The sequence below is a fragment of the Absiella sp. AM09-50 genome, assembly GCF_003433845.1.
Lineage (GTDB): Bacteria > Bacillota_I > Bacilli_A > Erysipelotrichales > Erysipelotrichaceae > Hoskinsella > Hoskinsella hominis.
Genome location: NZ_QVFI01000001.1, coordinates 403,701 through 461,371, shown reverse-complemented (window position 1 = coordinate 461,371; position 57,671 = coordinate 403,701). Strand labels below are relative to the sequence as shown.

The following is a 57,671-nucleotide window of genomic DNA, read 5'->3' as shown; positions in this document are numbered from 1 at the left end:
ATTATCTGCTTGTTTTGTTTCCTTGATATCCTTTTGATCAATAAAGTATAACTGATCATTGACCATTACACCAATCGTTTTTTTATTTTTCATATAAATTGGATAACTGTCTTTTTGATTCATTGTCACAAGTGCATTCCCATCACCATCTTTTAAAGTATAGGAATCATTTGTAGTGATTGTTTCATTAAAAGGAAGATACCTGCTGGTCATTTTTTGTTTAGTAAGTGCAGCTGCTTCTTTTACATCTTCTGCTTTTACATAAACATCCTGATTTTTTAATTTAAAATATGCGGTATGCATATCCTGTTTATCCTTATTCTCCAGTTGCATGGTTACATTAGGATAAACTTTCGCAAATTCTTCATATTCATCCTTGTTCAGTTGATACAATGCCGCTTCCTTGTTTACTTGAACATATGGATGATAGAATTCTGTAATATCTATGGTTTTATGCGATGTATACACATAAAACGCAAGTAGACCACAACATACAAAACCTAGCGCAAGCACTAGGATTTGTAGTCGTTTCGTCGTTTTATTTCTTTTCTTCAAATTCTGCGTCTACGACATTGTCATCGTTGTTGTTTCCAGCATCTCCACCTGGATTACCAGTATTTTGCTGCTGCTGATACATCTGGGCACTAGCTGCCTGAGCTGCTTTTTCCAAAGCTTCCAGTTTTGTCTTAACAGCTTCCATATCGTTTTCATCTAATGATTTCTGTAAATCATCACGCAGTTTCTGAGTTTCTTCTTTCTGGTTAGCATCAATCTTATCACCATTGTCTGCTAACATAGAGTCGATCTGAGCGATAAATCCTTCAGCACGGTTACGTAAATCGATTTCTTCTTTACGTTTTTCATCTTCAGCTTTGTGTTCTTCAGCTTCACGAACCATACGATCGATTTCTTCATCACTTAAACCACTTGTATTCTGAATTGTGATAGACTGTTCTTTACCTGTTCCTTTATCTTTTGCAGATACGTGTACGATACCATTAACGTCAATATCAAATGTAACTTCAATCTGAGGCACACCACGACGTGCAGGAGCGATACCGTCTAATTTAAACATACCTAACTCTTTATTGTCGTTTGCCATTGGTCTTTCACCCTGTAATACACGGATATCTACAGCAGGCTGGTTATCAGCAGCAGTTGAGAAAATCTGTGATTTACTTGTAGGGATTGTTGTGTTACGTGGAATTAATACAGTCATCACGCCACCCATTGTTTCAATACCTAAGCTTAATGGTGTAACGTCTAACAATAATACATCTTTTACATCACCAGCGATAACACCACCCTGGATTGCTGCACCCATAGCAACTACTTCATCAGGGTTTACAGAACGGTTTGGTTCTTTACCTAATGCATTCTTAACAGCTTCCTGTACAGCAGGGATACGAGTAGATCCACCTACTAACAATACCTGGTGAATATCGTTCTTTGTTAAACCAGCATCACGTAATGCGTTACGTACTGGTTCCATTGTACGTTCTACTAAGTGTTTTGTCATTTCATCAAATTTTGCACGTGTTAATGTTGCTTCAAAGTGAAGTGGTCCATCAGCTCCAGCAGAGATAAATGGTAAGGAAATCTGTGTCTGTACCATACCTGATAAATCTTTCTTAGCTTTTTCACCAGCTTCTTTTAAACGCTGCATAGCCATTGTATCTTTTCTTAAGTCTACGCCGTTTTCTTTTTTGAATGTATCTACCATCCAGTCAACAACAACGTTATCGAAGTCATCTCCACCTAAGTGAGTATCACCATTTGTAGATAATACTTCAAATGTTCCATCTGCAAGTTCCAGGATAGAAACATCAAATGTTCCACCACCTAAGTCATAAACCAATACTTTTTGTTCGCTGTCTGTCTTATCAATACCATAAGCAAGCGCTGCTGCAGTTGGTTCGTTGATAATACGTTCTACTTCCAAACCAGCAATTTTACCAGCATCTTTTGTTGCCTGACGCTGTGCATCGTTGAAATATGCAGGAACTGTAATAACAGCCTTTTCAACTTTTTCACCTAAGTAATCTTCTGCATATCCTTTCAAATATTGAAGGATCATTGCACTTACTTCCTGTGGTGTATATTGTTTGCCTTCTAATTCTACTTTTTCATTTGTACCCATTAAACGTTTAATAGAACTTACTGTGTTTTTGTTTGTTACTACCTGACGTTTTGCAGCATCACCAACGATACGTTCTCCGTTTTTGTATGCTACGACTGATGGAGTTGTACGGTTACCTTCTGGGTTTGTAATAACCTTGCAGTCCCCACCATCCATGACAGCAACACAGCTGTTTGTTGTACCTAAGTCAATACCAATAATCTTACTCATAATCGTTTCCTCCTTTTATTCGCTTACTTTAACAAGCGTTGCACGCAATACACGGTCTTTTAACATATATCCTTTTTGTAAAACTTCGATAACCATACCAGGTTCTACGCCTTCTTTGGCTTCCTGCATCAATGCCTGATGGAAGTTTGGATCAAATGGCTTATCTTTTGCCTCAATTTCCTTTACGCCTTCCATTTCCAGAATATGCACCAGCTGCTGGTAAATCATTTCAAATCCTTTTGCGTAATTTTTTACGTTAGGATCATCTACCTTGACATCCAGTGCACGCTCTAAGTTATCAATAACCGGTAGCACTTCTGTGGCAAATCCCTGAATACGGTATTTACGAACGTTGTCAGCTTCACTTTGCAGACGTTTCTTTAAGTTTTCAGCATCTGCATATGCTTTAAAGTAAGCATTCTTACTTGCCGCAAGTTCTTCCTTCAGTTTTGCATTCTCTTCTTCTAATTCCTCAATGCGCTTTTTCTTGCCGAATTTTGCGCCTTTTTTGTCTTCTTTTTTGTTTTCTGTTTCTTCCTGTTTTTCTTCAGGAGTAGTTTCTTCACTGACCGTTTCTTTCACGTCTTCTTTTACTTCTTCACACGTTTCTTCTGCGGTCGTTTCTTTTTCTTTTACATTTTCTTCCTGCATGTTGACCTCCTATTGATTTTCTTCCCGATACAAGTCTTCGATCACTTTGCTCATATATTCCATTAAAGCAACAACTCGGTTATATTGCATACGTGTTGGACCGACAATCATCAACTCACCCTGTTCTTCATTGTTCAGCTTGAACTTACTGCTGACAACTGCAACATCATCAATCTGAATCAGGTCATTATCTCCACCAATCTGGATAGCGACATTTCCATCATGATTGGCAATCTGACGAAATAGTGAGCTGTCCTCTAACATTTTCATCAGTTCTTTCAGCTTTTCGATATCCGCAAATTCCGGTTGATACAACATGTTGGATTGACCACTGCAATATACGTTATCACTCGCAAATTTCATAAAGGCATTTACGAATGCTTCAAATAGCACTTCATGTCGTGCAACATGACTTGCTAACAGCGGTTGGATTTCCTTCATCTTATTCACAACTTCACCAATTGGCGTACCACTTAACTTATCATTCAACAAATCACAGCATGTCTTGATATCCTTGACACTGACATCTTCTCCAAAATGGAAAGTTTTATTCTCTGTATGTCCATGATCTGTAATAAAGATAGCCACAGCACTACGTTCGTTTAAGGGAACTAGCTGGATATGCTGTAAAGTCTGATACTTGCTGTCCGGTCCTAATACCACCGATGTTAACGATGTCATCTGTGATAAAATATCACAGCTTTTCTTAACGATTTCATCCATGGAATAATGGCGTTCAGAGAACACAGCCTGCAGGGAATGTTTGACACCTTCATCAAGCTGTTTCTCCATCAGATGTTCAACATAGAAACGATACCCTTTACTGCTTGGGATTCGTCCACTGGAAGTATGTGTCTTTTCCAAAAGGCCCATTTCCTCTAAGGCAGCCATTTCGTTTCGAATAGTAGCGCTTGAACAAGTGAAATCCAAAAGATCTAACAGACGCTTAGAACCAACTGGCTCTGCTGTTCTTGTGAACTCATCTACAATTGCTTTAAATATTGCAATCTGTCTTTCTGTCATCTCTGGTCCACTCCTTTCTAGCACTCCACTTCTATGTCTGCTAATAGTATATGACAATATTTTAGCACTGTCAACACTTTAGTGCTAAATTGCCAATAAATTTTCCTGTTGTTTGAAAAAAAGCCTGTTCTATCCTGTATTTTGTACTATATCACTCTTAAAAATTATCAAAACCTTAACAAACGCCTTGCCTTTATCCTTTATAATGTATATGGTTTGCATAACCGCACAAAATTTCATATACTATAGATATCAAATATTCATCGTTTGACATAGTATAATATGATAAAGAAAAAGGAAGGTAATTTATGAAAAAAATAGACTGGAATGGTGACATTCATATTCTGGCTGGGACCACATTACGTGATCTTGAAGCTTTGGAAAATAATAATATGGCGTTGCATGTTGGTGGAAACTTAGATCATGTCATAGAAAATCGAAAACATCTGTGTGATGCTTTAGGCACAGATTTGCAGCATTGTGTATTCGCAAAACAGACACACAGTGATCATATTCATTGTGTAACCCTTGATGATTTAGGCAAGGGTGCTTATGAACAGGCAAGCGCCATTGATGATTGTGATGCTTTATATACAAGAGAAAGCAATGTTTTACTTGGTGTATTTCATGCGGATTGTGTTCCTGTTTTGTTATATGATCCCATTCAAAATATCATAGCAGCCATTCATAGCGGCTGGCAGGGTACGGTAAAAGAAATCACACGTAAAACCATGGAGCATCTGATCACACAGGAGCATGTGGACCCATCGCATGTGATTGCCTATATTGGGCCGGCCATCGCTTATCGAAGCTTTGAAGTAGGTCGTGATGTTATTGATCAAATTTTATCTATGAGTTTTGATACATCCGGTTATATCACATATTTATCAGATGAGAAAGCCCTGGTGAACAATCGTGGATTAAATAAACAGATGCTGCTTGATGCCGGAGTACCAATGGAAAACATTACCATCAATAAATCTGATACATTTTCACCAAATGATGCTTTGTTCAGTTATCGAAGAGATCATCACTGTGGCAGACATTTAAGCTATATTATCCGTAAAGACATCGATTAACGTCGATGTTTTTTTCTTCCTAATGGCTAGGATAGTTTTTTCTCAATTCCCCTTTTGGTTTATCCTATAATGAAGATAAGAAAAATCGAGGAGGTAGTTTATGAAGGTTTTAGTAGCGCGTTTCAGCTCAGAATCCAATGAACATTCCCGTTCATTGATGTCATTTGACAAATTTGTTTTTAAATTCGGGGAAGATTGTGTTGATTCCATGTATACCAGAGATATCTTTGAAGGGGCTGGTATAGAAATGATTCCAAGTATTGCGGCAATTGGACATCCTCATGGCCCAGTCACAAAGGATGCTTTTGATTTTATCCTAGCCAGATTAATACATGATGTGAAAGAACATTTACATGAAATTGATGGTATCTTTTTATTCTTACATGGTGCCAGCAAGGTTATTGATTTAGAAGGTGGTTCTGCGGAGCATGCATTCTTACGTGAAATCCGTAAGATTACCGGACCATATCTTCCCATTGCACTTGTGATGGACCCTCATGGAAATCTTTCACAGGAGCTGGTCGATCATGTTAATATTTTACGTTGTTATCGTGAATCACCACATACAGATACAGTAGAAACCTATCGGATCGTTGCGAAGATGTTTGTGGATTTATTAAAGCATCGTCGTCATATCAAACCGGCATATGTGAAAGTTCCTATTATCATTGGCGGAGAAAAGAGTGTTTCCAGCGATGAACCAATGGTATCCATCAATCATTTCTGTGATGAACTTGAAAAAGATGCTCGTATCATGAGTGCTTCTTTCCATATTGGATATTTACGTCATGATGGAGATAAATTAGGATGTAGTGCTGTTGTTGTGCCTAACAGTGAAAAGGATCAGGCTTATGCACAGGAAATGGCAGATAAATTATGTAAATATGCATTCTCAAAACGTCATGAATTCCACTTCCATGGTAATGTCGCTGAACCAGAGGATGCCATAAAACAAGCGGTAGAATTTGATGGTTCTCCTGTCTTTGTGACAGATTCTGGTGATAATGTTGGTTCTGGCGCTGATGGATTCAATACCTATATCTTACATCAGGTATTGAATTTAAAAGATACTCATGGAAAACAGTTTTTATTCAGTGGTATCGTAGATAAAAATGCTTACGCTTATCTATACGATAAAGAAGTCGGTACACATGTGGACTTTACATTAGGTGCCAATCTAGATGAATTATGTAAGAGTGTAGAAGTTCATGGTACCATCGTTGCCAAAGGTATCGCACATAAATTATATGAAGATCGCAAAGATATTGGAACTGCCATCACTGTGAAATTTGATGATGCCCCAGTGAGTGTCATCGTTGAATATGATGCTATCCAGTATACGGATTTAGACCAGTATCCATGTAGTCATTTAAATATCGATGATTATGATGTCATCATTCCAAAACAAGGGTATATTTCTGATGATTTCAAGAAATATGGCAAGTTATGTATCATGTCTTTGACGCAAGGTCCTGCCTACCAGCGTAGTGAAAAGCTTGAATTTAAACGTATCTTACGTCCTATGTTCCCTTATGATGATTTTGAATTAGATTAATTTTTGACAAAACAGGGTATAAAAAAGAGGTTACTTCAATGATTGTATTTTATCAACCATTTGAAGAACCTCTTTTATTATCTGTTCAAGCAGGAGGAAGCCTTTTATGACGATATCTATAAAAAGAGCCGAATATTTTCTTCAGCTCTAATCACTTATTTTATCACTTGTATATGCACGATCAAATGTCACAACCACAAAATAGGTTGGATAGCTCGCCTTTACCTTTTCTTCAATCGCTTTTAAGATATCTGTATTGCTTAATTTGATTTGAAATGGCACCACAACATCAAAAATCAGATTGCTGTGTGTTACCCCTGGTACCATACGAAAATCATGCATGGACAAACGTTCATCAACGCTGTGTACGGTTTCCTTGACAAATTCACGCAATTCATTTGTTAAAGGATCATCTATGACAATCGGATCCATATGAATCACCATTTCTATACCCAAAGATTCTTTGATATCTTTTTCCATATTATCAATCATATCATGACTTTTTAATACATCCACTTTATGATCTACTTCCACATGCATACTAGCAAATGTTGAATGGCTTCCATAATCATGAATGACCAGATCATGCATACCAATAGCACCCGGATACGCTTCTACTTTCTTTTGAATATTTTTTACCAGTTCTTCATCTGGAGCCTTCCCCAACAATTCATCTAATGCAGATTTGATAATGCCAAAGCCTGCGATAATGATAAAGCATGCCACAATAACCCCCATATATCCATCCAGATTAAAATGGATCAACGGTGAAATAATCGTAGACAATAAAACAGCACCAGTAGCCATAACATCAGATATACTGTCGGCAGCAGTTGCCTCCATGATACTGGATTTTAACAGCTTGCCATAATGTTTGTTGTAAGTATACATCCAAAGTTTCACACTGATAGAAAAAGCTAAAATCACAATAGATAACCAGCTGAATTCAATGGCATCTGGAGAAATGATTTTGGTAATACTGGATTTAATCAATTCTAAACCTAATATCAAAATAAGAGCAGCAACAACCATTGAGGCAATACATTCATATCGGGCATGACCAAAAGGATGCTTTTCATCTGCGGGTTTACTAGACAGCTTAAAACTGATAAGTGAGATAATAGAACTACCAGCATCCGAAAGGTTATTAACAGCATCCGCTGTGATGGAAACACTTTGTGCCAATGTTCCTGCGATAAACTTAAACGCAAACAGGATAATATTATTGACGATGCCCACGGTACTTGTCAGATTTCCATATGCACGACGTACATGTTCATTGTTTATATCTTCATAGTTTTTAATCATTTTTTTTGCGAGTAATGATATCATATCCAACACCTCATTTTTTCTTATCGAGTACATAGTTTAACATATTTTTGAAAATAGGAAAAGACCTTCATGTTTCTTTCTTTTCCAGCATATGGTAAAAACGGTGATGTTGTGAAAAAAATTCTGCGCTATTTCCTGTTAACAGCTTTATTATTATGTTTATGTTATGGCAGTACCTGTATCAAAATCAGTTCCCGATCTTTGACACTCTGGTTTGAAAACTTAGTGCCAAGCATGTTTGTGACTATGGTACTTATTCGTTTATTATATAAACAACAGATGTTACAGCACCTGGTTCCAGATATGATATGTCGCATGTTTGGATTAGATCAGGCATCTTTTGCGTTGGTGATCAGCAGTATGCTGTTAGGCTTTCCTAATGGTTCTTTATTTATCGAAGAAGCCTACAGGCGAAAGGAATTAGATCTACAGGGTGCACAGCGTTTATTTCTCATCTGTTGTTTTCCTACACCTGGATTTGTGATATTAAGCTGTGGTGTTGGTTTATATCATAACGCAAAGACTGGATTTTATTTATATGTATCCTCTGTTCTTTATGGCTTTTTTATGTTGTGGCTCACAAGATCAAAAAGTATTCATACCCATCATATAAAGCATCAAAGCACCAACAGCTTCATGCAGGATTTTAGTGCATCCTTATTAGAAAGTGGGACTTCTTTATTTATGATTGGCGGGTATTTGATGATATTTATGAGTGTCACAGGTATTGTTTTTTCCTTTTTGCCTCAACTTGTTTCTCTGCCACTTCGTATCTGTGCTGAATTTTCCAGTGGTGTCTTTCTGATACAGGCAACATCCTTGTCTACGATATGCAAATTATTGTGTACCAGTGCATTGTTAGGTTTTGGTGGATTCTGTGTGCATATGCAGATATATTCTATGTGTGATAATTGTAAAACAAAATATCGTACCTTTCTTATTTATCGTATCCTACAAAGTCTTTTATCTTGTCTGATCTTTTGTATTTTCCTTTATCTTTCTGTATAATATAAACAAAAGAAGGAGGAATTTATAATGAAGATTGCATGGATAGGAACAGGTGTCATGGGCAGTGCCATGTTAATGCATCTTGTAAAGGCAGAGCATGAGGTACATGCCTATAATCGAAGCTATGAAAAAGTCGAAAAATTAGTATCCTGTGGTGTAGCAGTACATCAAACAATAAAAGATTGTGTGAAGGATTGTGACATGGTGTTCACAATGGTAGGATATCCAAAGGATGTAGAAGAAGTCTATACATCAAAAGATGGTATTTTTGCTCATGCGAAAAAACATGCCATTCTGATTGATATGACTACATCATCTCCAAAATTAGCGCAAGCGTTATCAATAAAGGCCAAAGCGCTTGCTTATCAAATGATGGATGCCCCTGTATCAGGTGGAGATAGTGGCGCAAAAGCTGGTACATTATCTATTATGTGTGGAGGCGATCCGGAAACATTTGATCAATGTAAAGCTATCTTATCACTTATGGGAACACCGCTATATATGGGAGAAGCCGGAAGTGGACAGCATACCAAAGCATGTAATCAGATTGCAGTGGCAGGTGCTGTAGCGGCAATGAGTGAAGCCATTGTATATGCGAAAGAAAATCATTTGAATGTAGAAGCCATGCTTCAAGCAATCGCAGGTGGTGCGGCTGGCAGCTGGCAAATCAACAATACAGCACCACGTGTGTTAAAGAACGATTTTGCGCCTGGTTTTTATATCAAGCATTTTATTAAAGATATGCATATCGTACAGGAAGAAATGGGTAAACAACATTTGGATATGCTGGATACGGTTTGCCATATGTATGAAGAACTGGCGAAAAAAGGAGAAGAAAATGCTGGTACACAGGCTTTGATTCATTACTATGAAAAGCACGAATAGTGCTTTTTATTTACGCACAGCCCCATCTTGCAAGGATATCAAACAATTCTTTATTTCCATTTTTCGATCACATGTAATCAAATACTGTATGAATACTTCCTCCCAATCCTGCATGATCGAAACCTTTTGATATAATGTATCATCCAATTCAATACGTTGATGAAACACGCAAGCTTCTTCAAAGTGGATATAAAATAAATATGCCAAAGACATGGAATCAAACATTTGAAACAACAGAAAATACTCATCTTTCGACAAAATCTGCATATCAAACAAATCGATATAATCATAGAATCCTATTTCAGAATGTAAAACAGCTTCTATCCGTTTCTGTGTATCACATCCTTCTAAATGCTTCAACAACGTAAAGAAGTGCTCTGGTTCATTGAAAGCATGAATATTCACTTCGATTTCATTTCTACACATTTCATGAACAATCAATTGATCGAGCGTATCTTCTTTAAGTGCCCATGTGATTTTGTTTATAAGTATCTGCCCATAGCCTGATAGATATTGTTTTATATCTGTATCAAAGATGGACAAGAAAGCCTGATACAGCTTAAAAAGATCTTCTGCTTGTTTTATTATTTGTATGATCTGTTGTTTTTGTTCGTGTGATATCAAAAGCTCATAGCGATGTTTTAAGCTAAAAGATTTTAAGCTAAAAGAAAAGAATGCCTGCGTAATGATCAGCTCACAAAAATTAATACCTAATTCTTCAATCTCCACACCATAAAAAACAGCATAGGATGTCAGAAAATCAGACAGCTGTTCATGAAAAAGATGTAATATCCGCTCTTCCATACAAAACATTGATAAATAATATGCCACAAGATCAATTCCCTGTTTATGATACATGGCATGTTCCAAGGGCAAGCCATATAATAATGGATAATCGAAATCTTCTTTACAAGATGTCGCATGGTAATGCTCATCATATGATGATAAAAAATCAGGAAGCTGTTGAGTCAGAATACTGCGATATCGTTCATTGGGCAATGGGCGCTGTTTTTTTAAATATATGTCTGCCTGTTGTCGTGTTTCTTTCACTAAGCGCTCTACTTCCTTCAAGCCAGAAGCATAGCGTATTTCAAGTGTTCCCTGCCTTGTCGCATGATCACATATAAAGGAAATACTTTTTAAAATTCTTTGATAATCTTTGATAGATATCGCTGTGGAACGATGCCTGTTTTTTTCTAAACTTAAACGTTTGGATAAAGCATAAACTTCTTTATTTTCATAAACTGATGTTGATAAATTATTCATTTGTTTTCACCGCCTTGATACAATCCTGAAGCAATGCAAGATCAAAAATCCCATGATGTGCTATATATTGTTCATACATGATCATTACAATTTCATGATCATATCGTATGTGATCACGTCGTCTGACACCATAGTAAATATAAAGTGCCTCTTTGATACAGTTCACAAAAGAATCGTAACGGACATAGGGAGATTTTTGAAAGGTGTTTGCGATATCAAACAGAATATGGGAATCAAAATCAATCATCTGATGGATCTTACAGGCCTGTATCTGTTGCTTGCTTAAATAACTGATATCTTCTTCACTTAACCAATATCCGCTTGCCTGTAGACCCCCATTGATCTGTGTGCACAACTTGCGTATTTTGTTCATTTTTTCTATAGCATTCATAACATATCTCCTCTCGTGGATATATGTTATACCATAGACAGCTTAGAAGGTATAGACTTGAAAAAATTGCCATTTTGTGGTATGATATAGACAAGATGAAGAGAAAAAAGTGGAAAAATTTCCACTTTTTATTTAACTTTGATAATGTAATCACTTTTTCTCTTTTTTGGACATGGATCTTTTTCTCTACTGTATCCAACAGCCAGAGCACCAACACCCTCATAACAGCCATCAATTTTCCATTCCGCCATGAGCTGTTTTCCACGTGGTGTATTAAACATTTCCTTTTCCCGATTAATCCAGCAGGTACCAATATGTAAGCTATGTGCTGCCAGCATCATATTCAATAAAACACAGCTGGCATCCTGTATATGGGTAGCTTCCTCTCTTGGCGCAAATACCAGTATAATCACCGGCGCACCATAATATGGATCCATGACAGATTGCATAATTTCTGCATTCATGCGGCTTAATTCATCACGTATTTCTTTATTTGTGACAGCCACAATGATTGGTGATTGTCTGCCCATCGCAGTAGGTGCATAGGTTCCTGCCTCCACAATGGCATCTAGTTCCTCTTCTTTGATCATTTTCGGCAGATAAGAACGAATAGAACGGCGACTCTTTAATAACTCTAATAATTCATTTGACATAACGATCACTTCCTTACTTATATTGTAATCCTATCTAGCAAAGGACACAAGAAAAAAAGACAACCGAAGTTGCCTTATGCTTCAATATCTGTTTTCCATAATCCATGCAGATTACAGTATTCATATACGTGGATTTTACCTTTATAATCGCCTAATGCAATCACAGCTTCTGGCTTTTCACCTGGTGTTAAATTCACACGAACACTGCGTTCTCCAAATTCTGCGATAATCATCGTGATAAAGTGTTCTGGCAGCATTGGGTGTTCCATACTTCCTACCTTCACATGCAGATTGCCATCCACTACTTCTGCGACAGGTACATGTTTTTCCAGTGCACCATCTGATTCATTGGCATGAAGTTCTACCATTGGCTTGCCACAGCACAAAACAGGTACGCCTTTGTCCTCTACCATTTCTACAATGTTTCCACATACTGAACATTTTAATAATTTCATATTTATTTCCTCCTTATTTTATGTTATCCTTTTCCAGGAAAGGATCATTGCTATTCTTGTGTATCCCTTGATACGCCCATAGTATAGCATTTCCAAAACCCTTATGTATATTCAAATGCTCATAAAAAAAGGAAGATCAAAATGAAACTTCAAAATCATATCTTAACGATTCCCATAAAAGAAGAAACAACAATGGATGCTGTACTTGATACATTCCATATCGCAAGAAAACAGCGTTATTTTTTATATCAGAAGCGTGTAATTCAAGTAAATGGCACTCCCCTGTATCAGTCAAAGATGTTAAAGCCTAATGATATCATAACAATCACTTTGTCACAGGAAAGTGACACAATCCATGCATGGAATACCTCCCTGTCCATCGTATATGAAGATGATATCTTCTTGATTGTAGATAAACCAAGTGGCATGCTCGTACACAGTGATGGCAATAATCAGGACCATACTTTATGCAATGCTGTAAAGGCTTATTATGATAAAACAAATCAGCAGCATCTTGTTCGCCCGATTCATCGTCTGGATGTAGAAACCAGTGGTCTGGTATTATTTTGCAAGGAGCCATTCTTTCAGCCATTATTAGATATGCAATTATCCCAAAAACAAATTAAGCGGGATTATCAGGCTATCGTGCAGGGAGTCATGGAAAAACAAAGCTGGATGATACAGGCAGGCATTGCCAGAGATCGTCATAATGCAAAAAAAATGCGAATTGACAAGCATGGTAAAGATGCCAAAACAAAAGTCAGCGTATGTCAGCAATATAAAGATTATGCACTTGTGAAATGTCAGTTGTTCACAGGAAGGACCCATCAAATCCGTGTACATTTAGCATCTATTCATCATCCTATATTATCCGATCCTTTATATGGAAAAAAAGACAAACGAATCAAGCGTTGCGCCCTGCATGCTTATCAATTAAGTTTTCCCCATCCACTTTTACAGGAAATCATTACCTGTACATGTGAGCTGCCAAAGGATATGAAAAACCTTCTTACGAATAGGTAAGAAGGCTATTTTAAGATACATACTTTGTTTCTACCAGCAAGTTTTGATTTATAAACACTGCGATCGGCTCTTTTCATTGCCTGATCAAAGGTCACATCACTATGGTAATAATAGGCAGCACCCATGGATACTGTCACATGTACTTTCTCTTTATTGAATGCAAATTCTGTGTTATCAATCAGTTTTCTTAAACGATCAATATACGCATAGATATTTTCTTTTGAAATACCTGTACAAATCAATAAGAATTCATCTCCACCCCAGCGACACAACATATCACTGTTACGGATTTCTTTTGTGATTACTTCACACACATGACGCAATACATAATCTCCCATATCATGTCCATAAGAATCATTGATACTCTTAAAGTTATCAATATCAAAGAAGATCAAGGTATAGAAATCTTCTCCATTCATAAATTTCTCAAAGCTGCTGTGCAGTGTCATATCTGCAGTTCTTCGATTATAACTATTGGTCAAAGGATCTTTGCTGGCATTGGTTTTCAGGATTTCTTTTTCTGTGATATCCTCCATCGTGCCAATGATCATTTGATAACGTCCATGTTTATCCTTGATAGGTTTATAGTTTGTTTCAAATATATAATCCATGGGATTGCCTTTTGGCTTTACATGCACGATGGCATGTCCCGTAAGATTATCATCCATAATATGCTGTTTCAAATCATTTAATTTAGGCATTCCCAATAGATCTACAGCTTCTTCAAAACTATAAGTTCCTTCATCAATCTTTAATTTATGAAACAGTGAAGCATTTGCCAAAAACGTGTCTTCTTTTACATCATACTCCCATATAAACATATTAGATAAACTCATCAGTACATTGAATTTTTCTTCTTCCTGTACTGTCTGTCTTTGACTTCTGCTATACTTGTTATATAACTTACAGATTCCCATTACTTTTTTAATCTGACCATCCATGAAGGCACGACAGGAGGCTTCCATTTCATAAGTCAAATCACCATGTACTCTTTGAAACTGAAATACTTCTTCTTTGCTTTCCCCTTGCAGCAAATGTAAAAACGCATCGGAAATAACTTTCTGCTGATCTGTCGGTATTGCTTTTAATATCGTTGTGTATGATACGCTTACCGGCATATCCTGTGATGTTCTTCCCTTAATATAAAGGAATTGTATCATATTGGCGTTTGGATCAAATGTCCAATAGTAATCAGCACTCATTTCCAACAATTCTTTATAATTGATTGTTCCCATGGTATCCTGCTGATTTGCCTGTCCATTTTCTTTTGCGTCTATTTCGCTTTCTAGCTGGGCACATAAAGAACGTATTTTTCGAATCAGGTGTTGTTCTCTGTTTTCGATCATACCATTTCCCTCTTTCTATCCAGTCTTTCTCTATTATTATATCACGTTAAAGAATTTTCTCAACCGAAATCAAATCGCTTTCATTCCGATTTATACCTTATGATATCATATTTTTTAGATTTATGGAGAATTATGAGATAATTTATATATTTTTGTAGATTTGTATTTTTGTGCAAATGTTTTATACAAACTAACAAGCTGATTTGAATTCGTTTACATTCGTTTGAATCGTGTTATAATTTGTTTATCAAAGGAGGGTAATTATTATGCCACAAACAAATCCATTAAAACAAATTGTTACAAAACAAAAGAAGGGAGAACCCGTTGGAATTTATTCCTGCTGTAGTGCCAATGACTATGTTATTGAAGCTGCATTGATGCGTGCCAAAGAAGAAAATTCCTGTGTGCTGATTGAAGCTACTGCAAATCAGGTTGATCAAAACGGTGGGTATACTGGAATGAAGCCTCAGGATTTCCATGACTTCGTTATGCATAAAGCTGATCAGATTGGCTTTGACAAGAGTCGTGTATTCTTAGGCGGAGATCATTTAGGTCCACTAACATTCGCTGGGAAGCCAGAAGCAGAAGCTATGAAAGATGCTGAAGAACTGGTACGCTGCTATGTAGCTGCCGGCTTTACAAAAATTCATATTGACACAAGTATGAAAGTCGCAGACGATGATCCAAACATTCGTTTAAGTGATGAAATCATTGCATCACGTGGTGCCCGTCTTGCCCGCGTTTGTGAAGATACTTATCAGGAATTATTAAAAACCAATCCAGATGCTGTTCGTCCTGTTTATATCGTTGGTAGTGAAGTACCAATTCCAGGTGGTGCACAGGAAGAAAATGCAGGTATGCAGGTGACAAAAGTTGAAGATTTTAAAGCAACTGTAAAAACATTTGAGGAAGCTTTCGCAAAAGAAGGTTTACAAGATACTTGGAAGGATGTTATTGGTGTTGTTGTACAGCCTGGTGTGGAAGAAAAAGATGCTGGATGTACAGAATATGATCGTGAAAGAGCAAAAGATCTAATGGCAAGCATCAAAGAATTCCCTAACCTGGTATTTGAAGGTCACTCTACAGACTATCAGACAAAATATAAATTGAGAGAATTGGTAGAAGATGGCGTTGGTATCTTGAAAGTAGGACCAGCTATGACATATGCAATGCGTGAAGCTTTATTTGCCCTTGCTTATATGGAAGAAATGATGTTACATGGTACTGGTAAAGAAACTTCTCACTTTATCGATACTTTAGAAGAAGCAATGCTTGCAGAACCTAAGAACTGGAACAAGCACTATCATGGCGATGACAATGCATTATGGTTCAAGCGTAAATTTAGTTTCTCTGATCGCAGCCGTTACTACATGCCAAAACCTGCTGTTGCTGCCGCAAAAGATAAACTAATTGCGAACCTGCGTGAAGAAGGTATCTCACTTGCCGTATTATCACAATTTATGCCTATCCAGTACACAAAAGTACGTGAAGGTGCATTAGAAAATGATCCAGAAGCATTGATTCGTGATCGTATCATCAACTGCATTGATGAATATCTGTTTGCTTCTCATCAGAAAGAATTATTCTAAATCATATAAAGGAAAAGAGTCGTAAGGATGGAATTCCATTTGTCCGACTCTTTTTTATTTGCCGTTTCCGGGTACTCTTTTTCACTTTTTTTGATTTTTAGTACCCGGAAACGGTATTTTACTCTTAATAGTGTAATTATAAAAAATAAAAATTCGATATTTTTAAGTTCTGATTTACTAAATTTTTCAGTATGCATCACACAGCAAGAAATCAGCTACATGTACAATCTTAACTCCATTGATATTTCCACCAGCAAGTTCATCCAGTGTGACTACATATTTAGGATAATGATCTTTGATTTCCAAAAGATTTTCAATTTCTCTATCAGATTCTTCTGGCAGATTGCGACAAACTTGTACATAGATCCGCTCATCACGTTTCACTGCAACAAAATCAATTTCCTTTTTTTCATTTTTTCCAATATAAACCTGATAACCTCTTCGCCGCAATTCAAAATAAACAATATTTTCTAACATTGCAGCTACTGATTTAGGATTGAATCCCATGATACAATATTTTAATGAAGCATCCGCAAGATAAAATTTTTCTTGCGTTTTTAAAACAGATTTTCCCTGTAGATCATATCGAGGACAACGATAAATCACAAAAGCTTTTTCCAGCCATTCTAAATAATTATATACTGATTCAACAGATAACGCCCTTTTTTCACTCTTTAAGAACTTAACAATCGTATTTGCTGAAAAAGTTTTACCAACATTTTCAACAATGAATTTTACAACACGATTAAACAAATCAAAATTTGTAATATTATGTCTTTTTGTAATATCACTTGTAATTACTGAATTATATATACCTTCCACTATCTGATAGGATGATTGTTCATCAAAATCTCCTAATGCTACAATTGGAAATCCTCCCATACGAATATATTCATTCAAAAGTTCTTTCTTTGTCAAACTACTGTCTTTTTTGAATTCTATATATTCGGAAAAAGATAATGTGAACACAGGAATCGAGATATATCTACCTGTCAAATAGGTTGATATTTCACTGGACATCAATTTTGAATTAGAACCAGTCACATAAATATCAACATTTACATTCTCTAATAAACTATTGACAGCTTTTTCCCATCCATTTATTTCCTGAACTTCATCTAGTAGTAAATAATAACGCTGATCGTCAATAATTTGCATTTTGATATGATGATGCATTTCTTTATCATTCATTCCCTCGTCAAAATCTTCTGAAGTATAACGTATACAAATAATATGATCTTCTTTGATACCGTTATCAATCAAATCCTTCTTTAACATATCTAAAATTGTTGATTTTCCACAACGTCTAATTCCTACTAAAATTTTAACTAGCTGTATATCACGATATTTCCTTAAAGTATTTAAATATTCTTTTCTAATGATCATAGATGCATCCTCCTTTTTCTTAATTATATAGAAAAGTTTATTTAAGTACAATAGTTTTTATTGATTTTAAGTAAAAACTATAAGTTTTCATAAAGTTTATCATCATATTAAAAAATGTGAATCAATTTTTCCCTTTAATATTTATATGCCTATTAGTTAATAAAAATTTAGGGATGAAGTAATCCCTCCATCCCTATATGCATTATGAAAATTTTATCTGAACTCATCATTTCTTGCTTTTTTGTGTGATTTTATATATTCAAATGCTTCTTCTCCTACAAAAACACAAAATAGTTTTAAAACAAAATTTTTTATTAATAAGAATATAGTTTTAAAAGTTTGTATAACTACAACCATAAAATTAAAATCAGGATTGAAAAAATACCTTAGCATTAAATAAGTCGCTACAAAAAATGTTTGGCAGGCACTTGTAATAAAATATAATTTATCATCAAAAGTATATGAATCAAAAACTTTAATAACTAATAGTACCACTAATACTTCTAAAATGAATTTTGGTAGATCAAATAAATAACAAAGACTTATTAACCCTATCATCAATACAACCTCAATTATTTTGAATTCAATTGGTATATCAATAATAAAAATGCCAAAAAACAAGAATACCAAAGCTCCTAATAAACATAAGTTCCATGGATCATTAATCGTACCCTTTTCTTCTAAAATATCCCCAATTAGTTTACAGCTTTTATGATGATAATAATTTTCAAATCTGTCCTTCACTACATTGAATAAACAATTATAATGATCTTTTTTTATCATTTTTTGCTTTTTCATTAATTCTATTGATTCTAATGTCCAAGGAATTATTGCAGAAAACTCACCATATAATGCTATGGCAATAAATAATAAAAAGAGATATAAATTTAAAGATAAATTACTACTTAATAATTCTGGAGCAAAAGCATATAGACCAATAAAAAAACGTAAAGGATAGCCTAAGCTTACAAATATAAATACCATTGCAGCATTATTTATTGTTTTTGATATTTCATATAATATTGATAAAACAAAAATAAAACTTATTCCTACAAGCAATATGAATTTCATATCATTACCATAAAATTCAATTAAAATAAACGCTAATAAAACCCTACTTATCAAAAATCACTATAGAAAGAAAAATACCTTTCACATCATTTTTGAAAAGTCCGTGCAATCGATCATTTTTATCTTCTTCTTTATCGTTTTGTAATCCTCGTATATCATTCCATTGAAATCTTGCTTGATAAATTAAGAAATCTGTTATAAACCATATGAAGAATATTCTAAAGATATCAGAAATATTTAATAAAAAGCTTTGATTTTTAATAAGAATTGCACAGAAACTTCCTAAAATTATTAAAATACCTTTTTGTAAATCTTTTACTTTAGGATATACAAAATAGCTAATACTTCTTAAATTTATCTTATTCTTTTCTTTATCTTTTTCAGATAATCTATTTTGTTTATTAATTAGTGCTTTCTTTAAAGAAATTTCAGACATTTTTTTTGCTTTTGTGGATGAAAATATGTATATCACAAATGCTAAAGCCATATAAACAACAGTTGAACAAAATAAAAAAGTTCCTATATATGTAAAAAGGGTATTCGATTTTCCATCCATATTTATTAAATTTAAATATTGTACCGCAATCATAGTTAAGCTAAAGAAAATGGCACAAAAAGTAGCCACTGAATAGTTAAAATAATTAATAATAGAATATCTGTTTTTTAAATGCTTTATATTCCTTGTTGTAACTGGTGAACTAAAACTCATCCACATCACAAAGTTCTTATCATCTTTAGTTAATTCATCTTCTAATTTTCTCATATAATGAAATCTTAAAACAGCCATAACTCCCAAGGATGTGATATATCCAAAAGCTGTACAAAAAATTGCTATACTACCTATTAAAAGAATTAACTGTTCAAATTGAGAAAACTCTGGTTGCGAAATATACTAATACCTAAAATCACACTCAATATAGTTCCAGCTGCAGATATAACTTCAATCATTTGTGATTGACCACTTCTCTCATCTTCCCTACATTGCTCTAATTCAGCTAGTTTTAAATCATTTATATCCATAGCATTATATCCCTTTCAATCAATTATCCCCCTTGTTCTTGTTTCCAACGATCCTTAAATAACTTCACATATTTATAATATGTAGATCGTTTCATTCCTATCTTTTCTCGATATACTTCATGGCTCATTTCTTTTCGCATGATAGCTTTTATATTCTCTTCAAAATCTTCTGGAAGATCTAGTCTAGGACGCCCATAAGCGCCTTCTCCAAGCTCTTTCTTTTTCAAAGCTTTCTCTATTCCCTCTCGCTGTTTAACGGCTAAACGCTCTTTTTTGATGCTTTCCACGTAATCTAACATATCCAATAGCACATCAATGTCGATATCCTGGTTTTCTTCAATCAGATACAGTTTTGCACGTATTTCTTTTAATCGCTCCAAACGTACTTTTAACTTCTCCTCGTCTGGTGAAAACATATAAAAAGATGGAACATATAACTTATCAAACTCGTTCAATGTTTCCATCAATTGATTCCATACATTTCCTTTTTCATCTTCATCAATATAGACCTGTTGTTTCTTCATGTTTAACTGTTCTTCCAACATGTTTAATTGAAAATCTTTATTCTTTTGATTATCTATAAATGCATAAAAATATTCCATGATCACCTGTTCCTTTCTATTTTAATCATAAATATACTTTGAATTTAAGAAATTTTTATAAACCATTCTTTTTTATTTTCCAAACTCCTATATAAGTCATGAAAACAGATATTGTTATAAATAATAAGAATACACAAACTATTTCAACAAAATGTTCTTGTGTATGAATAAAACATTCTGTTGTATTATATTTTATGTTAATCGTTTCATTGGAAGCAAGTTTCTCTAAATTTGCTATACTTCCTAATGCATCCATTCCCCATTTACTTATAGTGAAAAAAGAAAACTTTTCTAAAATTCCTTTTAGTTCAAATAATGTTCCTGGCAAAATCATTTGAATTACTAAAACAAAAGGCATTAATTCCATTGCAGTAACACTACTTTTAACAAAAGATGATAATATCAATCCTAATATATCAGACGAATAAATAATCAAAAAAATCATGATAAAATACTCAATAATAGATTTTGTTATAATACCCTCTTTGTTATAAGAAAAAGTAAAAGTGAAAACAATCATAACTATTAAAGTTTGTATAAAGCATATAAATATTTGAAAAATCAACTCTGATAAAACAAAAGATCCAACACGCATTTCATTTAAAAAATCATCAATTATTCTTTGCCTACAAGAACAAATTGTTTGTATTGAATTAAATATTCCTAACCATATACTTGCGCAGACTAGAGTAAATATACCTGATCTTGTTGCTGAATATGTTTTAAAAATATCTTCTTTTAATACAAATGACATTAAAGAAATCATTAAAAATGCTAACACTACAAATTTATATTGTTTAACATTAATCATTTCATGAAATCTAGTACTTAAAAGCGTTTTTGTTTGCTTAATCATTATAACCTCTCCCAAATTTATTTAGTTTTTTTCATCACTTGCTGCCATCGCTTTATATAATAATTAGATTGTTCTTGGTTTTCTAAAATTTTGATGATATCACTGTATTTATCATTTTCTTTTAATTTAAAAAAATCTCTTGCATCTTTGGTTTCTCCAAAATATGCAACTCTGCCTATATCTTTTTCATCTACAGCTAATACAAGTAATTTATTAAAAACCTCTTCAAATTTAATTACTTTATCATTTTTCACAAAATCCTTTGGATGATGACTAACTACCGCTACAATACATCCTTCACAAGATTTTTCCCATAATTGTAAAAATAGTTGACTTGCAAATGGCTCGTCTAATCCTGAATCTGGTTCATCCATTGCATATATGTAACAATTACACAAATCAGCAACAGCCATCATTAATCGTTTTTTTTCACCTCCACTTAAATTTGAAATTTTTTTATCTAAAAGATTTTCAAGATTATATTTAGTTATGGTCTTTGTATATACTTCTTTTTTTATATAAATATTTCTTAACTCCAGCTTTTTTTTAATTTCTTGTTTTACTTTTAAATTAGGATTTGATAGAGAAAATTGTGGACCATATGTAAGAAATTTCATAAAATTGCTTTTTCCTTTTTTCAAATGATATACTTTTTCATTTTTCCCATTTTTTATCTTTAATTCTGAATAAACTTTAGACTGTTTCGTTATTCCAAATATACTTTTTAATAGTGTTGATTTACCAGATCCAGAACACCCCATGATAAATACCATATCTCCAGAAGAAAAAGACAAATTAATATCTTCTAATAAGACTTTCCTTTTATAACCAGAACCATATACTTTTTTTACCTCAGTATAAAAAGTGACTTCCTTAATATATCTTTTCATTTTGATTAAAGGATTTAATAATTTTATTGTTCTACCTTTACTATGCAATATATTATTTTGATTACAATAATTCTCAACTATCTTTGAATTAGATTCAATTAATATGTGATTATCTTTATTTTGACAGGCAAAAAAAGCATCTTGACCTATAAATTCAATATCATCTGGTAATTTTAAAAAGACTAATGGGTTTCCTGCAAATGCTCTTTCACCTATTTTTTTTATACTGTTTTTAAAATTCACATCAATCAATGAATCATTAAAAAAAGATTCATCACCTATGCTAATCACGTCTCCACGAAAGTTGCATGAAATTAAGTCAGAGCAATTACAAAAAGCACGACTATCTATTGTGATAATTCCACTTAATGATATACTTTTAAGGTTTTTGCAATTTTCAAAAGCAGATTCATTTATTACAATTATATCTTTATCAAAATTTATCGAGGTAATTATTTGATTATTTTTAAATGTTTCCTTTTCAATATAAACAATATCAGAATTAAATGTTAAAGCGCCATCTTCGTCGATATGATAATCAAAAATTCTATCAGTTAAAATCTCATATTTTATCAAATTGTTTTTACAATATTCGATAAAATACTTTTTTTCATAAAATTTTAAAACTATTTTGTTTCCTATTTGTCCACAATCTTTGAATGCAGACTCTCCAATAAATTCTACACTATCTGGAAGATAAACTTCATTAATCAAACAACAAAAAAAAGCATAATCTCCTATATATTTTAACGATTCAGGAAATGTGATATTCTCAATTTTAGTTTCTACAAAAGCGTAATCTCCTATATATTCTAAATCACCTAATATTATAATTTTTCGTAAAGAAGAACAGTTTTCAAATGCCGACTCTTCTATTCGCTTTACACCTATAGGTAGTATGATTTCTTCTAATTTATCACAATTTTTAAAACATTCTTTACTGATTACTTTTATATTAGACGATAATATAACTTTTTTAAAACTTTGATTTTTAAAATTTCCATCTTTCAAAAAAACTATATCATCTGAAATTATCAAACAATCATTTACTATGCTTATACCCATGATTTGATTCCTTTATCTTAACAAATGATTTTCTTAGGAGAATGTCTTTATATCTAAAACATGGACTTATTACTTCAATCACTTTATAAATCTTATTTTCGAAATCATAATTTACCCCAATATCAACTTCCATAATTTCTGGATTAAAAGAATCACCAATTTTCGGATTTTCTTCAACTATACTAAAATTTTCAATTTTTTGTTTTAATAATATTTTATGCCCATTTAATCTATCGCATATTTGATCTATTTCTAAAATACCTTCTTCAATATTTTTAGTTATAAGATCAATAGAATCTAGTAATTCTAATAATCCTTGCAGTTGCAATTCCTTATAAGAATTATCAATTTTAATAATATCTTGGACAACTGATTTTATACAAATTTTAAAAATATTCTCATCTATTTTTTCACAATTAGCTAAATTTTTAATGAGATCCAAACTAGAATTAATATATTCTTTTTCTTTATTGATACAATAAACTTTATTTTGAAAAGAAATTAAAGATTTAATCATATTTGTATATTCATCAATATATTCTATTTTATTTTTCCCTTGTCCATTATCATTTTTATTTTCATTATCACAATTTGTTGATAACTTCTCTTTATTTATTTCTAGTTTATTATCTGTTTCATTAATTCTTAATTCTAGATTACAATTTTCTTCATTATTCTCATTATTATCCAGTTCCAGAACCACTTGTTCTTGTTCAGATTTTTTTTGTTCTACTATTTTCTCTTTTGATTCCTCGATATACTCGTTTTTCATTTTGTTCACTTTTATAATCATCCTTTTTATTAGTCTAATGAATTTCTTTATACATTTAATCATTATTATATACCATCTTCAAATACCTTTACACTAAAATTCTGGTCTGGATGATTATCACTATGAACAGATAAAGTCAAAATCCCCATTTCATCTAAAGTATAAATCACATCCATATAAGTCTCTTTTGGAACAATATAATTAAATACAAATCTGAACTGTTTTAATAACTTTTGGCTTCTGATTTCACTATAATCTTCCTCACCTTCTTTAATATTTCCTTCATAAACTGTATAAATTACTGAATCAGTAGCAGTATGTGTACAAAAATTTTTTGATTTCACAACAGGTAAATATTCATTATAGTATATAACATTACTAATCTTTTCAATTTCTGAATTTCCTATAAAACATCTTGTACCATAGCTATGATTTGTTTTTAATATTGTTGATACACTATCGTTTTCTTTATACAATATATCTCCAAATGCTATTGCCGATTCAGGATAATGTAGATTTATACTCATTGTAGGAAAGACTCTTGAAAGATTCTCCTTTATCATAGGCATATATGTACTTCCACCACATAATATAATTTGAGATATTGGATAATCGCTATTATCATTGATTAATGTTTCACATACTGTTAACGTTTTTTCTATTAATTGCTTTGTTTCTTCTTCAAAATCAGTTCTTCTAATGATAATACTATAGCCACAATTTAATACAAATATTGATTCATCAGCTTCACTTAATCGCATTTTTAATTCTTCAACTTTATGCAAAAATTTTATATAATCTCTTTCTTTTTGCTTTATTTTTTTTAATTCATTCAATCCATCGTCACTTAAGTTTTCATATTCTAAGCGTTTTATAATGTGATTTCCTAATAATTCATCCCATTGATCTCCACCTAAATTTTTAATTCCCTGATGATCAATAACAGTTAAGTCCCCTAAAATATCTTTATGTACAATAGCTGCATCAAAAGTTCCCCCACCTAAATCATATACAAGAACATTATCATTTGTCTCTATATTTTTTTCCTTCATAATATAAAAATAATGAATTGCAGCCGCTACAGGTTCCTCAATCATTGCAATTACTTTTATAAATTTATCTGTTCCTTTTATGCTTATATTTTCTACTGCCTTTTTAATTTTACTTTTATATTTTTCAGAAAACCCTACTGGAAAAGATAAAACAACTTCATCTACTGCATCTTCATAAATACTCTCAAGTTTTATATTTACTATATCATTTATTAAATGCTCAATGTATTTTTGTACAATATACATTTTTTCAAATGATATTCCATCTATTACTACATTTTCTTCTTCATTATCTAAAACTACCTTTATTGATTTTATGAAATTATTGGGAAAAACATCAATATAATCTTTACATCTACTCCCATAAATTTCTCCAGTATTTGACTTATAAAAAAATAAAGATGGTTCAGGCTGATTGTTTTTCATGATATTTATTAATTTACCATCCCCTTCATTACTATAGAATGCACAATACGAATTTGTTGTCCCAAAGTCAATTCCTATCCTTGACATAAAATTATCCTCCTCTTTTTTTAATTTTATGATAATTCCCATTTCTATCAGTTAAACGATTATTAATTGTTTTATTTTCTATGATTTATATTTTTCTCATACCATTCTCTTCCTCTTTTTCCACATTCATCTCTTATTTTATCCCTTAGTTTAGCAGTATTAGTTTGCAACTCTACCATTTCCTCATATAACTTTTGCGATGCTTCTCCTAATAATTTTGCTAATTTTTTATATTCTTGTAACTCTTTATTTTTCACTTTTTTATTTTTCTTTTCCAATTGATTAATAGCTTTTAAAAGATCTTTTTGTTGCTTTTTTGAAACTTTATAATCATCGTATGCTTGGTTTCCTAGCAACATACATCTAAAATGTAAACTTGTATATCGATGAAATTTACTTTTTTCTAAATGCTTTTTAATTTCATATTCTAAATTTGCTTGCAATGTGTTAGCTAATTCATTTAATTCATTAAATCTTTTTCTCCACGCATTATTTACAGTAATATATCCTTTTATTTCAGCTTTTCTTATTATATCTTTACTATAGTTAAGTTGTTTATTGATTTTCGTAATTTCAGAATCATATCTTTTAATTTTTAGATCTTGTTTACTTTTACATTTTCTAATTACTTTCTTAATTTTATATTTCCTGTATACCTTAAGTATAATCATTAGAACTAAAAAGATAACAATAAGCACAAAAGTAATTACTATATATTCTTTTTTTATATCAAAAGTATTACTTAAATAATCTAACATTTGTAAAATTTTGAATTTTATTGTATTCCATATTTCTTTTGCCCACATAATTTTAGTCCTTCATATAGATTTCATATAGCTTAATATATTTATTAGAATAATCCTGAGAGATTTTCTCTCTCAAGTGTAATAAGAATAAATATTCAGTTTTATATTTTCCAAATAAAGGTTCATTATTTGTTTTTTGCATAATCTTTTTTAAACTTGTTTCAATTTCTTGTAAAAAATATTGTTCTCGCTCTTTAAACTCTTTCATTAATTGATCATATTTCCTACAATTCTCAGCAAACTTTTTATCTTTTCGAGTAAAAGTTTCTTGCAATTCTTTCAACTTAAGATCATAGTTTAATAGCAGTTCTTTCTCTAGATAATCATATTCACGATCGATTGCTTCTAATTTTGTTTCCACACCAGCTTCAATTGTCTTTACATAACATTTCTCCTTAGATTGAATATATTGTACTATCACATCAGCATCTAATTCTGCTTTTTTTTCATCTACTTTTAATCTTTTGCTATCCATAATTAGCTCTCCCACATCTTTTACAAAAGATGGTAAAATGGATAACCTAGAATAATTTAATACTTCATTGTTTTTACTATTTAGAAACTCAGATATTTCTGTAATTGTAGAAATATCAAAACAATTTGATATTGATTCGAAATTTTTTGTCATTAAATCAGTTTCTTCAGCCTTCATATAACGAACCTCCTCATTGTTATAAACAATGTTTAAAATATATCATTGATTCTATAGTATAAATCAATTTGAAAAATACAAAGAAGAAATAATCTCGCTTAAAACAATCTATTTCTTCCTTAATATTTTTTCATTCTATGATTTCATTTTTTTCTATTTTTCTCATCATCTCTACTGCTTCATGTACACTGTCCATATCCGGATATGCCACATAAGCATTGAAGCCATTGGCTGGTGTCCAATCACTTCCACCTGTACCACTTACACTGATCTGTTTAATTTTCCAGCCTGCCATATCATCTAACTGCATATTGATGATTGCTTTTATTTCATCCTCATTCATATTTGTTTGGAAAGTATCTGCGATAGCATCTAACACACTTGAATAATTTGTAATGATGGCAGGTGATGTGATCTTATTGATGATTGCTGTTAATACCCTCATTTGATCACGACCTCTTTCAAAGTCACCATCCACAAAGGAATATCGCTCACGAGAGAATGCTAATGCCTGTGCCCCATTTAGTTGGATATCTCCTTCTTCAAAATGAAAACCTCCAGCACTAAAATCATGAGGGTTACTTATGGTAACTCCACCTAATGCATTCACAATCTTTTCTAAACTTGAGAAATTCACTCTTGCATAGTAATTTAATTCTATACCAAAGAAGTTTTCAACAGAAGTTAATGTACAGCCAACACCAAAGAATCCTGTATGGGTTAACTTATCTTTTTGGTTACCCTGACAAGTCTGTTCAATATAATAATCACGAGGAATACTCGTTAGTAATATCTGTTTAGTTTTAGGATTGATGGTCGCAATCATGTTCACATCACTACGACCTGTTGTACTGATTTCACCATATGTATCAATCCCTGTGATATACACATTAAATGGAACATTTGTGACCTTGACATTCTTACTTAGATCCTCTTCCTCTATCTTATATTCAAATTGTGCGATTACCTTCGTCTTTCTACTAAAGTCAGGATGTTCATCTTCAATCGTAGCACGTGTACTTTCATCTAATAATAAAGCATCTACTTTATTATCATAAAAGTCTTCACTAAAAGTATTCATAGATTTATAAGAAATCAATGATACATCATCTGATATTTCTTTCTTTACATCACTTAATGCTCGATATACATACGTTGTTTCTCCAGTATCTGAATACCCTAATCTTTGTCCTTTTAATCCTTTTAAATCTTCTGCCTCATTATCACTTTTCACAATAACAGATACGATTGCATATCCTTCTTTTTGATTTGATATCTTACGTAAAGTACCATTACCTTTGTACATGGCATAATCACCAAACAACAATAGAATAGATACTAAAACAATCAATACTTTTCCTATCTTTGTACTTTTATTTTTAATCTGTGTATAAATAAGAACACCACATATCACAATCAATAAGATGATTAGTGGAATACAATATTTCATTGGCAACACATTTAATCTTAATAAAAGATATAAAGTAATCAAGGTGACTAGACCAACCACGCTTGTAAATATAATTTCTTTTTTATTTAATTTCATCTTTATACCCATTTAAACATTATATATAGGATCAATTTGTTTCAATTCATTAAATGTATCAATTTCAACAACATCACCTTTTTGTACTGGCCTTACCATGATTTGATAATGATCAATACATTCCTTCAAAGATACTTCATCCCAATACTTTTCTTTTCCTCCTGGACTATGAAATACTTCAGATATATCTACACTCATTTTTCGTGCATCTTCCTTATTCCAATATGAAATTCCAAACATATGATGAACATCTTTACCACCAACTTTTACTTTTGTAATGATTCCATTCTTTGTTTCAAAACACCAATCATCTGTAATGTCTACTTTCATTCCTGTATAATTTGATGTATATTCATACTTTCGTATAATATCTTTATTATAAAGAACCAAATCTGATTCTAATACATATGAATTTTCTAACATGTTTTTCACAACATATGCGCTAGAAATATTATTTGCTTCATTATAAATAGGATTTTCTACAAATTTGATCATTGGATATTTATTCAATAATACATCAAATTGTTCACCTAAATACCCTCTAACAATTGTAATATCCTGTATACCAGCATCTAATACTGCATCTAATAATGTTTCAATAATTCTTTTCCCATGTACTTGTATTAATGGTTTTGGAGTATTTAAAGTTACTGGCACCATTCTGCTTCCAAATCCTGCTGCCATAAAAATAGCTTTTTTTACTCGATATGGCTCTAACCATTCATATCCTTTTAACGTTAATTCGTACTTACTTGTTTCTTCACTTATAATAAGTTCTTTAACTAACAGATCTTTAATCGTTTTATTAATCATTCCTGTAGAAACTAATAAATCTTTCGCCAATTCTCTTTGAGAGAATTTCATATCACGATTTCTTTCTATTTTAACTAATATTTCAAACTCTAATGGTGTTAAATTCATCGTACAATCTCCTCTTCTTTTAATCCAAACTTGCTTTCTCTTAATTTTGTACATATATTTAGTGTACTTGTTTCTATTACAGTGAATAATATTCCATAGATAACAGAACTAATACCAAACGAAATGATCCCAAACATTAAAATTGCAATACCTATATAACGAATTGTTAATGCAACATTAAATTTTCTGTTTTTCTTGTTTAATATCAAAGCAATCACGTCAAACCCTACAGTTGACGCATTTGCTGAAATACACAAAAAATAACCTAATCCTACCATGATACCTGCTATTGAAACACATATTATGGGATTCATTATAAAAGAAATTGGTAATACATGAAAAAAGCTCAAAAAAAACATATAGCATACACTGGATAATAATGATTTTAAAACGAATTCTTTTCCCAAAAAGATAAATGACAGTAATAATAATATAATTGTAAAAATATTAGCAATTACAGTCACATCCGTATTAATTAATTGCGATATGATAAGTGAAAAGCTAGTAACTCCACCATTAATAATATGATTAGGAACTGTAATTAACGCATATGCAAATGTAAGAATTATATTCCCTAAAATAATTTTTATAATATCTTTCATAATTTTCTAATACTCTTTATTATAAAATGTCTCTATATCAAGAGGAGTTTTTAAATCATAGTCTTGAGGTATACTAATTTCTTTTGAATCTATTCCTAAATGATCACAATCTACTAAATATTCTTTCTTAACTAATTTTTGATACCAAAAAAGCATCTTATCAATCATAGGCGTTTCCATCTTATAAATTAAACAAATAGCTTTTATAACCATTAATCCATATGGGAAATCTGCAGTAAAATATCTCGAATCTAAATCTGGATGTAATTGTTCATTTTTAAATATACTTGGCGTAGGAATACCTTTCAAGCTTTTAATGCTAATAATTTTTTTAGTTAATTCTTCTTTATTTTTAGATTCATAATGCTCTAATAATGATTTTACATTATTGAGATCTAAATTTATTTTCCTACATAATCTTTGAACTTCATTATCTGCATCTATTAAAATTTTACTACTTTTGTTATCCCATTCCTCATAAAATAATGGAATGTATTTATATCCACATTCTTTATTATAATCTTCAAATATAGAATAAAGTCTTGATGTATGCAAAATCGGATTACTTGGAGTTAAGGTAACAGATAGATAATTGGGTAAAACAGTTGTATCAATATCAAATTTATTCTCAATAAATTTTTTAAATTCACCTGCACAATTGCTTGGAATGCTTCCCACAAACATGTGATTCCTTTTGCCAGAAGTAATAACCGATTTACCATATTCTTTTAAACGTGCGACAGAGCAAACTCTTTGAGTTCCATATATTTTTCCACCTTTTTTTATAAAATCTTTACAATAAAATTCTACACCTCCTGTCCCTGGATAAAATAAAACTTTTGTTTCTATATCAATTATTTTAAACACTTTAACAATTAAATCTTTAATTGCAAAAGCAGGTACTGTAATGATAACTAACTCACAATTTTTCAATACTTTTTCTAAATTATCACTTACCATGTTAATCTTTGATTGATATTCAGTATTTGTATCCTCATCAAATACAGTTATTAATGAGTTGAATTTTTCTGGTTTTCTAGAATATAAATTAACTTTATCATTTAAAGATAATTGTGCACTTATTAATGTTCCGATATTACCACTGCCTAGTACTGCTATATTCATTTTATCGTACCAAGTATATTAAAGTTATTCATAATGAGTAATAATTCAATATACCAATTTTCCTTTCTGTCTGAGAAACTTAATATCACCTCAAACCGTGATAAAAATCTAGAATTGTAATAATGGATTAGTTAGCTCCTTATTACATTGACTTTTCTGAAAAGGACTTACTACCTTAATAGTTACATTTATATTTAAATTATTAACATACCAAGTTTTTAATGCCTTTAAAGTAAATGAATATCCAATCACAAATTATAAAAAAATTTTTTAATCATGAAATTTTTTCTTTGATATTGCTAAATATAAACACAATGAAATAATCTTCTACTTGTCATAGAAGATAGAGGACACTATAACTTTGTAAATAAAAGATATTTATCAACCTACATTTATAAAGTGCCTTTATCAATCCTGTTACAACTAGAGTCTAAAAGAACTCATTTAGAAACAGTTAAAAGTGATAATGAGAAGATATAGTATATTGTATAGTATTAATAAAGACGATTGTCTTATCACTTCTATTCAAGTAAAGAAATCATATGAAGCAAAAAAATTAATTCATTATCTTACTCAATTAATTATTAAAATATATTATAAGAAGAATCTCCTTCAAAGATGTATCAATATTGATTTTCTTAAATTAAATGCGTTATTCAATACCAAACATACACTTACCTATTTCAATATTCTAAGAGTATATAGCGATATCTGTTCTTTAAGAAAACGTTCACCAATTTGTAGAATTAGATAAACAAAGAAAAGAATTTTTAATACCTCTATTTTAGCCAAGATTGATGAAATTAGTAAATATCAAAATGCAAATAAACGATTAAATTAGCAATAGTAAAATGTGATACTTGACCTTATATTTATTAATGATTTGATACCATACTTCACCAGAAGAAAACTACCTTTTTTTAATTTGAATGTAAATTTTTTTATATTGAACATTAATTAAATGCTATTTAGATCTGTCCTGTATGCACTAAAATCTGATCAAATTACTTATCACATTTTTTTATTACTTCAGATAAATGAATGATATCAGGTCTTGTTCCTATGATTGTCATCAGTTTTAATTTACTCATTGCTTTCAACCACCTTTTTCAAAATATGTATCAGGTTTATTTGGATCAAACATTTCATTTGCCCAAATGATCGTTACCATATCTGTTTTTCCTAAATTAATGATGTTATGAGTATAGCCAGTTGGAATATCTACAACTTCTAACCTATCTCTACTTACTTTATATTCAATGATTTTATCATCACCGATTTTTCTAAACTGTATTAGTCCAATTCCACTAACAACTAAGAATTTTTCATTTTTTGTATGATGCCAATAATTCCCTTTTGTAATACCCTGTTTAGAAATATTGACACTAACTTGACTATATTCTTTCGTTTTCAAGAACTCTGTGAAGCTACCTCTATCATCTATATTCATTTTCAGATAGATAACTTAAATATGTTGCATATAGTTTCTTTGTTAATCCATCTTCTTGATCAATGATTTGTAAAGTCATTCTTGAGTCTTTAAACCTCTTTATCGTTTCTGCTAAATCACCTAGTGAACAATTATAGACCTTTTCCACTCCACAATGAATACCATCAAAGATATAAGGATTGCTACAAATGCAAAAAATGATTTTTTCTACAACATCACCTATACAACATCAGGATCATTAATTTGTATATCCAAACCATGAGCAATATTATAACAACATGTCGCAACTACACTGTTATAATTTGGTCTGCACAATTTACCGAACAGATTAACAAATCAGTAAATATAAATAGGATTCCCATTTTCTTTACCAAAAGCAAGAAGAAAATCTTCGCCTTCTTTTTTACTTTTTCCATAATCATTATCACTAGCTGCTTGAATAGAAGACGAGATTATGATTGGGCACTGGTTTTTAGCTTCTTTCAAATAAGAGCAAAGAGTCTCAGTAAAACCTTTGTTTCCTTCCAAATAATAGACCATAATCTTTATCGTTCCACACATAAAAAAAACTTATTAGAGTTAATTTTTTCATTATTTTGCAAACTTTATCATATTCATTTCTTAACATTAAAATATCTATATCATCATCCAAAGAAATAAATAATTTTTTATCTTCACTACCATTCAAATTTGTATTTTATTAAAGGTGTTTTTAATCAATATAAAATGCTTTAAAAGCATGATGTGTAATCTGCTCATTTTTTGGAGGTAGTTCCAAATAATCGCCATATATGCTTTTTAAATATTGATCATACCCTTCCATTACAAAGAATTCTTTATTTTCAAAAGGTAATAATAAATATTTACTAAATATTTCTTTCTTTATAGGTTGATTATTTTTTGAACCAAAAGCAACACATGATACATAATTTGAACTATCATAATTATAATGACTTGCATTATTACACATAAGTTTCACTATTAATTTAAGTGGAATAAAAATAAACAATAGTTTTCCAACAAATAGTATAAAGTTTTTGTGCAATTTTCTACTTTTTACCAATTTTACAACTTTTACATTGTATATTTTTTTTAATCGTATTTGTCTTTTTAAAACAATTTGTTTAGCATCTACAGCATCGATAGGAAATAAATCAATATTTATACCCATTTTGAATTTAATATCACTTTTTTCTATCAACACTGTATGTGTATCAATAATTTTTGCAAATGGAAAAGGATAATTATTATTTAATTCAAAAGAATAAACTTTATATCTTTCATTTTTATTATTAAACATTTTGATAAATTTGTTGTATTCTGGTCGTGTCATACATATGTCTATATCATCATCCCAAGGGATATATCCTTTGTGTCTAATGACTCCGATCAAAGTACCATAAGTTAAAGAATAATCTATTTTGTTATCCACACAAAAATCATGTACAACTTGCATGATTTCTAATTGTATTTTTTTTAATTCCTCTAATTCTATTTCTCTCATATATTTCTCCATTCTTTCTAAATTACAAAGGTAAATAATTAATTATTAACTTTACTTATTTACCTTAATTTCTTTAAACATGGGTTGACATGTAGCATTCCTACCAATTTATGTATTAAAAACAACTTTTGCTCACTAGTAACATCAAATCTCTCCCCCCATTAAATGATAAGGCTCCATATGATCTCTAGTCATGACTCTTATTTTGTGCTATCTTACCTTATTTAAACGGTTAATTGAGATTTCATTTTTTCACAAATATATGGTGGATAAGCAAAGTAATACATTTTTAATATCGAATCGAATGGAATATCTGTAAACTGGTTTTTTCTAATAAATTTTTCGATTTCCCCTATATCGTAAAATTCATTTTTTATAACTATCATTTTTGCTGGATATTTATCTAGTAATTTTATTGTTGGATCCGAAGAATTTTCTGCAATATGCAAGATTGCTTTTCCAGTTGATATATATTCAAATGTTTTACTAGGAATTTGTGTCACATTCTTATTACCTATGGATAAAAGAATATTTCCCATCAATCTAGCTTTTGAAGCTTCCACACTAGTAACTTTACCATGAGAAATAACCTTCTCCGGAAATTTATTTGACTGTTTTTCTACAAATATATTTCCTGATCCAAACGAATAAAAATCACCCACAATATCTTTAGACATTTGTATAAGTAATTCTAAAGCGAATTCTGGATTTCTTATTTTTTCATCTAAAATACCTGTATAAACTATATGAATATTTTCATCATAAGATTTATTTATGCACTCATTTTTTTTTATCAAAAGTGGATGTTCTACTTCTATAGACTTAGTTAGAAATTCTGAAAAATTTTCATTTAAATAGTCTGTCCAATTTGAAACATAAAAAATACATTTAGAATGTTCTAGCATTTTCCTTTCTAATCTCATATTAGCTTTCTTTTTCAATCGTTTATTAAATGTACATCTATTTAGATTATTGTTTTCAGCAAATAAGTCAAATATAAATGGAATAATCTCAACATCTTTTCTTTCTTTGAATTTTAGAGCAGCATTTATACTTTCAAACGGACTACATGTGGGTATGATATAATCGATGGGACTATTTATATTTTGTAAAGCAAGAATAAATTTTTTTTCTAAAGCTTTATCTATAGTGTTTTTTGAAAAGATTATTCTAAAAAAACCATATAATCTTAAAATTTTTTCACATTTTAAATATATATATTTTTTTATACCTTCACTTGCTTTAATTTTTTCCTTAATAATCATGCGTTTATCTAAATATTTTGTAGATACTCTAATAATATCTTGCCTTCGATAGATGGCTTTTTCTTCTTGATCAAATTTGTTTTTCATACTTATAACAGTTATATTGTAATCTTCTTCTAAAATATCTGCTATATTCCCTAAACATTTGCCAACAGCAGAATAATTAGGATAATAACTTCCCAAAATAAATACAATATTTTTTCGAATAGAACTCATAATAATTTGATTTCCTTCCTTTAGTTTATTGATTTTAATGTACCTTATTTATAAATGTGCAATAAATGACTGTAATCTGTCAAAAACTCATAGAACCACTTAGATATCTGTGCGATTTTCAATTTCTTTTGATGTGAATTATTTTATCAATAATATCTTATCAATTTTTCATTTATTCACCTTGCAATATTACCTTTTTTGACACTGATTTATCAAAAAAAGTCAAGATTACTTTATCTATCACAACAATAATCATTAATTAATAATTGCTTTTTTTGATAAAGCTTGTTAATTTATTTTAATGAATTTTTTTATTCATCTTTTTTGAGAGCAATACATTCACAATGTTTCTTATATATGCAAAAATATTAACACAACAAAATTAAATTCTTACATTAGTCCATTCCTATCATTATATCTTAATATATTCAAAAATAACTTTAATCTTATCTCATATTTTTTTGTTTAAAAAAAGATTAAAAATCTGATTATCTGCATAAATACAGGGACTTTAAGCAATATGAATGAAAATACAAAAGAAATTTACCACTAATTTACTACGATTGAAAGAACCTTGATACGACAAAGAAAATAACATAAAAAAAACAAAATGGCATTTCATACAAGATATGAGATGTCTTTTTGTTGCTGTAACATAGCATAAAGTGTCCTTTTTCTGCTTGATTATCTACCATTTTTTTAGAACATGGATTGTCAAGAGCTTGTTGCGTAAGCAATGCTTGCTCTCTTGATAAGACATGGGATAAAAAATATTGTGACGGATAGCAGAAAAATAATGACTACTTGATTTTTTGATGATATACTCTAATAAATAGAGACTAGAGGTTTTGGAGGGGATACTGTATGAAATATATAGGAGCAATTATAACAACATATATTGTTTTATTTGTTTTGGACATAATGCAAAGAAGAAATCATAAGCAAACACAATCCTTAAAAAAATTTACGGTTAGGACAATAACTGATGTAAGTATAGTTTGTGCTGTTGGAGCTATTTTTGTGATTGGTGCAATGGTATTTGCACTAATAGACGAACCTGAAATATTTAAGAAAAATACCTTTATTATGATTATAGTTGTTGCTCTTTTAGGACTGATGTTTTTGGGAATGATTGCACCACTCAAGGGCGTTTGGGATATTTGTGTAGACGACAATGATGTTACTGTTATAAAGGTATTTCTATTTAAAAGTCATTGGAAAATATCGGATATATCATATTGTAAAATGAAACGTGGTGGTATGAATGTGTACATTAATGGAAGAAAGAAAAAAGCATTTTTTGTTGATGCTATGACAGACCACTTCGACAATTTCATAAAACGAATGGAAAAAGAGGGAAAAGAGATTATTGTTCTAGAACCAAAAGAGTTAAGCAATCAAAAAAACAAATCCTAAAATTTTAGGTTATCGTATCACTATATTTATGCAAAACTTATCTATATAGGAATATTATGGATTTTGTTATATTTTGATTGTTTATATTAGTTTCATTATTTGTTATAGCATTAAGTGCTTGTATTATCTATCCTATAAAATTTAGAAGATAAATAACATACAATTTTTCTCTTTTGGTAATGTGATATTATTAGTTGGGCAGGTGGAGTGATCCAGACGCGGTGGCGGTCGAAGACATAGAGCCACGCCAGCTTGCTGGCGAGTGTCTGGTTCACTTCGTCTGTGAGCGAGCTTGTGGCGAGCGAAGATTAAGCCCCCGTTATCTAACAAGGGGGGCAGAAAAAACAAAAGACAATGGACATTTATAAACGGAAAACGCTATATTTACAAGGTAAAACTGCATTTTATAAGGTGTGATATAAAAAGTATCTATTTCACATAAAATAATCTTATAGAGGAAAATATAAATATGAATATTTACAAAGTTATTTTTTACTATATTGGTATAATAATAGTTTGTATTGTGTTTATTAACATGTTATATAACTTAGTAACCAAAAAGTATAAAGAGAAATTATCTAAGGAACAGTTATCTAAAAATCCCAAAATACAATATTTCCAAACATGCTTTTATATTGCAGGAATTATTTTTTCGGGGATATGTGTTTGTACAATTGGAGTATCAGGGATAAGAGATTTACCATTTGTTTTAAAAAATCAATATCCACATGTAATAGGAAAAATAGTAGAAGTGGATAAAACATCTCATGGGGATTTTTCTGTTATTATTGAAAATGAAATAACAAAAGAAAAACTTGATATAGGATTTATTCACAAGAACTTGAAAGAAGGGGAAAAAGTAGAAGTGTATTATTTGCCTCATTTAAAAATTGGTAGCATATATAAAATACAACAATAGTGTGAACGGTCGATTTACTGATATATTAATATTTATATTTAGCAATGGGAATATTGAGAATTGTTTTGCGTTTTGGACGAACTATTATTGCATTGAAAATTTGAAAAAATTGATTTTCCGATTATGTATTTAATGGTAGGTAAAAAAAGAGTTTTAGATATTGAAAATTACAGACAAGAAGTGATAAAGAAAATATAAGCACTTCATTACAATCAGAGCAGTTGGTCTTAGGATTGACTGCTTTTTTTATACAGGTTTTTTATTAACAGGCAATTATCAAGATACGGTAGTTGCCTTTTTTGATTGGAGGAATTTTAAAATGAATGATAAAAACTTTATTGAAGAATTAAGGCAAAAACGTGAAGAATACGGAGTAACACAAACAAGGCTTGCGGTTGCCTGTGGTATCAGCCGTGAGTATTATAACCGCATTGAAAAAGGCAAACTTCCATTGACACAAGAACTGAAAGAAACATTAGAAAAACGGATTGAGCGTTTCAATCCACGAGAGCCATTATTCCTACTGATTGATTACTTTCGTGTCCGCTTTCCTACTACGGACGCATTAAAAATTATCCGTGATGTACTGCAACTGAAAGCCGATTATATGCTGTATGAAGATTATGGAAAATACGGGTATGAAAGCAAATATGTGCTTGGCGACATCAATGTCATGTGTTCCATGCAGGAGCATTTAGGAATTCTATTAGAACTGAAAGGGAAAGGCTGTCGGCAACTGGAAAGTTATCTGCTGGCACAGGAACGCTCATGGTATGATTTTATGCTTGATTGCATGACGGCTGGCGGTGTGATGAAACGGCTTGATTTAGCTATCAATGACCGAGCAGGAATATTAGATATTCCAAAACTAAAGGAAAAATATATGGCTGGGGAATGTGTTTCCTATTTCCGTAAACAGAAAAATTATGGCAGTACAGAAAAATGTGGTGATGATATGCCAAAGAATACAGGCGAAACCTTATATCTTGGCTCAACAAGTAGCGAACTATATATGTGTGCTTATCAAAAAAACTATGAACAGTATGTCAAGAATGGTACAGAAATTGAAGATACCGAGATTAAGAACCGTTTTGAAATACGCATGAAGAATGAGAGAGCCTATTATGCGGTTGTAGACTTACTGACTTATCGGGACGCTGAACGTACTGCTTTTTCTATCATCAATCATTATGTCCGCTTTGTAGATAGAGAGGACGATAAACCGAAAAGTCAATGGAAAATGAATGAGGATTGGGCGTGGTTTGTAGGGGATAACAGAGAACCGATACGCTTAACTACAAAACCAGAGCCTTACACCTTGCAAAAGGCATTGCATTGGCTACAAAGACAGGTTGCACCGACCATAAAAATGGTGCAGGCATTAGACAGAGAAAATCATACAACGATACTGAAAGATATGATTGAGCAGGCAGAACTCAAAGACAAGCATAAACACTTATTACAATTAGAAAAATCAACCATAGAAGAACGTATAGATACCGCTGTTCCACAAGAGAATGACGGTATTTTTTAATTTCTTCAAAAAATCTGCAACAAAACAGCTACTTGCGTACAGATATGGTGCGAGAAAAGGAAATCTAACTTTTTTTCAAAATTACTCATTAAATCGAGGTTTCCATTCCCTATATGGAGTGAAAGAAGATTTTAGAAATCTGCAACAAAACAAGGTGTTTATTCCCTATATGAAGTGGAAGTTGAGAAAATCTAAACTTTTTTGAGAAATATGACGGAAATTCATGATTAGTGGACAGTGTTCTATGAAAAGAGGAAAAACTATTTTCAATTTGTATTCAAACAGGTAGTAACGCTTGAGTGTTGGTATGAAAAGAAGAAAATCTTTTCATTTTCAACTTAACATTTGGCAGTTGCCGTTCCCTATATGGTGCAAAGAAAATCTTTCATTCCATTGTTGGCAGTAACGGTGGTGCATGGGTAGTTAAGGTGTGAAAAGAAAAACCGATTTTTTTCATCATCAACTTAGCAAACCGATATTTGTTTACCCTATATGGTGCAGGAAAAGAGATTTCAACTATTTTTATTTCAACTTAGCAACTGGACGTTTGCTGTACAAATATGTAGTGAAAAGAGAAAAAGTTTTGAATATTGGTTACGCTTCTGCTCTTTTCCAACGCGGTATATAGGAAAGACGATTTTCTTTTTTTGACCGTTCTTTGACAAGTAAATAAAGCAGTCTGATACGTTAGGCAGACAGCGAGCCGTTGGAGCTGATACGCCATGACCTTTTCCCTGTGAAGCGAGCGGAAACTGTCAGCGTCCATGTAAAAGATTTATCCCCTTTTATTGCCATGACCTGTCCTGTCTGATAATGATACTCCCGTACAGCCACAGCTTGAACGTTCAGAGCGTCGCACGCAATGGGTACGGCTACATAAGGACTATGCAGAGGTGGAACTCCTGTGGGCGATGATAAAGCCGTCAGACTGCTTAAAAATCAAAAAGAAAGGAGGTGCAGTCTTATGTATGATTTCAGTATGCCATTATGGGAACGCTACCTAATGACGATTGAGGAAGCGTCCAGCTATTTCCGTATCGGCGAAAACAAGCTCCGCCGTATTGCAAATGAATACAAAGAAGAATGTGTTGTGATGAACGGAAACCGTATGCTGATTAAGAAAAAGAAACTGGAACATCTGATTGATAAATTGGAAGAAATCTAATGCAAAAGAGCTTTGTGCGTGATATGATAAGCATATGTCGTAACAAGGCTCTTTCAGCTTTGAAAGGAGTTTTGAAAGATGTCAGAAAAAAGACGGGATAACAAAGGTCGCATTTTAAGGACTGGAGAGAGCCAGAGAACAGACGGCAGATATATGTATAAATATGTTAATCGTGCAGGCGAAACAAAGGTTGTGTATTCATGGAAACTTGTGCCTACGGACAGAGTTCCAAAAGGAAAGCGTGATGCTATATCCCTTAGGGAAAAAGAACGGGAGATACAGCGTGATTTAGAGGACGGAATAGATACCAAAGGCAAGAAAATGACCTTATGCGAGCTGTATGCCAAAAAGACAGCACAAAGAAGCAATGTCAAGAAAAACACACAGACAGGGCGAAAGTACCTCATGGACGCATTGGAACAGGACAGGCTGGGTTCTCGAAGCATAGACAGCATTAAACCGTCTGACGCTAAAGAGTGGGCAGTCCGAATGAAAGAAAAAGGGTACAGCTTTAAAACAATCAGTAACTATAAGCGTTCCTTAAAGGCTTCTTTCTACATGGCAATCGAGGACGATTATGTTAGGAAGAACCCTTTTGATTTTCAGTTAAGCGAAGTGATTGAGGACGACAGCGAAAGTAGACAGGCATTAAGCGAAGAACAGGAAGAACATTTACTGACCTTTCTTCAACAGGATACGGTCTATCAGAAGTATTATGATGATATATTGATACTACTGAAAACAGGTTTGCGAATATCGGAATTATGCGGACTGACAGCAAGGGATTTAGACTTTGAAAACCATACAATCAATATCGACCACCAGCTCTTACGCAATCAAGAGGGATATTACATAGAAACGCCGAAAACAAAGTGCGGAATAAGGAAAGTTCCTATGAGTGAAGAAGCTGGAAAAGCGTTGCAAAGAGTGTTGAAAAGAAAAACTGGAAAAAGCATTCAGATTGACGGTTACCGCAATTTCCTGTTTCTCAATCAGAAAGGTATGCCTATGGTGGCTTGCAATTATACTTCTGCATTGAAGAATATCGTAAGGAAATACAACAAGTACCATGAAGAACCTTTGCCAAAGATAACACCGCATATATTAAGACATACGTTTTGTACACGATTAGCACAGAAGAACATGAACCCAAAGAACCTGCAATATATTATGGGGCATTCCAGCATAATGATAACGCTGAACCTGTACGCCCATGCTTCACAGACAGGGGCAAACATGGAAATGCGAAGCCTGATAGCGTAGTGATTTACAACGAAATTTACTACGATAAAAGGACAAAAGGTGCGGAGTTGTGAGGGGTTATAAGAAGTATCTGCCAAAAGGAAAACACCGACAAAGCCAGTAAAACAGGGATATATCGGTGTTGTAAGAACTTATGAAAAGATAATCAGAAATTTAGTTTATGTTTTTTATAAAAAAATACTATTTAGACAATATTGTAATGTATCTCTCATAAAAATAATCACTATAATCAAAAAACTTAATAAATATAACAATAAACCCATTATAGCATTCGTAATATTTCCAGCCACAAAATATGAGATAAATAAAAGTATAATAGAAACATATTCATTATTATTAAATCTAAGTTTAGAATTTTCAATTTCACAATAAATTTGCCAAACGATCGCAGTTATTAAAGTAGCATAAGCAAAAGATTCGACTTGTTTTGAAAAAAAGTATAAAACGCAATTTAAAATAACGGCTACAATCATCATGAAAATCATTATTTTAAAATATTTTTTTTGTTTATGTTCTGCTTTATATAAATTGATATGTACTCCTTTTATTACCGCATAGAAAGCTTGTGCAGCAAATAATGGTAATATAATAGATATAGCATTAGAATATTGAGGTAAAAAATTTATGATTATAAATTTAACTGGAAAAGCTGCAGTAATAATAAGAAATCCCCAAAGTAATGTCATTTTTTTTATTTTTAAAATATGTTGGATAGAATAATTTTTGCAAAATGAATTATATAAAGAAATAGTTATAGGGGTAATAAAAACATCTACTATATTTTCTAAGCTTACTGCAAATGAATAATAAGCGAAAAATTTATTAGTCATCAAAGCCTTTATAAACCATCTATCTAAACTTGTAAAAATACTGCTTGAGAAATTACCTAACATCAATGTAAATCCCATTGATATATTTTTAACTATCTCTTTAAGTGATACTTTTCCGACGCCCAAAATATGAATATTTTTATTTAAAATAAGAGTTAAATATATCACCACTATTAAAGCTGATAAAACCTGAACTATTATATAGTTTTTAGGATTATCAGATTGAAAACAGAAGATTAAAATAAAACTCATAAAAAAAAGCAATATTGTTTGATAATTTAATGATTTTCCATATAATTTAAATTCTCCAACTGCTTGATATAAATTTTTATAGTATCCAATAATATTAATAAAAAAACCTCCAATTGAAAAGCAAATCAATACAAAATCATTTAACATCAATGCAATAATCAAACAAATAAAACACACAATTAGTTCAAAAAGCGTATAACTTTTATAATTAGTACTCAAATCAACTAAATCAAGTTCGTTAATATCTTTCCCACCATATTTTAAATACATCCCATCTGCATATCCCAATGAAAGAAATCCAGCATAGCCAACATATAAGGTATATGTTTTTATTATTGCATATGTATCCACACTTAAAAACTTTGGCAATAAAAAACTATTAAATATATTAATTAAAAGATAAATTATATTAGCAGCAAAAATATGCAATAAACTTTTTTTCATTTCATGCTCCTTTCGTTATATTTATATTTGAAAAAATATGCCACAAAAATAATTGGTAGACAAAACCATATATAATTTCTTAAAAATGTTCTTGTATCACTTCTAACATAAAATGCAATTGTAACAAAAATATATGTATATTTAAAGATGCTTTCATAATTTTTACTTGAAATTGCATAATCAAGTTCATTACTCACTTTTGCTAATATAATTCCAAAAATAAGCATCAAGAATAAAGCACTTTGTCCAAAATTCCAATAGGCTTCACCTATAAAAGAAGATCCTATTCCACTACCGTATTGATTTAGATATCCTTTAAAAACTTCATCAGTGGATCTAATTCTAGCATAAAAATTTCCTGTCATACCATTAGGTAGAATATACGCAATTCCACTAATATAGGAAAGTCCATAATTAAACGGTTCATTTGAAGGGCAATTTTCAAAAACAGTAGCCGTAGCACAAAACGTATATCCTGCTTCTGATAACGCAGAAACAATAATACTGTTTTCTATTGTATCATTAAAACTTTCCTTTATAACTTCCTTTGGATTCAAGTTACTACCTATACTACTTCTAGCTGAAGAAACAACGCTAAACAACAAAAAAACCATTATTAGTATGGATAAATACTTTAACGTTTTTTTTATATTTAATTTAGAAAACATATTAGTTTGCAAGTATAAAATGCCTATTAATAGAATCATAGTATTTATTCTACTTCCAGAAGCTGTATATAAAATCATATAAACTATAATAATAATTATCGGTATCTTATTTTCTTTTTTTCTTGTAATAAAAAGAAGCAATAAAGTAGGAATCATAAAACTAGCTAAAATACCAGTAATATTCTGAACTCCACTACTCCTATAAACCTCATTCAACATTCTTTCACCATACCCAACTGTAAATGTCAAATAAATATTTTTACTTAAAATTATTAATGTTGGTACTATTGATATACAGAAAAATATGACTCCAGTTTTAAACATTATTTTTCTATTTATTTCTTTATTTGAGATTTGTAAATTATTTCTCTTAATATTTATTTTTTTACACTTAATTAAATACCCTATATTCAATATCACTACACATTTTAGTACAAAAAAACTCATTTTGTAAATTGTCACTTTACTCAACGCTCCAGAAATAATAGTCAAATTCTTAGGATATGTACCAATTAAAAACAAAAAATGTTGACCAAACATAAATATAAAAATCAATATGATCAAAATACCAAAACAATCTATTTTTTTCTTAACATAATAAATACTTAATTCAGATATAATTAAAATAAAAATTGCTAAAATAGCTATGTATCGCATTTGAATTTCTTTTTCGAAATTTGAGAATGCAAATTGTAAATAATATAAGATAAACAATAAAATAAATTGTACAATTATACTTTTAAGTTGATGTATTGAGATTTTCATAAATTCTACAATGAGGCACAATATTGTAACTATAATTGTATTAGAAATTTTTAAATTGTATTGTTTAATTATTAAATTCATTTTTAATCTAGCTCAGGTGAAGATATACTTCTATTCATTAAATATTTTGAATAAGATTAAAATGTTTTTTTTAATAATTATAATAACAAACTTTTTTAAATATTTAAACTACACAATTCTTATGCGTACCTAAATTGCTCTCCTCCTCTCATTACACTATCTGTATTAAAACAATTCACTTCCTTTTGCAAAAAAATTATTTTAATAAAAAACAATATTAAAAAAAACATTCCATATAAAAATTTAATAATAGTCTTTTTAAAATTATATACAAACATTATCATCACCATCCTTATCAATTTACTGTAAGAGAAATAGTTTAATTAACTTTCTTCTTCTATTAATTTGCGATATCCTGATTTTAAAACACTTTCTTTATATTTTTTTTCCGCATATAACATTGCTTTTTTTTGATAATAAGTAATTTCTTGTGATGACATATCTATATATCTTTGTAGAATTGAAACAAACATACTTTTATTTTTTAAAGGAATAATGTTTCCACAATGATTATCATCTAAATCATTCCATGGGGTCCTATCGCTAATTATTGGTATACAGCCAGCAACAAGTGCTTCATATATAACATGTCCAAAATTTTCACCTAATGTCGGTAAGCAAAAAATATCATAATGAACTAAAACATTTAAAACATCCTTTGACTCAACTGTGCCTTTATATTTCCATACAATATTATTAGGCAATTTATTTAACATTTTTTCACATTTATTCCAATATTTTTTATCCTCTATTGTCCCATATATATCAAAAATAATATTTCCTTTTACTTTTGAAACTTCTGTAATCAATTGTAATAAATTCTTCATTTCACATATTCTTGATAAAAAGACAATTTTTATATATCCCTTCTTTTTTTCAGTATTTTTTATTTCTGATAAATCTAAAAACTTTCTAGGTAAATCCTCCGCAATTAAATACTCTTGAATATATTTTTTACCAATCACTCTTATAGCATCTTTTTTTTCAAATTCAGATGAAAAAGACCATTTAATATTTTTATATAAGCCTAATGTTTTAAATGTTATCCAAAATATTTTTTTCTTAAATTTTTTTTTCGATATAGCTCCTTTACTAAAACAACCCATTGTGGCTAAATATATTTGACTTTCTATTTTATTTATTCTATTCAAAAGTAATATTTTATATGAATGCATTTGATAAGGCTCACATAAATATATTTTATCAAAGCCATCAAAACTCTTTAAAAATTTAAATGAGTATATATTATTGGAACAATAATATACTTTTGCTTTACCTACTTCAAGCCAAGTATCTGATTGTATATTCCTATATGGTTTTTCAATTCCTAAATCATGATTATGTGTTAAAATATAAAAATCACATTTGTTTCCAAATATTTCAACCATATTCATTATTGATTGCTGAGGACCTCCAGAACGAAATCCTGGATAATAATAAGCAGTTAATATTAAAATCTTTTTCATTTTTTCCATACCATTTTATTAATGATCCCAGTATAACTTTGAATAATTTTCACTACTTTTATAGAATTGTTTTTATCTGAATAATGTTTAAAATCAGTGGATAAATCACCATTTATATTCATAGAAGTAGCTAAATCAACTGATTGCAATACTTGCTCAGTAGATATTGAACCTATAATAAATACTCCGTTATCCATAGCTTCTGGTCTCTCTGTAGAAGTTCTTATTGAAACAGAAGGAAATTTAAAAAAAGAGCTTTCTTCCGGAACAGTTCCACTATCTGAAACTACACAAAACGCGTTCATTTGCAATTTATTATAATCAAAAAAGCCCAATGGTTGATGTTGTATTACTCTGTCATCAAACTTAAAATTTCTTTGTTCAATAATTTTTTTTGAGCGTGGATGACATGAATATAAGATTGGCATATCATATTTTTTAGCCATTGCATTTACTGCATTCATTAGTGAAAAAAAATTGGTTTCAATATCAATATTTTCTTCTCTATGAGCAGATAATAATATATATTCATTTTTTCTTAGATTTAATTTTTTTAATATATCACTTTCTTCAATTTTGCTCATATAATTTGATAAGACTTCAGCCATTGGTGAACCAACTACAAATGTATATTCTGGTTTTACACCTGATTCTAGGATATACCTTCTAGCATGTTCTGAATAGCAAAGATTAACATCACTTGTAATATCTACAATTCTTCTAATAACTTCTTCTGGAAGATTTTCATCTTTACAACGATTTCCAGCTTCCAAATGAAATACAGGAATTTTTAGCCTTTTTGCTGAAATTACACATAAACATGAATTAGTATCCCCTAAAACAATAACAGCATCTGGTTTAACTTCTTTCATTAGTTCATATGATTTAGAAATAACATTCCCCATAGTCTGTCCTACATTGTCGCCAACAACTCCTAAATAATAATCTGGTTCTCGGATTTCTAAATCATCAAAAAATATTTTATTTAATTCATAGTCATAATTTTGTCCAGTATGTACTAAAATATTTTCAAAATATATTTCACATTTTTTTATTATTGCAGACATTTTAATTATTTCTGGTCTTGTCCCAACAATTGTCATTAATCTTAATTTATCTTTATATTTCATAAGCTTTTCCTTTCTATTAAATTTAATAAAAGTTTATCGATATCCCTCTTATTATAATTTTTAATTTTACTCATTAAAATCATAATGCGGATATAATATTTTATGCTTTTTGATCCATTCCGACATTTCAAAAATCATTTCTTCATAGGTTGGAACTTCATCTTTAAATTCATAATTAGTCCTAATTAAGGTTTTATCAATCGAAATTTTATCAAAAGGAACGATTTCTAATAAATCCTCTTTCATATAATAATTAAATAGTTTTAAAAGATCATATTTACTAATATTATAACTTGGTACCATATTATACAATCCACTTATATTTTTCATAGTCATTCTTTCTATGATTTTCGCGAGTTGTAATGTTGTTAAACCAGTCCACATTACTTTTGTATATCCTTTAACCACTTTTTTTTGGCTCATAAACCAATTAAATAAACCAATGCCATTCGGATTTATATCTGGACCAATAATTGAATTTCTTAAAGTGATATTTTTTTTATCTATTATTTCACCAATTGCCTTCGTTCTATCATAAAATGTATCTCCATCTTTAATTGAATTTTCAGTATAATTTCCATTTTTACCAGAAAAAACACAATCTGTGCTCATTTGAATTATTTTTGTCTCTAATGCTTCTGTAATAGATACAAGATAATGTGGTAAATATCCATTCAAAAAAATAGCATCAGTTTTATTTTTTTCAGCATTCTGATTTAATATTCCAATACAATTTATTATAGCATCATATTTGCCAGCTAAAATAATTCCTCTAAGCAATTCTAAATCCTTTGCGTCACCAATAATCGTATCTATAAAATCTATTTTTTTTCTAGAAAATCCTGTTACCTTATGACCCTTTTCTTGGAGATATAAAGCAATGGTATGTCCTGCCATTCCACTAGAGCCTAACACTAAAAAATTCATTAAACAGCCCTCTCTTTATTTAATTTTTCCAATTCTTCTTTTATAAATGGTAAATTAAGTAATTTTTCTTTTACTTGCTCAACATTTAATAACTCTGTATTGCTTGAATTGAATTCTTTTAAGTGATTTCTTTTTATATCCCCATGTATAAAATATTTATCATAATTTAAATCTCTCTTATCACACGGCACCCTATAAAAATCTCCCAAATCAATTGCATTTGCGCATTCTTCATTAGTTAATAATGTTTCATACATTTTTTCCCCATGTCGTATACCAATAACTTTTATCTCATTGTCTGCACGGAACAAATCTTTAACTGCATGTGCTAACACTTCAATCGTACATGCAGGTGCTTTTTGTACAAAGATATCTCCACTAGTACCATGCTCAAATGCAAATAGTACTAAATCTACGGCCTCTTCTAATGTCATTACAAACCTAGTCATGCTAGGTTCAGTAACAGTTAATGGTTTTCCATCATTAATTTGTGAAATAAAAAGAGGTATAACAGAACCTCTTGATGCTAATACATTTCCATATCTTGTACACATAATACTTGTTTTTTCTGGGTCTACTGTTCTTGATTTTGCAATAATAACTTTTTCCATCATTGCTTTACTCGTTCCCATTGCATTCACTGGATATGCTGCTTTATCAGTTGATAAGCATACAACCTTTTTTACTCCGCATTCTATTGCGGCAGTTAATACATTTTCAGTACCTAATACATTAGTTTTTACTGCTTCAATAGGGAAAAATTCACAAGATGGTACTTGTTTTAATGCAGCTGCGTGAAATACGTAATCTACTCCATGCATTGCATTTTTTATACTATTAACATCTCTCACATTTCCAATATAAAATTTCAATTTATCTGAAACTTCTGGAAATTTAGCTTGATAATAATGTCGCATATCATCTTGTTTCAATTCATCTCTTGAAAAAATACGTATCTCTCCTATATCTGTTTTTAGAAACCTGTTTAAAACAGCATTGCCAAAAGATCCTGTTCCTCCTGTAATTAATAATATTTTATCTTTAAATATTGTCATTGTAATTCCTCCTTAATTTATTGAATTCTTTCTCTAAACAATCTATAAACATTTTCTTTCTATATTTTTTTTTGAAATAGTCTCTTGCATTTGTACCAAGTTCTTTTAATATATTTTTGTTGTCTATTAAATAAACCATCGCTCTCGAAAACCCATCTATGTCACCTGCTGGAACACAGATTCCACATTTTGAATCCTTTATAACTTTTTTTGTATCCCCATCAATCATGCCAATAATAGGTTTACCCGCCGCCATATAGCCTTGTACTTTTGATGGTAATGTTAGCCCTGTTTTATTATCAGATTTCAAAGAAACAATACATACATCAGCTAATGTATAGAATTTGACCATTTCTTCTACTGGTCTTCTACCATAGAATTCAACGATATCCTCTAAGTTATTTTCTTTTACGTATGCCTTCATTTCTTTCAAGCATGTACCATCACCTACAAAATGAACTTTAAACCCTTTTTTTTCACGTATCAATTTAATTGATTCTAAAACAGCGATTAAATTTTGCGCAATGCCAAGATTTCCTAGAAATACAAAATCCACAATATCATTCTTAGATTCAAAATTCATTTGTAAATAACTTTCATCTGCAAATGCCGGTAAGTATATAATATTTTTTTCGTTAATTTGATGAATTGTACTTAAATAAGAAATAAAACTATATGACTGAACCGCAATTTCATCACAAGATGAATATACTTTTTTACTAATATGTTTAAAAATTCTAAATATAAGATTATTTTCATTTCTTATATACATTTTTATAGATTCAGGCCACAAATCACAACAATACAAAAATAATGGTAATTTATACTTCTTAGCATATTTGCAGGCTGGTACTCCCATTAAAATTGGAGATAATTGGTATATAAAAACTAAATCAAATTTTTCGTTTTGTTTTAATATATGATGTGAAGCTGATATATAAAAACTCAAGTAATTTAAAGCCAAATAAAATATACCACTTTTTCTTCCAACCTCATAGCATCTGATAACATGTACATTGTTTATATATTCATCTCTTTTTCCTTTTTTATATTCATTTGGTACAATCCCTATTGGATAATTAGGGAGACCAGTTAAAACAGTTACTTCATTCCCTTTAGAAGCCAATTCTTCACAAATTGGAGTAATCTGAAAATTTTCTGGATAATAATATTGACAAACAACTAGGATTTTCATGTATCATTTCCCTTCACTTTCTTCACTTTGCCAGTTCCACCTTCGACTACTCCATCATGCTTCAATACAGATGTGATCGTTCCAAAGAAACATTTCATATCAAATAAGAAGGATAATCGCTCTACATATTCACCATCTAATCTAGCTTTCACATCAATTTCCAGTTCATCTCTTCCATTGATCTGTGCCCAGCCTGTTAATCCAGGGCGGATATCATTCGCATGATATTTATCTCTTTCTTCAATCAGATCATATTGATTCCATAAAGCTGGTCTTGGTCCGATCACTGCCATCTGTCCAACTAAGATGTTTAAAATTTGAGGCAGTTCATCCAAGGAAGTCTTTCTTAAAAACTTTCCTGCTTTTGTAATGTATTGATCTGGATTTTCTAGTAAATGTGTTGGTGTATCTTTTGGTGTATCAATTGACATTGTCCTAAATTTCAAAATATTGAAATGTGTCTTATTTTTCCCAACACGTTTCTGTTTGAATAAGATCGGTCCTCTACTGTCGCATTTGATCCAAATACATAGAATTAAAAAAATGGGACTTAATATGATCAGTCCAATCAATGCTAATAAAAAATCTATGACCCTTTTTATACAGTTCTTATACATAATCCACCTCCTTTCATACTACTTCTCCATCTTTGATATCACTTTGTTTTAAGACGTGACCTCGAAAGCTGATACAGCAGTTACTTCCAATTCTTGTTTCTTCTTCAATAACTGCCTCCGCTCTTATCGTTGAATTAGAATAGATCAAACAATCATCTTGAACGGTCGCATCATGATTTATGACAGTATTGCTGCAAATGATACATCCTTTTCCTATCCTCGCATTGCTTTCAATACAGGCATATGGAAAAATAACCGTTCCTTTATCAATATAAGAATGTTTAGATGTTCTGGAATCAGGATGTATCAAAGTGGCTAATTTATAGTTTTGACTTTCTACTTTTTTGATCAATTCTTTACGGAAATGATTATTTCCAATAGCTATAAATACCTCATCAAAATCTTGCATATACTTATCGATATCATTGATTTTTCCAATCACTTTTCTTCCTTGGATCATCTCATTGATGTGTCCATCATCTAAAAAAGCTATCTCATCATATTGATTCATAGCCTCTGCAATTTCAAGACAACATCTTCCATGACCTCCACACCCTATGATCAATAATTTCATAAGGATCATCCTTCCACTGGTTCAGGATGATAGGTTGGTACCACCTGTTTTACCAGTTCTCTCATCTGATCTGTTTCTGCATACGCTGCCTCATATAATTTCTCTAACTGTAAGAAGAAGTGCTCTTCATCCAATTCAATTGGTTTTCCAATATGAATCAGTTTGTTAGGTGTTGTCTGCATACCTTCTTCTTTCATCAGCATCTCTTCATATAATTTCTCACCTGGGCGAAGTCCTGTATATTCAATCTTGATATCGACATCTGGTTCATATCCTGATAAACGGATCAAATTTCTTGCCATGTCTGCTATCTTTACTGGCTCTCCCATATCTAAGATAAAGATCTCTCCACCTTTGGCATATGCGCCTGCCTGCAATACTAAAGATACAGCTTCAGGTATCGTCATGAAGAATCGAATGATATCTGGATGTGTGACTGTCACAGGTCCGCCCTGTTCGATTTGTTTTTTAAACAATGGGATGACAGAACCATTAGAACCAAGTACATTTCCAAATCTTACCGCAACATAATCGGTCTTTGATTTCTTGTTGTAGGTCTGGATGATCATTTCACATAAACGTTTTGTTGCTCCCATGATATTCGTAGGATTAACTGCCTTATCTGTTGAGATAAGGATAAACTTTTGTGTCCCATACTTATCGCATGCTTTCACGACATTCAACGTTCCAAACACGTTGTTCTTGATGGCTTCATTTGGTGCATCTTCCATCAATGGCACATGCTTATGTGCTGCCGCATGATACACGATATCTGGATGATACTTTTTGAATAGATCATCGACTTTGCCTTTATCTCGTACTGATGCGATCAATGTTTCTAACTTCAGATTTGGATAATCGTGTTTTAATTCTAGTTGGATATCATAAGCATTGTTTTCATACACATCCACGATGATGATCTGTTTAGGATCTTTCGATGCGATCTGTCTACACAACTCACTTCCAATCGAACCTCCACCACCTGTGATCATGACGACTTTATCTTTTACATATCCCATGATGTCATCCATATTGACTTTGATTGGTTCTCTGCCAAGTAAATCTTGAATCTCTACATCTTTGAATTTTGAAATACTGATATCTCCATTCACGAATTGATACATGCCTGGAAGTTTCTTCAACTGACATTTTGTCTGTTTACAGATATTCAGGATATCTGCCATCTCTTTTCTTGATACCGATGGCATTGCAATGAAGATCTCCTGGATTTCATATTTCTTCACTGCTTCCAATATTGCATCTCTTCCACCAACGACAGGGATGTTATGGATACTGCGATTCCATTTCGTACTGTCATCATCGATGAAGCACTTCACTTCTTTATAGATACATGCAGAATGCATGATCTCTTTCGCAATCTTTTCTCCAGCTTCACCTGCGCCAATGATCATCACATGGCTAGCTTCTTTATTTTTCGTTGCTGTCTTGCTCTTATAACTTCTCAAGAATCGATATAAGAACCTTGATCCACCAGTCATTGCTGTAAGCATCAAAAAGAAAATGAAGTAGCTTGATTTTGGCATTGGGTTGTCTGTCATGACACAGACTGCGATGTTCAATAAACTTGCGACCAATGAACCTAATACGATATTTCTCATTTCTGTAAGTGAAGCAAATTCCCATAAGCTCTTATACAGATGAAACAGATAGAACACCAAGACTCCACAAACAACGACTGGCAACACCGTGTGTACCATATTGCTCGTATATTCTGTTGGGATGTTTCCATCAAATCTCAACAGCAATGAGATATAACTGACAAATGCAATAGAAAATACATCCCAGATGACGAACAAGATCATTCTTGGATGTATTACTTTTTTACTCATATTTATTCCCCTTTCTCTTTTTCTAAATTAAAAAATGGATATAGTTCCCCCTACCCCATGACATGGATGTGGCTGTTTCCCTATATCCTGATTCGTTCCTTAAAGCGCTCTAGCGTCTATTAATTCTTCTCATCATTCGTTTTCTCTTTTATAATCATTCCTGCGATCACTTCTTTGTCCAAGACTTTCACATACAGATAGGCGATACATTTATGTCTGTCTATCTTGCGTATGTTTGCTTCCTGACCAACAAGTGGTCCATTTTCTATCATTAGGACATCATTGACGATTCTTCCCCCTGACATCCTTAATACATATTCTTCATCTAATATCGCATCCAGAAATGTTACTTCTTCCTTCTGTAATGCACTTGTGCCTTCTTCATCATATTTCAACAGTTTCCGAAAGCCTCTCAGCTTTAAGCGATACTCTTGAAACAGTGTTTCGATATATGCCTGTTCTTGATCTGTCTTGATGAACAGATATCCGGGAAACATCGGTTTGATTGCTTCCTTATATTCGCCTCTGATCTTGTATAATCGTTCCATCATTGGCACGAAAGCCACCACATCTCCTCGTTTATTGATCATGTCACGCAGGAATGTTTCTTTGCCTCCCTGCACATATAATACATACCAGTTTCTATTTGCCTTCATTGGAATAATAGTAGTTATAATAATGTTTTGCAGTTGCTTCTGTCATCGTCATCACACTGCCAAGTACATTGACACCGTTTCTTTGAAGTTCTGTCAACGCTGTTTTTGCTTCATTCTTATCCGTATCTTTTGCGGAGATGACAAAGATCGTTCCATCACATACATGCGATACTGGTATCGCATCCGCTACGGCACTGATTGGTGGACAATCGATCACGATGAAATCAAATCGTGTTCTTAATTTTTCCATCAGCTTCTTGAATTTTTCACTGGACAATAGTTCTCCAGGATTTGGTACCCTTGTACCACTTGTTAATAGAAACAATCTGCCTTCGCTGGTGTTATCCTTGAACTTCTGAAAATATGTATCATCATTCACATCGAAGCTGTCAAAGTTTCTCATCAGATTACTTAAACCTGCTTTATTGGACACTTTGAATATCTTGTGCTGTACAGGTTTTCTCAAGTCACAATCGATCAAAAGGACATTGTTGTATTTCGCTACACTGACCGTTGCTAGATTACTTGCCACTGAGCTTTTTCCTTCTGCTGGATTGGTACTTACAGCGTTGACCACCTGAATGTTCTTCTCAAAGCTTGAATATTCTATATTCGTTCTAAGCTGACGATAGATCTCTGTATACGCAAACTGATTCGTCTTGACATTTCGATGACCTTTATCGCTTTTCGCTCTTTTCGGTGCTATCTTTATATCCATGCTATTTCCTCCATAATTTTCTGAATATTGATTTCTTCTGCTCTATCTGGATATCTTCCAGTTCTTCATCATCGATGATATGTTTTGGATTTCGTTTCATTAAGATATCAGCGTTTTCTTCTCCATAAGTATCTTTCACATATTGATAAACATCCGATAATAGACAAATTCTGTTTCCACTAGGTCGGTGTGCATCACTTGCGATGATATGTGCCAGATTGGATCTAATCAGTTTATGTGCATTCTTCTGTATCGTAGAACCATGCATGCCTAAGATACTGGTACGATTGATCTGCACCTTACAGCCCATATCTACCCAGCTTTGTACACGCTCGATATCGATACCATCATGGAAATATCGTTCCACATGGGCAATCACAGGAATCAAACCTTTCACTGTGATCTCATACAGCATATCTTCTACTTCATCATTGTTTTTGATGTTCTTTCGTACATCGAACTCACATAACAGATACCTGCTTTTTGCCATAGTATGATATTGACCACTATCCAGTACATCTAAATATTCATGATTTAAGAACAGTTCACAACCTTCATATACCTTTACGTTATATGGTCTTGCGAGCATCCTTAGATCATTGATGCGCTCATCCATTACACGAATGACGTCATCATCTAACTGTCCTGGCACAAAGTGTGGTGTGGCGATCATTGCTGTGATACCATCTTTTTCCATTACTCTTAACGCTGACTCACTATCTTCCATTTCCTGAAATCCATCATCAATTCCCCATGCCAGATGGCAATGGGTATCTATGAAACTCATTTGGGATTACTCCTCGTAATATGGTATTTCCGCTAATACTGGAATACCCAGGAAATTTTCTGCTTCCTGTTTCGTTCTCAATCGTTTATCTAAGATAAATGTCAAGAACACATATCCACCAGAAGCTAATAATCCTAACAGAGCACCGATCAATGTATTCATTTTCTTACTTGGAGAAACAGGCACCTTATCTACTTCAGGATCGTTCATGACCATCATGTTCTCTACTTTTAGGTTTTCTTTTACTTCCTTAAAGAAGATAGAGGTCAGTGTCTTAACGATCTGTTGCGATTTCACTGGATCATCTGTGGTTGCTTTCACATCCATGATCTCTGTTTCATTCTTATTCGTCACACTGATCGCACCCTGGACTTCTTTTACATCGATATTCAGTTCTTTTGCGACCTTGTTTAGAATATTTTTCCCTTTGATCATTTCCATGTAGTTGTTGACCTGTTTTGAGTTAGCACTTAATGCAGCCGCATCCACTGTCCCTGTTTCCGCATTTACCTTTGAAACAAGATAGATCGACGACTCACTTGCATATTTCTTAGGTAGTAAGAATGCAGTGATACTGAATGCAGCGATCGCACAAACGACCATGGACAGGATGATCAGACGAAGATTCTTTTTCAACAGCTTGAACAGCTGGGAAAGATCAATCGTCAATACATCTTCATTCATATTTTCTTCCATAAAAAATTACTATTCCCTCCTTATTTGCTAGACTTTCTAAATACATGTATACAAATGTATGCATTACTAGATAGTCTATGAATAAGTAAAAAACATATAAAAAAAGCCTTTTTAAGAGAAAAAGGCATAAAAAAACAGCTGAAATCGATAAAAATCAGCTGTATCAAATATTATACTATTCTGTACAAATCTAGACAAAATAAAAGAATGTAAACATATAACAGTTATTATTTTAATGCCTACCAGTATTTTTTGCAAGACATAAATAGACTTTTTTAAAAGTGATAACATTCACATGTGATAATTTTCTTATTCTCCTGTTTTTGAAACGGTTACATTGATTTTTTTAGATAGAACTATAAATTCTTTATCCTCCTTCCTCATCTTATATGTGTTCTTTTATATTTCATTTTATAAATCATGAAATATACATTTATTTTACATCGTACATCAATGTACAGGTCAATTGAAAAATAGATAAAAGAAAAAGTTGAGAAATTCATCTCAACTTACTCTTCTTGTTGTGGTATTTGCTTTATTTCCTGATCTGTCACAATCAGGTTCTGTTTCTTTAAACGCTTGTTCACAAACTCCGCAAAGAATGTATATACACAGGCGGTCGCAGGCACTGCCATAACCATACCAAAGATGCCAAAGACATTGCCTAGTACAAAGATTGACAATAATACCCAAAGTCCAGGTAGTCCTACAGAGTTTCCTACAACTCTTGGATAAATGACATT

Annotated in this window: 56 protein-coding genes (2 of these 56 cut by a window edge); 11 read left to right on the top strand and 45 right to left on the bottom strand. The window is 31.5% G+C overall.

Annotated features, from left to right (window positions below; all coding sequences use genetic code 11):
- The 4 genes in view from DW114_RS02290 to hrcA are tightly spaced (at most 15 nt apart) and all read right to left on the bottom strand, a layout consistent with a single transcriptional unit that may run on beyond the window.
- Nucleotides 1-555, bottom strand: partial view of a polysaccharide deacetylase family protein gene (locus tag DW114_RS02290; RefSeq protein WP_233509536.1) — the start only. 696 nt of this gene lie to the left of the window's left edge; only the first 555 of its 1,251 coding nucleotides appear in the window; it begins with the start codon at nt 553-555; its stop codon lies off the left edge, out of view.
- The gene (dnaK, locus tag DW114_RS02285; RefSeq protein ID WP_117451963.1) at nt 539-2,350 is read right to left on the bottom strand and encodes a molecular chaperone DnaK; all 1,812 of its coding nucleotides are present in this window, start codon (nt 2,348-2,350) and stop codon (nt 539-541) included. Before dnaK ends, DW114_RS02290 begins: the two co-directional genes overlap by 17 nt.
- Nucleotides 2,351-2,365: 15 nt before the next feature.
- Nucleotides 2,366-3,001 carry a nucleotide exchange factor GrpE gene (gene grpE / locus DW114_RS02280; protein WP_117451961.1) on the bottom strand — a complete coding sequence of 212 codons (636 nt, stop codon included), beginning with the start codon at nt 2,999-3,001 and terminating at the stop codon, nt 2,366-2,368.
- 9 nt (nt 3,002-3,010) lie between these two features.
- Nucleotides 3,011-4,024: a heat-inducible transcriptional repressor HrcA gene (hrcA, locus tag DW114_RS02275; RefSeq protein WP_117451959.1), complete on the bottom strand. Its 1,014-nt coding sequence runs from the start codon at nt 4,022-4,024 to the stop codon at nt 3,011-3,013.
- A gap of 308 nt (nt 4,025-4,332) precedes the next feature.
- Between hrcA and pgeF the strand changes: the two genes are divergently transcribed.
- Together pgeF and DW114_RS02265 are read left to right on the top strand one after the other, a co-directional pair.
- Entirely contained in the window at nt 4,333-5,103 is a 771-nt protein-coding gene (pgeF, locus tag DW114_RS02270) for a peptidoglycan editing factor PgeF (RefSeq protein ID WP_117451957.1), read from the top strand.
- A 100-nt stretch (nt 5,104-5,203) separates the two neighbouring features.
- Complete coding sequence (locus DW114_RS02265) at nt 5,204-6,658, top strand: M81 family metallopeptidase (protein WP_117451955.1); 1,455 nt, start codon at nt 5,204-5,206, stop codon at nt 6,656-6,658.
- A gap of 147 nt (nt 6,659-6,805) precedes the next feature.
- Here the strand turns inward: DW114_RS02265 and DW114_RS02260 are convergent, their stop codons facing one another.
- The gene (locus DW114_RS02260) at nt 6,806-7,990 is read right to left on the bottom strand and encodes a cation diffusion facilitator family transporter (RefSeq protein WP_117451953.1); all 1,185 of its coding nucleotides are present in this window, start codon (nt 7,988-7,990) and stop codon (nt 6,806-6,808) included.
- 69 nt (nt 7,991-8,059) lie between these two features.
- On the opposite strand from DW114_RS02260, the gene DW114_RS02255 reads away from it, so the two are divergent.
- Together DW114_RS02255 and DW114_RS02250 are read left to right on the top strand one after the other, a co-directional pair.
- Entirely contained in the window at nt 8,060-8,998 is a 939-nt protein-coding gene (locus DW114_RS02255; protein WP_117451951.1) for a hypothetical protein, read from the top strand.
- A 27-nt stretch (nt 8,999-9,025) separates the two neighbouring features.
- Nucleotides 9,026-9,883, top strand: coding sequence for an NAD(P)-dependent oxidoreductase (locus DW114_RS02250; RefSeq protein ID WP_117451949.1), 858 nt, complete (start codon nt 9,026-9,028; stop codon nt 9,881-9,883).
- A gap of 6 nt (nt 9,884-9,889) precedes the next feature.
- Here the strand turns inward: DW114_RS02250 and DW114_RS02245 are convergent, their stop codons facing one another.
- From DW114_RS02245 to DW114_RS02230, 4 genes are all read right to left on the bottom strand, one after another.
- Nucleotides 9,890-11,149 (bottom strand): DUF6179 domain-containing protein, encoded by a 1,260-nt coding sequence (locus DW114_RS02245; RefSeq protein ID WP_117451947.1) that lies wholly within the window; start codon nt 11,147-11,149, stop codon nt 9,890-9,892.
- A complete protein-coding gene (locus tag DW114_RS02240; protein ID WP_117451945.1) occupies nt 11,142-11,540 on the bottom strand; it encodes a DUF6323 family protein in 399 nt (132 codons plus the stop codon). The genes DW114_RS02245 and DW114_RS02240 overlap by 8 nt, the downstream gene beginning before the upstream one ends.
- Before the next feature lie 128 nt (nt 11,541-11,668).
- The gene (locus DW114_RS02235) at nt 11,669-12,193 is read right to left on the bottom strand and encodes a nitroreductase family protein (protein WP_117451943.1); all 525 of its coding nucleotides are present in this window, start codon (nt 12,191-12,193) and stop codon (nt 11,669-11,671) included.
- A gap of 74 nt (nt 12,194-12,267) precedes the next feature.
- Complete coding sequence (locus DW114_RS02230; RefSeq protein WP_117451941.1) at nt 12,268-12,648, bottom strand: desulfoferrodoxin family protein; 381 nt, start codon at nt 12,646-12,648, stop codon at nt 12,268-12,270.
- 141 nt (nt 12,649-12,789) lie between these two features.
- Here DW114_RS02230 and DW114_RS02225 point away from each other — a divergent pair, with 141 nt between their 5' ends.
- Nucleotides 12,790-13,671 carry an RluA family pseudouridine synthase gene (locus tag DW114_RS02225; RefSeq protein ID WP_117451939.1) on the top strand — a complete coding sequence of 294 codons (882 nt, stop codon included), beginning with the start codon at nt 12,790-12,792 and terminating at the stop codon, nt 13,669-13,671.
- Between the two features lie 5 nt (nt 13,672-13,676).
- On the opposite strand, the gene DW114_RS02220 is transcribed toward DW114_RS02225, so the two are convergent.
- Nucleotides 13,677-15,017, bottom strand: coding sequence for a sensor domain-containing diguanylate cyclase (locus DW114_RS02220; RefSeq protein ID WP_117451937.1), 1,341 nt, complete (start codon nt 15,015-15,017; stop codon nt 13,677-13,679).
- A gap of 266 nt (nt 15,018-15,283) precedes the next feature.
- Between DW114_RS02220 and DW114_RS02215 the strand changes: the two genes are divergently transcribed.
- Nucleotides 15,284-16,606 carry a class II D-tagatose-bisphosphate aldolase, non-catalytic subunit gene (locus tag DW114_RS02215; RefSeq protein ID WP_117451935.1) on the top strand — a complete coding sequence of 441 codons (1,323 nt, stop codon included), beginning with the start codon at nt 15,284-15,286 and terminating at the stop codon, nt 16,604-16,606.
- A gap of 186 nt (nt 16,607-16,792) precedes the next feature.
- On the opposite strand, the gene DW114_RS02205 is transcribed toward DW114_RS02215, so the two are convergent.
- From DW114_RS02205 to DW114_RS02120, 20 genes are all read right to left on the bottom strand, one after another.
- Entirely contained in the window at nt 16,793-17,992 is a 1,200-nt protein-coding gene (locus DW114_RS02205) for an ATP-binding protein (RefSeq protein WP_117451931.1), read from the bottom strand.
- Between the two features lie 213 nt (nt 17,993-18,205).
- On the bottom strand, nt 18,206-19,063 hold the full coding sequence (locus DW114_RS02200; RefSeq protein ID WP_117451929.1) for a hypothetical protein: 858 nt from the start codon (nt 19,061-19,063) through the stop codon (nt 18,206-18,208).
- Nucleotides 19,064-19,106: 43 nt separating this feature from the next.
- On the bottom strand, nt 19,107-19,826 hold the full coding sequence (locus DW114_RS02195) for a hypothetical protein (protein WP_117451927.1): 720 nt from the start codon (nt 19,824-19,826) through the stop codon (nt 19,107-19,109).
- An 89-nt stretch (nt 19,827-19,915) separates the two neighbouring features.
- A complete protein-coding gene (locus DW114_RS21215; protein ID WP_158552288.1) occupies nt 19,916-20,083 on the bottom strand; it encodes a hypothetical protein in 168 nt (55 codons plus the stop codon).
- Between the two features lie 23 nt (nt 20,084-20,106).
- Entirely contained in the window at nt 20,107-20,685 is a 579-nt protein-coding gene (locus tag DW114_RS02190) for a hypothetical protein (protein ID WP_117451925.1), read from the bottom strand.
- A gap of 55 nt (nt 20,686-20,740) precedes the next feature.
- The gene (locus DW114_RS02185) at nt 20,741-21,541 is read right to left on the bottom strand and encodes an ABC transporter permease (protein WP_117451923.1); all 801 of its coding nucleotides are present in this window, start codon (nt 21,539-21,541) and stop codon (nt 20,741-20,743) included.
- A 17-nt stretch (nt 21,542-21,558) separates the two neighbouring features.
- The gene (locus tag DW114_RS02180; RefSeq protein ID WP_117451921.1) at nt 21,559-23,496 is read right to left on the bottom strand and encodes a leucine-rich repeat protein; all 1,938 of its coding nucleotides are present in this window, start codon (nt 23,494-23,496) and stop codon (nt 21,559-21,561) included.
- Entirely contained in the window at nt 23,474-24,277 is an 804-nt protein-coding gene (locus DW114_RS02175; RefSeq protein WP_147322638.1) for a hypothetical protein, read from the bottom strand. The genes DW114_RS02180 and DW114_RS02175 overlap by 23 nt, the downstream gene beginning before the upstream one ends.
- Nucleotides 24,278-24,333: 56 nt before the next feature.
- On the bottom strand, nt 24,334-25,833 hold the full coding sequence (locus tag DW114_RS02170) for an Hsp70 family protein (RefSeq protein WP_158552287.1): 1,500 nt from the start codon (nt 25,831-25,833) through the stop codon (nt 24,334-24,336).
- A 71-nt stretch (nt 25,834-25,904) separates the two neighbouring features.
- On the bottom strand, nt 25,905-26,639 hold the full coding sequence (locus DW114_RS02165) for a hypothetical protein (RefSeq protein WP_117451915.1): 735 nt from the start codon (nt 26,637-26,639) through the stop codon (nt 25,905-25,907).
- A 4-nt stretch (nt 26,640-26,643) separates the two neighbouring features.
- Nucleotides 26,644-27,291 carry a hypothetical protein gene (locus DW114_RS02160; protein WP_117451913.1) on the bottom strand — a complete coding sequence of 216 codons (648 nt, stop codon included), beginning with the start codon at nt 27,289-27,291 and terminating at the stop codon, nt 26,644-26,646.
- 130 nt (nt 27,292-27,421) lie between these two features.
- Nucleotides 27,422-28,837 carry an LCP family protein gene (locus tag DW114_RS02155; protein ID WP_158552286.1) on the bottom strand — a complete coding sequence of 472 codons (1,416 nt, stop codon included), beginning with the start codon at nt 28,835-28,837 and terminating at the stop codon, nt 27,422-27,424.
- A gap of 12 nt (nt 28,838-28,849) precedes the next feature.
- Entirely contained in the window at nt 28,850-29,758 is a 909-nt protein-coding gene (locus DW114_RS02150) for a sugar phosphate nucleotidyltransferase (RefSeq protein WP_117451909.1), read from the bottom strand.
- Entirely contained in the window at nt 29,755-30,360 is a 606-nt protein-coding gene (locus DW114_RS02145; RefSeq protein WP_117451907.1) for a YitT family protein, read from the bottom strand. The genes DW114_RS02150 and DW114_RS02145 overlap by 4 nt, the downstream gene beginning before the upstream one ends.
- A 6-nt stretch (nt 30,361-30,366) precedes the next feature.
- Nucleotides 30,367-31,485 carry an NAD/NADP-dependent octopine/nopaline dehydrogenase family protein gene (locus DW114_RS02140; protein ID WP_117451905.1) on the bottom strand — a complete coding sequence of 373 codons (1,119 nt, stop codon included), beginning with the start codon at nt 31,483-31,485 and terminating at the stop codon, nt 30,367-30,369.
- 1,096 nt (nt 31,486-32,581) lie between these two features.
- Nucleotides 32,582-32,899, bottom strand: a complete 318-nt coding sequence (locus tag DW114_RS21570; RefSeq protein ID WP_207732773.1) for a hypothetical protein — start codon at nt 32,897-32,899, stop codon at nt 32,582-32,584.
- 372 nt (nt 32,900-33,271) lie between these two features.
- Nucleotides 33,272-33,475, bottom strand: a complete 204-nt coding sequence (locus DW114_RS21435) for a hypothetical protein (RefSeq protein WP_199483605.1) — start codon at nt 33,473-33,475, stop codon at nt 33,272-33,274.
- Complete coding sequence (locus DW114_RS22145; protein WP_117451903.1) at nt 33,438-33,623, bottom strand: LicD family protein; 186 nt, start codon at nt 33,621-33,623, stop codon at nt 33,438-33,440. The genes DW114_RS21435 and DW114_RS22145 overlap by 38 nt, the downstream gene beginning before the upstream one ends.
- A gap of 24 nt (nt 33,624-33,647) precedes the next feature.
- A complete protein-coding gene (locus DW114_RS02125) occupies nt 33,648-34,439 on the bottom strand; it encodes a LicD family protein (RefSeq protein WP_158552285.1) in 792 nt (263 codons plus the stop codon).
- A gap of 224 nt (nt 34,440-34,663) precedes the next feature.
- Entirely contained in the window at nt 34,664-35,920 is a 1,257-nt protein-coding gene (locus DW114_RS02120) for a hypothetical protein (RefSeq protein ID WP_117451899.1), read from the bottom strand.
- Between the two features lie 864 nt (nt 35,921-36,784).
- On the opposite strand from DW114_RS02120, the gene DW114_RS02115 reads away from it, so the two are divergent.
- The 5 genes from DW114_RS02115 (at nt 36,785) to DW114_RS02085 (ending at nt 42,217) form a co-directional block, all read left to right on the top strand.
- Nucleotides 36,785-37,336 (top strand): DUF6560 family protein, encoded by a 552-nt coding sequence (locus DW114_RS02115; protein WP_054344618.1) that lies wholly within the window; start codon nt 36,785-36,787, stop codon nt 37,334-37,336.
- A 469-nt stretch (nt 37,337-37,805) separates the two neighbouring features.
- A complete protein-coding gene (locus tag DW114_RS02110) occupies nt 37,806-38,255 on the top strand; it encodes a hypothetical protein (protein ID WP_077735089.1) in 450 nt (149 codons plus the stop codon).
- 319 nt (nt 38,256-38,574) lie between these two features.
- Nucleotides 38,575-39,789 carry a replication initiation factor domain-containing protein gene (locus DW114_RS02105; protein ID WP_077735090.1) on the top strand — a complete coding sequence of 405 codons (1,215 nt, stop codon included), beginning with the start codon at nt 38,575-38,577 and terminating at the stop codon, nt 39,787-39,789.
- Between the two features lie 964 nt (nt 39,790-40,753).
- Complete coding sequence (locus DW114_RS02090; protein WP_054344615.1) at nt 40,754-40,954, top strand: excisionase; 201 nt, start codon at nt 40,754-40,756, stop codon at nt 40,952-40,954.
- 78 nt (nt 40,955-41,032) lie between these two features.
- Nucleotides 41,033-42,217 carry a site-specific integrase gene (locus DW114_RS02085; RefSeq protein ID WP_054344614.1) on the top strand — a complete coding sequence of 395 codons (1,185 nt, stop codon included), beginning with the start codon at nt 41,033-41,035 and terminating at the stop codon, nt 42,215-42,217.
- 167 nt (nt 42,218-42,384) lie between these two features.
- On the opposite strand, the gene DW114_RS02080 is transcribed toward DW114_RS02085, so the two are convergent.
- The 15 genes from DW114_RS02080 to DW114_RS02010 all read right to left on the bottom strand — a co-directional run.
- Nucleotides 42,385-43,743 (bottom strand): oligosaccharide flippase family protein, encoded by a 1,359-nt coding sequence (locus tag DW114_RS02080; protein WP_117451897.1) that lies wholly within the window; start codon nt 43,741-43,743, stop codon nt 42,385-42,387.
- Nucleotides 43,740-45,257 (bottom strand): O-antigen polysaccharide polymerase Wzy, encoded by a 1,518-nt coding sequence (gene wzy, locus DW114_RS02075; RefSeq protein ID WP_117451895.1) that lies wholly within the window; start codon nt 45,255-45,257, stop codon nt 43,740-43,742. The genes DW114_RS02080 and wzy overlap by 4 nt, the downstream gene beginning before the upstream one ends.
- Nucleotides 45,258-45,580: 323 nt before the next feature.
- Complete coding sequence (locus DW114_RS02070) at nt 45,581-46,723, bottom strand: glycosyltransferase (protein ID WP_158552284.1); 1,143 nt, start codon at nt 46,721-46,723, stop codon at nt 45,581-45,583.
- The gene (wecB, locus tag DW114_RS02065) at nt 46,720-47,853 is read right to left on the bottom strand and encodes a non-hydrolyzing UDP-N-acetylglucosamine 2-epimerase (RefSeq protein WP_117451891.1); all 1,134 of its coding nucleotides are present in this window, start codon (nt 47,851-47,853) and stop codon (nt 46,720-46,722) included. The genes DW114_RS02070 and wecB overlap by 4 nt, the downstream gene beginning before the upstream one ends.
- Before the next feature lie 66 nt (nt 47,854-47,919).
- On the bottom strand, nt 47,920-48,780 hold the full coding sequence (locus tag DW114_RS02060) for a sugar nucleotide-binding protein (protein ID WP_117451889.1): 861 nt from the start codon (nt 48,778-48,780) through the stop codon (nt 47,920-47,922).
- On the bottom strand, nt 48,780-49,835 hold the full coding sequence (locus DW114_RS02055; protein WP_117451887.1) for a polysaccharide biosynthesis protein: 1,056 nt from the start codon (nt 49,833-49,835) through the stop codon (nt 48,780-48,782). Before DW114_RS02055 ends, DW114_RS02060 begins: the two co-directional genes overlap by 1 nt.
- Nucleotides 49,822-51,030 (bottom strand): glycosyltransferase family 4 protein, encoded by a 1,209-nt coding sequence (locus tag DW114_RS02050; protein WP_117451885.1) that lies wholly within the window; start codon nt 51,028-51,030, stop codon nt 49,822-49,824. The genes DW114_RS02055 and DW114_RS02050 overlap by 14 nt, the downstream gene beginning before the upstream one ends.
- Nucleotides 51,027-51,647 (bottom strand): sugar transferase, encoded by a 621-nt coding sequence (locus DW114_RS02045; RefSeq protein WP_117451883.1) that lies wholly within the window; start codon nt 51,645-51,647, stop codon nt 51,027-51,029. The genes DW114_RS02050 and DW114_RS02045 overlap by 4 nt, the downstream gene beginning before the upstream one ends.
- Before the next feature lie 13 nt (nt 51,648-51,660).
- Nucleotides 51,661-52,221, bottom strand: coding sequence for a sialic acid O-acetyltransferase (locus DW114_RS02040; protein ID WP_117452022.1), 561 nt, complete (start codon nt 52,219-52,221; stop codon nt 51,661-51,663).
- Between the two features lie 5 nt (nt 52,222-52,226).
- On the bottom strand, nt 52,227-54,071 hold the full coding sequence (locus tag DW114_RS02035) for a polysaccharide biosynthesis protein (protein WP_117451881.1): 1,845 nt from the start codon (nt 54,069-54,071) through the stop codon (nt 52,227-52,229).
- Nucleotides 54,072-54,190: 119 nt separating this feature from the next.
- Complete coding sequence (locus DW114_RS02030) at nt 54,191-54,727, bottom strand: transcription termination/antitermination NusG family protein (RefSeq protein WP_117451879.1); 537 nt, start codon at nt 54,725-54,727, stop codon at nt 54,191-54,193.
- Entirely contained in the window at nt 54,714-55,445 is a 732-nt protein-coding gene (locus DW114_RS02025) for a CpsD/CapB family tyrosine-protein kinase (RefSeq protein WP_117451877.1), read from the bottom strand. The genes DW114_RS02030 and DW114_RS02025 overlap by 14 nt, the downstream gene beginning before the upstream one ends.
- A 1-nt stretch (nt 55,446) precedes the next feature.
- Nucleotides 55,447-56,232, bottom strand: a complete 786-nt coding sequence (locus DW114_RS02020) for a tyrosine-protein phosphatase (RefSeq protein ID WP_117451875.1) — start codon at nt 56,230-56,232, stop codon at nt 55,447-55,449.
- Nucleotides 56,233-56,238: 6 nt separating this feature from the next.
- Complete coding sequence (locus tag DW114_RS02015; protein WP_158552283.1) at nt 56,239-56,916, bottom strand: YveK family protein; 678 nt, start codon at nt 56,914-56,916, stop codon at nt 56,239-56,241.
- Between the two features lie 521 nt (nt 56,917-57,437).
- On the bottom strand, nt 57,438-57,671 hold the final stretch of the coding sequence (locus tag DW114_RS02010; protein WP_117451871.1) for an AI-2E family transporter. It continues 972 nt past the right edge of the window; only the last 234 of its 1,206 coding nucleotides appear in the window; the start codon falls outside the window, past its right edge; the stop codon is at nt 57,438-57,440.

Coding starts and splice junctions, on each gene's coding strand:
- DW114_RS02050 (WP_117451885.1), bottom strand. CDS start 51,030: ATGAAAATCCTAGTTGTTTGTCAATATTATTATCCAGAAAATTTTCAG.
- DW114_RS02180 (WP_117451921.1), bottom strand. CDS start 23,496: ATGGGTATAAGCATAGTAAATGATTGTTTGATAATTTCAGATGATATA.
- DW114_RS02205 (WP_117451931.1), bottom strand. CDS start 17,992: ATGATCATTAGAAAAGAATATTTAAATACTTTAAGGAAATATCGTGAT.
- DW114_RS02115 (WP_054344618.1), top strand. CDS start 36,785: ATGAAATATATAGGAGCAATTATAACAACATATATTGTTTTATTTGTT.
- pgeF (WP_117451957.1), top strand. CDS start 4,333: ATGAAAAAAATAGACTGGAATGGTGACATTCATATTCTGGCTGGGACC.
- DW114_RS02225 (WP_117451939.1), top strand. CDS start 12,790: ATGAAACTTCAAAATCATATCTTAACGATTCCCATAAAAGAAGAAACA.
- DW114_RS02150 (WP_117451909.1), bottom strand. CDS start 29,758: ATGAATTTAACACCATTAGAGTTTGAAATATTAGTTAAAATAGAAAGA.
- DW114_RS02045 (WP_117451883.1), bottom strand. CDS start 51,647: ATGTATAAGAACTGTATAAAAAGGGTCATAGATTTTTTATTAGCATTG.
- DW114_RS02195 (WP_117451927.1), bottom strand. CDS start 19,826: ATGAGAAAATTAGAAGATGAATTAACTAAAGATGATAAGAACTTTGTG.
- DW114_RS02090 (WP_054344615.1), top strand. CDS start 40,754: ATGTATGATTTCAGTATGCCATTATGGGAACGCTACCTAATGACGATT.
- dnaK (WP_117451963.1), bottom strand. CDS start 2,350: ATGAGTAAGATTATTGGTATTGACTTAGGTACAACAAACAGCTGTGTT.
- DW114_RS02155 (WP_158552286.1), bottom strand. CDS start 28,837: ATGAAATTAAATAAAAAAGAAATTATATTTACAAGCGTGGTTGGTCTA.
- DW114_RS02105 (WP_077735090.1), top strand. CDS start 38,575: ATGAATGATAAAAACTTTATTGAAGAATTAAGGCAAAAACGTGAAGAA.
- DW114_RS02070 (WP_158552284.1), bottom strand. CDS start 46,723: ATGAAAAAGATTTTAATATTAACTGCTTATTATTATCCAGGATTTCGT.
- DW114_RS02215 (WP_117451935.1), top strand. CDS start 15,284: ATGCCACAAACAAATCCATTAAAACAAATTGTTACAAAACAAAAGAAG.
- DW114_RS02025 (WP_117451877.1), bottom strand. CDS start 55,445: ATGGATATAAAGATAGCACCGAAAAGAGCGAAAAGCGATAAAGGTCAT.
- DW114_RS02220 (WP_117451937.1), bottom strand. CDS start 15,017: ATGATCGAAAACAGAGAACAACACCTGATTCGAAAAATACGTTCTTTA.
- DW114_RS02235 (WP_117451943.1), bottom strand. CDS start 12,193: ATGTCAAATGAATTATTAGAGTTATTAAAGAGTCGCCGTTCTATTCGT.
- DW114_RS02020 (WP_117451875.1), bottom strand. CDS start 56,232: ATGAGTTTCATAGATACCCATTGCCATCTGGCATGGGGAATTGATGAT.
- DW114_RS02015 (WP_158552283.1), bottom strand. CDS start 56,916: ATGAATGAAGATGTATTGACGATTGATCTTTCCCAGCTGTTCAAGCTG.
- DW114_RS02120 (WP_117451899.1), bottom strand. CDS start 35,920: ATGAGTTCTATTCGAAAAAATATTGTATTTATTTTGGGAAGTTATTAT.
- wecB (WP_117451891.1), bottom strand. CDS start 47,853: ATGAAATATAAAGATAAATTAAGATTAATGACAATTGTTGGGACAAGA.
- DW114_RS02030 (WP_117451879.1), bottom strand. CDS start 54,727: ATGAAGGCAAATAGAAACTGGTATGTATTATATGTGCAGGGAGGCAAA.
- hrcA (WP_117451959.1), bottom strand. CDS start 4,024: ATGACAGAAAGACAGATTGCAATATTTAAAGCAATTGTAGATGAGTTC.
- DW114_RS02170 (WP_158552287.1), bottom strand. CDS start 25,833: ATGTCAAGGATAGGAATTGACTTTGGGACAACAAATTCGTATTGTGCA.
- DW114_RS02145 (WP_117451907.1), bottom strand. CDS start 30,360: ATGAAAGATATTATAAAAATTATTTTAGGGAATATAATTCTTACATTT.
- DW114_RS02165 (WP_117451915.1), bottom strand. CDS start 26,639: ATGTGGGCAAAAGAAATATGGAATACAATAAAATTCAAAATTTTACAA.
- DW114_RS02060 (WP_117451889.1), bottom strand. CDS start 48,780: ATGAATTTTTTAGTGTTAGGCTCTAGTGGAATGGCAGGACATACCATT.
- DW114_RS02255 (WP_117451951.1), top strand. CDS start 8,060: ATGTTTCTTTCTTTTCCAGCATATGGTAAAAACGGTGATGTTGTGAAA.
- DW114_RS02265 (WP_117451955.1), top strand. CDS start 5,204: ATGAAGGTTTTAGTAGCGCGTTTCAGCTCAGAATCCAATGAACATTCC.
- wzy (WP_117451895.1), bottom strand. CDS start 45,257: ATGAATTTAATAATTAAACAATACAATTTAAAAATTTCTAATACAATT.
- DW114_RS02110 (WP_077735089.1), top strand. CDS start 37,806: ATGAATATTTACAAAGTTATTTTTTACTATATTGGTATAATAATAGTT.
- DW114_RS02055 (WP_117451887.1), bottom strand. CDS start 49,835: ATGACAATATTTAAAGATAAAATATTATTAATTACAGGAGGAACAGGA.
- grpE (WP_117451961.1), bottom strand. CDS start 3,001: ATGCAGGAAGAAAATGTAAAAGAAAAAGAAACGACCGCAGAAGAAACG.
- DW114_RS02125 (WP_158552285.1), bottom strand. CDS start 34,439: ATGAGAGAAATAGAATTAGAGGAATTAAAAAAAATACAATTAGAAATC.
- DW114_RS02140 (WP_117451905.1), bottom strand. CDS start 31,485: ATGAATATAGCAGTACTAGGCAGTGGTAATATCGGAACATTAATAAGT.
- DW114_RS02080 (WP_117451897.1), bottom strand. CDS start 43,743: ATGAAAAAAAGTTTATTGCATATTTTTGCTGCTAATATAATTTATCTT.
- DW114_RS02200 (WP_117451929.1), bottom strand. CDS start 19,063: ATGAAATTCATATTGCTTGTAGGAATAAGTTTTATTTTTGTTTTATCA.
- DW114_RS02190 (WP_117451925.1), bottom strand. CDS start 20,685: ATGGAATATTTTTATGCATTTATAGATAATCAAAAGAATAAAGATTTT.
- DW114_RS02035 (WP_117451881.1), bottom strand. CDS start 54,071: ATGAGTAAAAAAGTAATACATCCAAGAATGATCTTGTTCGTCATCTGG.
- DW114_RS02040 (WP_117452022.1), bottom strand. CDS start 52,221: ATGAAATTATTGATCATAGGGTGTGGAGGTCATGGAAGATGTTGTCTT.
- DW114_RS02185 (WP_117451923.1), bottom strand. CDS start 21,541: ATGATTAAGCAAACAAAAACGCTTTTAAGTACTAGATTTCATGAAATG.
- DW114_RS21215 (WP_158552288.1), bottom strand. CDS start 20,083: ATGGATATAAATGATTTAAAACTAGCTGAATTAGAGCAATGTAGGGAA.
- DW114_RS02245 (WP_117451947.1), bottom strand. CDS start 11,149: ATGAATAATTTATCAACATCAGTTTATGAAAATAAAGAAGTTTATGCT.
- DW114_RS21435 (WP_199483605.1), bottom strand. CDS start 33,475: ATGGTCTATTATTTGGAAGGAAACAAAGGTTTTACTGAGACTCTTTGC.
- DW114_RS02260 (WP_117451953.1), bottom strand. CDS start 7,990: ATGATATCATTACTCGCAAAAAAAATGATTAAAAACTATGAAGATATA.
- DW114_RS02085 (WP_054344614.1), top strand. CDS start 41,033: ATGTCAGAAAAAAGACGGGATAACAAAGGTCGCATTTTAAGGACTGGA.
- DW114_RS02250 (WP_117451949.1), top strand. CDS start 9,026: ATGAAGATTGCATGGATAGGAACAGGTGTCATGGGCAGTGCCATGTTA.
- DW114_RS02160 (WP_117451913.1), bottom strand. CDS start 27,291: ATGAAGGCTGAAGAAACTGATTTAATGACAAAAAATTTCGAATCAATA.
- DW114_RS02230 (WP_117451941.1), bottom strand. CDS start 12,648: ATGAAATTATTAAAATGTTCAGTATGTGGAAACATTGTAGAAATGGTA.
- DW114_RS02240 (WP_117451945.1), bottom strand. CDS start 11,540: ATGAATGCTATAGAAAAAATGAACAAAATACGCAAGTTGTGCACACAG.